Genomic DNA, 56853 nt, shown 5'->3' with positions numbered 1-56853 from the left:
CGGTAATCTTGTTTTTTTCGATCGGCACATGGCTGTCACGTACCGCCATGAAATTGCCGTAGAAAATCTTGTCCAGCTTGCAGTCCATGACCACAGGTACCGGGGTCTCGAGCGGGGCGACTTTTTGCGCAGATAATACATTCACACTATGTGCTCCCATTCTTAAAACTTTGGCTTGCCGAAGATACGGCTGACGATATTCACGATCAGCACGATCATCACCAACACCAGCGAGGCCGCCCATGCGAGCTCGAGCTGATTGTCGAACGGCATGCCGGAGAAGTTGTAAATCAACACGGCAAGCGATGCGGTCGGATTCATCACCGCCAGGCTGCCGTCGTGATAGATCCAGTAGTTGCTGAACAGGGCCGTAAACAACAACGGCGCGGTTTCGCCGGCCGCACGGGCCACCGCCAGCATCACACCGGTCAGGATCGCTGGCAGGCCGGTAGGCAGTACGATTTTCCAGATCACCTGGGATCGAGTGCAGCCCATCCCGTAGGCGGCGTCCTTCATGATCTTGGGCACCATCCTCATCGATTCTTCAGCGGTCAGCACAACGATGGGCAGCATCAGGACTGCCAGCGCCACGCCACCTGCCGGTGCCGAGTAAGTACCCGTGGTCATCACCACCAGGGCGTAGGCAAAAACCCCGGCCAGAATCGAAGGCAGCCCTGTGAGCATCTTGGCGGCAAAGCGCGCGGCATTGGCCAGTTTGCTCTCCGGCCCCAGTTCAGCCAGAAAGATGGCCGCCATGATGCCGATCGGAACCGCGATGGCGGCCGCGATACCGACCATGACGAAGGTGCCTGCCATCGCGTTGCCGAAGCCGCCGCCCGTCTCGAAACCGGTCGGCGGCAGTTCGGTGAATACCTCCAGGCTGAGGCGGGCACCGCCACGCGTGATCAGCATGTAGAGCACGGAGATCAGAGGCACGCTGGCCAGCAGGGCGCCAGCCCAGACCAGAGTGGTCAACACCAGGCTGCGCAGGGCGCGGCCTTCAAACTTGCGCTGCAGACTAGGCAGCGCAGCGATAGAGGACGTGAGGTCAGTCATCATTTGGTACCCCGCTGGGCATAGACCATGATCATGGATCCGATGACGTTCACGATCAGGGTGATCATCATCAGGACCAGTGCGGCATACATCAACACCTCGATCTCGGTCGGTCCCGCTTCGGGGAAATTCAGCGCTAACAAGGCCGCCAGCGTGTTGGCCGGTGCAAACAGAGAGAGCGAAATATTGTTCGAGTTGCCGACCAACATGGCCAGGGCCATCGTTTCACCCAGCGCCCGGCCCAGCCCCAGCACCAGCGAGCCGAAAATACCGGTGGCAGCGGAGGGCACCATGACCTTGAGAATCGCTTCCCAATGAGTGGTACCCATGCCGTAGGCCGCCTGTTTGGTTTTCATCGGAACGCCGGTGAGGGCATCCTGCGAAACGGCGGCAATGGTCGGCAGAATCATGATGGCAAGTACCAGCGCGGCCGGTAGCAATCCCGGTCCACTCAAGGTCGTACCGAAAAAAGGTATCCAGCCAAGTTCGCTGTTCAGCCAATCCGTGAGGGGTCGAATGGCCGGGATCACCACGTAGATTCCCCACAATCCATAAACGACGCTGGGAATGGCCGCGAGCAATTCGACAATGGTGCGAAAAACGGCCGCCAGTTTCGCCGGCAGGAAATCCTGGGTCAGGAAAATCGCCATGCTGACGCCGAAAAAGCCTGCGATCGCCAAGGCGATGAAGGCGCTGTAGAGCGTGCCCCAAATGGCCGGCAGAATGCCGTACTTGCCCTGGTTCACGTCCCAAACGGTCCCCAGAAGTACGTCAAAACCGTGTTTTTCCATGCCTGGAATGGCCTTGCGTCCTACCTCGAATACCAAGGCAAAGACCAGCGCCAGAACGAGAACCACACCTACGCGCGCAAGGGCGCGGAAGGTGCGATCAACCAGGAAATCCTTTGCAGAGGGGGGGCGGCAGGCAGAGTCCGGATTAACCGGTACGACAAATGGTTTGTTCATGGGCTATTCCGGCGTAGAGGAGAACTCCTCGGCGAGGCTGAAAGCACACGCCGAGAGAGGCCTCGCGAGCGTCACTGGATGTTGGCGGAAGCTTTGCGAACCTGATCGACGACCGATTGCGGCAGGGGAATGTAACCCATCGAATCGGCAATTTTCTGACCCTCGGTCAGACTGTACTCGACCATTTCACGCATGGCTTTGGCCTTGGCCGGGTTCTCGTTTTGTTTGCGGAAGATCATCCAGGTGTAGGAAGTGATCGGGTAGGACTTGGCACCGTCCGGATCAGGCAGCCAGGCCACCAGACTTTCAGGCATCTTCACCGCCGCCAGAGCCTCGGCACCGCTCTCTGCGTTCGGCACTACGTACTGACCGGCCTTGTTCTGCAATTGGGCAAAGTCGACCTTGGCCAGCTTGGCGAAGCCGTACTCAATGTAGCCAATGGCGCCCGGGGTCTGGCGTACCGTGGCGGTAACACCATCGTTCTTGGGCGATTTGATGAATTTGTCGCTGGCTGGCCAGTTGACCGTGTTGCCTTCACCCAAGTCCTGTTTGAACGCCGGGTTGATGGCCGCCAAGTGCTTGGTGAATACTGCGGTAGTACCGCTGGAGTCGGCACGCACGACAACGGTGATCGGCGTAGCGGGCAGTTTCAGCTCCGGGTTGGCCGCAACGATCTGGGGATCGTTCCACTGGGTGATCTTGCCCAGGAAGATGTTGGAGTAAACGTCGCGTGGCAATTTCAGCCCTTTAGGACTGCCCGGCAGGTTATACGCCAGCACGATTTCACCCGCCGTCATCGGCAGCAATTGCGCGCCTTCGGCCACCTTGGCGATGTCCTCATCTTTCATCGCCGAGTCGCTGGCGGCGAAATCAACGGTTTTGTTCAAAAAGTCCTGCACACCCGCGCCGCTGCCTTTGGACTGGTAGTCCACGGTGACGCCTTCGGATTTTTTGCTGAAATCCTTGAACCATGTGAGGTAGATAGGCGCTGGAAAACTGGCGCCGGAACCGGTCAGGCGAACGCTTTCTGCAGCGAAAGACACTGAGGTGGCACAAAGAGAAACCGTAATGGCGAGCGCAGCAGACTTCATCAAACTTTTCATCGAAGGAACTCCTTGTGATAACGGGCTCCCGGAACTCTGCAACAATTTTGTTACGCTTTTATGAAAATCGAATGGCGCTGGATGGCCGGCCATGTAATTACTTCGTAACAAGTTGCGACTATGACTGAGTCAGGCCCTTCCTCACGCGAGTTTCTCCCATGCTCTCAACCGAAGACACCTTGATACAGCGCATCCACCGTGAACTGCTTGATCACAGCGATGAAGAGCTGGAACTGGAATTATCCGAAGACGGCACTGACTTGAATGCGCTGTTCGATGAGCACTTAGCGGAGGGCAGTGAGAAGGAAGCGCGAAGGGTTTATTTCAGCGAACTCTTCCGTTTGCAAGGCGAACTGGTGAAGCTGCAAAGCTGGGTGGTCAAGACCGGCCACAAAGTCGTCATTCTGTTCGAAGGTCGTGATGCCGCCGGCAAAGGGGGTGTCATCAAGCGCATTACCCAACGGCTCAACCCTCGCGTCTGTCGGGTTGCCGCGTTGCCTGCACCCAATGACCGCGAACGTACCCAGTGGTACTTCCAGCGCTACGTCTCGCACCTGCCGGCAGCGGGTGAGATCGTGCTCTTCGACCGCAGTTGGTACAACCGCGCCGGGGTCGAACAAGTGATGGGTTTCTGTAACGCCGATCAGTACGAGGAGTTTTTTCGTACCGTCCCAGAGTTCGAAAGAATGCTCGCACGCTCCGGCATTCAGCTCATCAAATACTGGTTTTCCATTTCCGACCAGGAACAGCATCTGCGCTTTCTCAGTCGCATTCACGACCCGCTCAAACAGTGGAAACTCAGCCCCATGGATCTGGAGTCGCGTCGCCGCTGGGAAGCCTATACCAAGGCCAAGGAAATTATGCTGGAGCGCACTCACATCGCCGAAGCGCCATGGTGGGTAGTGCAAGCCGATGACAAGAAAAAAGCGCGACTCAACTGCATCCACCACCTGCTCGGGCAGATGCCCTATGAAGAAGTGGAGTTACCGGTGATCGAACTGCCGCAACGCGTGAGACAGGAAGACTATTCCCGCAGCCCGACGCCACCGGAACTTATCGTGCCTCAGCGCTATTGAGTGAAGCTGAAGCGGGGCGCCCTGCACGGGGCGCAGCCGCAGGATGAGCGCTTAGTTAACCAACACCTCGTCCAGTGCCTGCTCAAGGGTGCTGACCGTACGCTCGATATTGTGCAGCTTTTCGAGTCCGAACAGACCGATGCGAAAGGTTTGGAAGTCGGCCGGTTCGTCGCATTGCAACGGCACTCCGGCGGCGATCTGCAGGCCGTGGTTGGCAAATTTCTTACCGTTCTTGATGTCGGCATCATCGGTGTAGCTCACCACTACGCCAGGGGCCTGAAAACCGGCTGCGGCCACGCTTTTGATGCCTTTGCCGGTCAACATTGCGCGCACCCGATCACCCAGAGCCTGTTGTTCGCCGCGGACCTTGTCAAAACCGTAGGCTTGCGTCTCTTTCATCACTTCGTTAAACCGCGCGAGTGAATCGCTGGGCATGGTCGCATGGTAGGCATGTCCGCCCTGTTCGTAGGCCTGCATGATCTGAAGCCACTTTTTCAGGTCGCACGCGAAGCTGCTGCTATGCGTCTGCTCGATGCGCTCGAGGGCCAACGAACTGAACATCACCAGGGCGCAGCAGGGGGAGGCGCTCCAGCCTTTTTGCGGTGCGCTGATCAGCAGGTCGACTGCGCATTTGTGCATATCCACCCAAAGCGTGCCTGAGGCGATGCAGTCAAGCACGAACAGGCCACCCACCGCATGCACGGCGTCGCCGACGGCCCGCAGGTACTCATCGGGCAGGATAATCCCTGATGAGGTTTCAACGTGGGGGGCGAAGACAATCTGCGGCTTCTGCGCCTGAATGGCTGCCAGCACTTCGTCCAGAGGGGGTGGGGCGTAGGCCGCCTGGCGACCCGTGTCGACCGGTCGGGCTTTCAGCACCGTAGTGGCCGTCGGGATGTTGCCCATCTCAAGGATCTGGCTCCAGCGATAACTGAACCAGCCGTTGCGTATCACCAGGCATGGCTGGTCGGTGGCAAACTGTCGCGCCACCGCTTCCATACCGAAGGTGCCGCTGCCCGGAACCACCGCAACCGCCTGGGCGTTGTAGACCTGTTTCAGGGTCCTGGAAATGTTCTTCATCACGGCTTGAAAGGACTGTGACATGTGGTTGAGCGAGCGGTCCGTGTAGACCACCGAGTACTCGACCAGCCCTTCGGGATCGACACTGGGATATAGCTTTGACATGGATTGACTCCTTTGGCAGAGATATCAGTGGTATCGACCCTGCCCTAAGCCTCGGCAAATGACAAGATTGCCCGCTCACGGTGGGGCCGGCATCCTGTGCCTCCGGGCAGGTTCAGACCCAAAGCTGACCTTGGACTTCCCTACAACCGTTGACCGTTTCGCTGCTGTTTCACCTTATACATCTCGCGGTCTGCCAGCTTTGTAGCCTCGTCCACAGTCATGCTGCCGGGTATCACTGCCACTACCCCGACACTTGCGCCGGTGTATTGAATATCACCAAGACCGTGACCCAGCTCATACCGCCCAATCGTCGCTTTGGTCAGTCGATCCTGGAGTCGTTCGGCGGCATGCCGCCTGTCTTTTGCCGGGTCCGAGTGTCCCGATGGTGTGCCCAAGGCGATCACGATGAACTCATCACCTCCCGTTCGCCCGATGATGTCGCTGGTTCTAAGGCCATGTTGCAGTTGAGCGGCGACGCCACGCAGAAGCTGGTCTCCTGCCAGGTGGCCGCGGGTATCGTTGATGAACTTGAACCCATCCAGATCTATGACGCCCATGAGTATGTATTTGCTCTCCCGCTGAGCCAGGGCGAACAGGCGCACGGCATCGTTCAGGATGGCACGCCGGTTGGACAGACCGGTGAGTGGGTCTGTCAGGGCCAGCTTGGTCAACTCGGCGTTGGCAGCCTGGAGTCGCTCAACGAGCAGCCCGCGTTCAAGGGAATATCCCAGCAACCCGGACAGCAGCCTCAGCAGAGGTTCCACTTCAGGAGCGCGGGCGACCTGAGCCGAGCTGGCGGCGCACACCGTCCCCAGCACTTGCCCATCCTGGGATCTGATAGGCGCGCTCACGTAAGTCCGGATGCCCAAGGCCGCCGCAGCCTGCGAGTCACTCCAGCATTCGGCAACGTTATCCGAATACATTCGATTCTCGTCCAGCGCCCGCTTGCACAGCGTATCTGCCCAAGGCACCACCAGCCCTTCAGGAATCACCATGTCACCGACGTTGCGTGCGAACTCGACACGCTGGACGCCCTCGTCGGTATCAATGGTCGTCAGGTAGGTCGACTCCATACCGGTTACCTGGCTGAGAAGCGTCAGCAAGGGGCGCGTAAGCTGCTCCAGGGTTTGGGCTTTTGGAAGGGTATCGGAGAGAAGAGAAAGAATCTGATCCATTGGGCGTGCCGATAGCTAAGTGGTCCTTCAATTATCGGCTAATCGGCGGATTGCTGAACAGTGCAGGGCGTCGCCAAAACAGATCACCCGCCATCGGGTCGGCAGGTCTCGTCGCCGAGGCGGTCGCGTGAGTTGCTACCTATCACCATGGTCACGCTCAAGAACGCACCAGAGTTGCCGACGTAATGATTCAACTATCACCGTTCTTAGTGATGGAAAAATTTCAAGGAGGCTCTGTGCCACGCTATCTATCACTCACCTGTGTGGCAGCTGTTCTGATTACGCCCCTTGCAGGCTGCTCCACCCCGACGACTCCGCCCACTTCCGTATCTACCAACATCGATTATTCGCAGCGGCGTTACGAAGACACTCGCTTCGATAAACCGGGAATTTCACTACTGGTGCAAACCATCAGCTTTAAAACGGATATCGATGGGTGCGAAATATTAGCTCAAAAGCACTATGAAGAAGCGCTCGCGAACAGTGCGAAACTTGCGAATATCTACGGGCAAAGCATTACACCTCAAACGCTGCAAAGCATGAAACGTATGCAGGTGTTGAACTGTATGACCGGTATGGGAGCGAATGCTGAACTCGGCAGAGGCTGGACGGTAGTCAAATAAGTTGTTTATCAGGATATCTACGGTTGGATGCCCTCGGGCGGAGATGATGCTAGCCACTGAATGATTTAGTGGGTACGGTTAGCTTCATTTCCTCCTTTAGTACTGACCGATTCTGGCCGATTTCAGCCTGTCGCGAAGGGCTGTAAACGACCCATAGCTGCCGCTCGCCACGGGTCGAATCCGACAAATATTAATTGATCGCTTTGGCGTCGGGAAACTTCCACGAGCCATTGAGAATTTCGGCTTTAGGTCTATACAACCTCACGGTGTAATTCCAGCCTTTCACTGTCGGCAGGCAGTTAGCAATCTTCGTCTCGCAGCCACCAAACTGGATGGTAATCGAGCCATCATCAGATTTTTTTGCCGTCAGATTGTTCAGCGTGTAGGCATTGGCCGCGTTCTTCTCGAAATAACCTTCAGCGTTATAGAGGCTGACTGACCAGAAACCATCGACGGGAACGTCTTTGACGGTGAGGCGATACACGGTCTTCCCATCATTGTTAACCGGCGTCACGTTAAGGTAAATCGCGTCCTTGTCTGGGTTTCCGCCCCAAGCGGCAGCCGAACCCAACAGGTGGCGCACAGGGTCAACGTCGGCCTTGGTGCCAAAGGCTTTTTTGAAATCGGGGAGGGTCGAAGAAAGCACCAGCAGTGCATCTCGAATTTTCTTCTGGCTGGTGGCTTCCCACTGTGGCAGCTCCAGCTTGCCGGGACTCTTCTGGCTTACGCTGATGGCGTCCTGCAACGTGTGGACTTGTTTGACATCGTCCGGGTTGTTGGGGTCGACCAGTGTACGGATAGCGGTTAGCACATAACGCGTGCCAACGTTTTCACGGGTCAGTGTGTGAGAGCCAGCCCCGTAGAATACGTCGGGGGTGTAGTGGTCTTCATTGATGATTTGCAACGCCATGAAGCGCTTGCCGGGATCGGGCAGTGTGAGGGTCACCGGCCCCGCATCGAGGTCGAAAATTCCCGAGCTGTAAAGCGTATCCCGGTTGAGTCGTATGACGGTCTGGTGATCGATGTCGGCGGCTTCGCGACGATGAAGCAGCTTGCCGAGGCCACCCTGTTTTGCCAGTGAGCCCATGTACAAGTCTGACTCGGCACGTACAAAGTTATCGACTGTCACTGGCATCGCGTCCGGCTTGGGTGGCACCTCATTGGCTTGAGCCACGGTCATCCACGTTAAGGTGGTGCACCCCAGAAGGGTGAAAACAGTTTTGCGCATCATATGATTCCTTTCCGTCCGCCGGGTGACCTGCTCGAAGGCAGGTAATGAATTAGCGTTGACACTATAGCCGGAGAAACACCAGCAAGATGTCCGCTTCTGGCCGACTGCTGCCTGTCACGATGCCAAACTAAGACTGTGCGCACAATCGATTAAAGCCCGGGATTGTCCGAGTACGGCGATTTACGCCACGGATAACCCTTCGCGCTGAGTTGAAAAGCGTAATCAAACAAACGCTTCATGTACTCGCCATCGAATTTCCGATCATGCGTTACGTCAAAGTCGGCGCCAATGTACGCAAGATTGAAATCCGCTCCATCCTGCTGCGCCATGCGGTAAATGCGCTCCAGGTCGCTGATTCCCTGAGTTTGCAGCAATGCACTGATAGCTCTACCGCCGATGTTCAAGGTACGGCGCTTCGTGCCGGACCACTGCGGTTCAAGCGTGCCATTGCGAATGACATAAAAACGTCGGTCGAGGCGCAAAGGGGCTCCGGCCGATTTGCTCAGCGCGATCATGGTGCTGGGAGGGTAGAGAAACACCTGAGTAATGACCCCACCATCTACGTGCATTTCCTGAAACTGCTGGCCGTCAACCTCCACATCGATCATGACGGGTGAAACGGCACCGGGAATACTCATCGACGCGAGCATGATGTTGCGAAAGAGCTCGAGCGCTCCTGGTGAGTTGCTGGCGGCAATCGCGCCCATGTTCCAGGTGACTGGCCGCCCGGAATCAAGGTCGGTGGTGCCGATCATCAGTATTCGGCCTTTGGCGTATTCCGCCGCAATCGCCGCAAGAATTTCCGCCGTGACGTAAGTTGCGATGAGCCGCGACAGTGGCTTGCTGTCCGCTATACCGTCGCTGGCAAAACGGGTTAACACGTTGCGCGAATGAAAAATGTCTTTGGGGCCTATGGCGTTGGAGACATAACGAATCACGCCGTCGTACTCAGCGCCCAAGTAAGCAAATGGGGCCACCAGAGCCCCCGCGCTGATACCCGTGACAACCTTAAACACCGGACGGGTTCCCTGTGTGGTCCATCCAGCGATCAGCCCCGCTGCGAATGCGCCTGCATCGCCACCGCCGGACACTGCCAACATGTGGGCCAGCGGAAGGGTATCGGTCGGCATCCCGGCCTCCGCGAGGATTTGGCTCTCGCGTTTGTTCGACAGCACCGCATCTTCAATGAACGGCGTCAGGTCTTGATCCAGCCGGTAGCGCGCATCCGGGATGCCCGGAATGACGGCTTTTTCCGTCAAAGTCGGCGGCACAGCGTCCCGGCGTGGCAGACACGCTTGTAGAAACAGGTCCAGAGAGGCGCCAGGTCTGAGCGGGAATGGTTTCAAAACGCCTCCACCGGCACTGCCGGTCGGTAGCACGTGCGCTGGTCGGGAACGAGAAAGTCCTTATTCGTGGTGTTCTTGAGCGTAGTGACATAGAGCCTGATGCGCACGCACCAAGCGTCCGTTTTTCGCTGGTGGCTGTCTTCTCACCGCAGTTAACTTCCGTATTGACATATCGGTAAATCTCGATATTATCGCGGCTATGGAATTACTCGAAATATTCAAAGCCCTCTCAAATCCCACACGCCTTGAAATCCTGAAAGGTTTGAAGGACCCCGCAAAGAACTTCCCTCCGCAGGATGAAGGTGACGTTCTCACGGTCGGAGTCTGCGTCAGTAGTATTCAGGAAGGTATCGGGCTGTCGCAGTCGACGGTGTCTGGTTATCTTGCAACCCTGCATCGAGTGGGCCTGGTCGAAGTCCGGCGCATTGGTCAGTGGACCTACTACAAGCGCAATGAAGCCACCATCAGTGTTCTTGCCGAGATCATTGGGAAAGAGCTGTAATCTTTTACTGCTGGATATCTAGATATCTCGATATCCCTTATTGTCGATACGAGGATTTACAATGAAAGCGATGATTCTTAAAGCATTTGGCGGCCCGGATTCGTTCGAACTCTGCGACGTGCCCAAGCCAGTGCCGCACGCGGGACAAGTCCTGGTCCGTGTATTCGCAACGTCCATCAATCCATTGGATTTCCAGGTCCGACGTGGCGATTACCCCGACCTGGTGCCACTTCCGGCGATTACCGGTCATGACGTATCTGGCGTTGTCGAAGCAGTCGGGCCGGGCGTGACGGCCTTCGCTCCAGGAGACGAAGTCTGGTACACCCCGCAAATTTTTGACGGGCCAGGCAGTTATGCCGAGTACCACGTTGCTGCCGAAAGCATCATCGGCAAGAAACCTCCCTCGCTGAGCCATCTTGAGGCGGCAAGTCTGACCCTGGTGGGCGGGACGGCTTGGGAAGCACTGGTCGTGCGTGCGGCGCTGAGAGTGGGGGAAAGCGTTCTTATACACGGCGGCGCGGGAGGCGTCGGTCATGTCGCGATCCAGTTGGCAAAAGCCATGGGAGCAAAGGTCTTCACGACTGTGCGCGAAGTAAATGCCGAATTCGTACGAAGCTTGGGTGCCGATGTGATTATCGACTACGAAAAGGAAGATTACGTCGACGCGATCAATCGGGAAACGGATGGCAGCGGAGTCGATGTGGTGTTTGACACCATCGGCGGGAACACCTTATCCCGCAGCCCCGACGTCCTCGGCCAACTCGGTCGCGTTGTCACCATCGTGGACATTGCCCAACCGCAAAACCTCGTTCAGGCCTGGGGCAAGAACGCGAGTTATCACTTCGTCTTCACCCGACAAAACCGCGGCAAGCTGGATGAGTTGAGCACGTTGATAGCACGCGGTCAGTTGCGCCCGCACATTGGCGCCGTCTATTCACTGGCCGACATTGCGCTCGCGCATGCGCGGCTGGAGAGTCCCAACAACGGTATCCAGGGAAAAATCGCGATTGCAGTCGAGCCGTCGCTCATCGTGTAAGTGCGTACTTTTAATCGATTCAGTCATTTCAGAGGTACGCCATGATCTACGAGATCGCTCTACTTCCCGTTCACAAAGAACGCATCGACCTGTTCAGAAGTGCATTTGCCGAAGTCGCTCCTTTGCTCACCCGCGCAAAAGGTTACTGCGGGCACATGCTGGCCCAAGGGATCGAAACCCCGCATCAATTCAATTTGATCGTGCGCTGGCAATCACTCGAGGACCACACGCCGGGCTTCGAAGCGAGTGATGACCAACGGCTGTTCATGATGGGGCTGGAGGAATACTTTTCGGAAGAGCCCACGGTCTACCATATTGAGGGGCCAGCTTTTACTGCAGATGCATAGGATGGAACACACAGCGATGTGAGCAAACCTGCCTGGTCCGGTCCATACACTCCATGGGCCTAATGGGTATGCCGGTGATGGATATCCGGGAAGTGTGGATGGCTGTGCCGGATCTGCGCATGCTCATGAACATGGCTGTGTGCGCCTGTTCCATTCCACTCGAACGAATGTTCGTGTTGGTGATGCTCATCGTGAACATGACGATGCCCATGGATCAGGGGCAGGTGTTGGTGCTCGTGCGCGTGGCTTTCAGTAAGGTGAAGCCACACCCCGATTCCCATCAGGACAGCAGCTGACCAAAATGACAGTGACACCGGCTCGCCCATCACCAGGATTGCGATGGCCGCCCCAAGGAATGGCGCGGTTGAAAAGTACGCGCCTGTACGCGCGGAACCGAGACCCCGCAGAGCAAGGACAAAGAACACCAAACTGACGCCATAGCCCAGAAAACCAAGCACTAACGTAGGCGCAAGCACCGAAAGCTCAGGCAGCCTGGATCCCAGAAGCAGTGCTAGCGAACAATTGACCCACCCAGCGACCAGACCTTTGAAACCTGCCACAAACAGCGCGTCTGAAGCAGACACCTTGCGTGTCAGGTTGTTATCGATCGCCCAGCACAAACAGGCCAGCGAAACCGCCAATGGCCCCGTCCAGTCATGAGCCTGTATCGTTCCCGAAGGCCAGGCCAAAACCAATCCGCCAGCAATGATCGCAATCATGCCCAACACGATGCGTCGATCAGCGTTCTCCTTGAACACGATCCAGGCCAATAACGCTGTCAGCACAGCTTCGAGGTTAAGCATCAGGGAAGCCGTTGCGCCAGACGTCCTGGTTAATCCAAACATCAGCGCAACGGGCCCAAGCACGCCCCCGAACGCGATTGCGCCAAGGAGCCAGGGCCACTCAGATGACGCGAGGCCAACCTTTTTCCAGCCACGGTCACGGATAAGGCGAACAACTGTCAGCCCCAGACCACTGCCCAAGTAGAGGAGGCCTGCGAGCAATACCGGGGAGACGTCGAGACCCAGCAGTTTGGCCAGCGGCGTACTGGCACCGAATAACGCGGCGGCGGCCAGCGCATACACAATGCTCGGATTCATGAATAGCACCGCACCAGAATGTCGTGAGGAGCCATCATACCCACGCCATAACCTAGCGCGTAAACCAATTCGCCGGCCGCGCCAGCCCCATATGTTCCCGCAACGTAGTCCCGCTGTATTCCTGCAGGTTTTTTTCCTTATTCAGGACGAGACAATTGGCTAAAGCTACCGCCCGCACTGCCGATAAAATCAGCCATGGATTTGCGTACCGCCGGTACCGCTGCAATGACTGACCAAGCGACCCCAGTGCTTTAAGGCCCGGCCGCGTCATTTAAGGAAAAGTGATAGTGATCATTGGTATCGACCTGGGCACCACCAACAGCCTCGTGGCGGTCTGGGATGGCGAACGCGCCCGGATACTCCCCAATGCGTTGGGCAATCTCCTCACGCCCAGCGTTGTTGGCTTCGACGACCTGGGTCAACTGGTCGTCGGGGAAATCGCCCGCGAGCGGTTGCACACCCACCCGCATCTGACGGCGTCCCTGTTCAAGCGCTACATGGGCAGCGCCCGTGAAACGTTGCTCGGCGGGCGTGCCTGCCGCGCGGAAGAACTCTCGGCAATGCTGCTGCGCAGCCTCAAGGCCGACGCCGAGCGCGCCTTGGGCGAGCCGGTTCACGAAGCGGTGATCAGCGTGCCTGCCTATTTCAGCGATGCTCAGCGCAAGGCTACGCGGATCGCTGGTGAACTGGCCGGGCTGAAAGTTGAAAAGCTGGTCAACGAACCGACTGCCGCCGCGTTGGCCTACGGTCTTGAACAGCGAAACGAAGCGACCTTCCTGGTGTTCGACCTCGGCGGCGGCACCTTCGATGTGTCGATTCTGGAGTTGTTCGAAGGCGTCATGGAAGTTCGCGCCAGTGCGGGAGACAACTTCCTCGGCGGTGAAGATTTCGATGACCTGCTCGTGGAACATTTCATCGCCAAAATCGGCGCCGCGGATCTGCCAGACACCAGCCAGCCTGCCATCGCGCAGCGGTTACGGCGGGAAGCGCAACGGGTTCGCCATGCTCTCGGGCAGATGCAGGCCGCACGCTTTACCCTGCGCGAACCAACGCAGGAATGGAGCATCGAGCTGACCCAAGGCGACCTTGCGGACATCGTTCGTCCCTTGCTCGACCGCTTGCGTGCGCCCATCGAGCGCGCCATGCGTGACGCGCGGATCAAGGTCGCGGACCTCAACGAAATACTGCTGGTGGGCGGCACCACGCGCATGCCGCTGGTGCGCAAACTGGTCGCGTCCCTGTTCGGACGAATCCCGGCCATGCAGCTCAACCCGGACGAAGTGGTCGCGCAGGGTGCGGCCATTCAGGCTGCACTTCATTCCCGCCACGCCACCCTTGAAGAAGTGGTGCTGACCGATGTCTGCCCCTACACCTTGGGCATCGAGACCTCGGTTCAGCAAGGTACCGGTTTCCAAAGCGGCCACTACCTGCCGATCATCGAGCGCAACACCGTGGTGCCAGTGAGCCGCTCGCGTACGGTTTCCACGCTCAGCGATAACCAGAAAGTGGTCAGTCTGGCGATCTATCAGGGCGAAAGTCGGCTGGTGAGCCACAATATTTTTCTGGGTGAACTGGAAATCCCCGTGCCGCCGCGGAAGGCCGGTGAAGTGACCCTGGATGTACGTTTCACCTACGACAACAACGGGTTGCTCGAAGCCCAGGTGTACTTGCCCATCAACGGCGAAACCCGCCGGCTGGTCATCGAGAACAATCCCGGTGTCCTGGCGCCTGAAGAAATCGCCCAGCGGCTGGTCGCCCTCGAAGCACTGAAAGTGCACCCCCGCGATCAGCAGGTTAATACCCTGCTGCTGGCCCGACTGGACCGCTTGTATCAGGAAAGTCTCGGCGATGGCCGACTTCATATTGCCGGGCTGGCGAACCATTTCCAGCAAATGCTCGACACTCAGGATGAGCGCCAGATACGCGAGGCCCGCAGTGACATCACCCAGCGCCTTGCTCATTTCGAGCGAGAGGTTTAAGCCATGATGAACCACTGGCAATTGCTCAGCCTGACCCCGGACGCGGACGAACGCAGCATCAAACGCGCCTATGCGCGGCTGCTCAAAACCCACCGCCCGGACGAAAATCCCGATGAGTTCCAGCGTCTGCGTGAAGCCTATGAAGCCTCGCTGGCCGAAGCTCGCTGGCGTGCGCAGGCTGATGAGGACGTCGCACCGTTAGTCGTCAGCGTGCCAACCCCGGAATGTCCTCCGCTGGTCATCCCGGTGGAAAGCGTCGACACCTCAACCGCCATCAGCCCTCCAGAGCCTTCGCTTGAGCAGATGCAGCAATGGTTGGCCGAGGGTAAAGACCGACAGGTCATGGACGCGCTGCGCCTTTGGCTCGCCAGCGACTGGCTAGTGCCTTTCGAGCGCCGCCAGCAATTCGAGCAAAACGTATTGGATTGGCTCGAATCCGCCCCGCAATGGTCGCCGGCCTTTTTCGATGGCGTGTGCAAAGTCATGGGGTGGGACGAAACCCAAGGCGATTTACCGTGCGACTACTGGCGTTGGGACCGTCTGATCCGGCGCTGCGAAATACAAGCCCTGGAGGAGACCGTGCGCGGTGAACTCGCCAGATTCGACGCCGATAAAATCCATGGGCAGGCCGCCGCCTTGCTGTTGAAACCCATGAGCGACCGCCGTCGTCGTGGATTGGCCGACTACTTTACCGGCCTCGACTGGCAGCGCTTCACGCAGCTGGCGCAAACCATCGAAAGCCAATACCCCGAGCTGCCCGAGCGTCTTGGGCTACAACCCCTCGACAACTGGCGGGATTGGTTACCGGCCACGAATTTTCGAGGGGTTTACCTTTTCCTGTGGTTCGCGTTGTCCGCTTTAGTCGTGCCTTCGTTGCTGGCTGGGCCCATAAAAAGGGATGGGTTGCCTTCCTTGCTGATCATGCCGCTGTTCATGCCAGTGGTAATTTGGTTGGGCATGAAGGCCTACCAGATCTGGTCCACCGTCGTCGTGTATGTGGGGTCGCTGGATGTGCTGCTGAGCCAATGGACAGTCCCGCGCCGTTGGTACCGTCAAGGCGCCGGGCTCTTGCTGCTACGCCATATACTCCCCAGCGCATTGCCCGCAGCCCTGGCATTCGCTTGGTCCAGCAATGTGCCGTGGCTACGCTGGGTTAGCCCAGTGCTCGTGTTCGTTGGCACGCTGTATTTCACCAACATAGCGCTGAGCGGCGGCAAGGTTTCGATGGTGGTTCGGGCTGCCAGAGCAATCAAACTGAAGCTCGCGCAGTTGCCTTGGCACCTGCTACAGCGCGAAGGCATCCTGGTTTTCTGTGCGGTGGTTGCGATGGCGATTTGGGTTTATGCGCATATGGATGTAAGCGTTTAGGAGCATCCTGTTGAAGCCGCCGGCGTCGCACCCGCCTGAAAGGAACAACCCTCTTGAAAAAACAATGCCCCATCACCTTGCCTGAATTGGCAAAACACCTGACGGAGCGTGCCGGCGACGGCCGCCTCCTGATTGCCATCGCTGGCGCGCCCGGCTCGGGAAAATCCACCAGTGCCGAGCAACTCTCGGTGCTACTCAACGGTTCCGCCAGCGAGATAGCCGCCGTGTTCCCCATGGACGGCTACCATTTCGACGACATCGTCCTCGACGCCCGGGGCCTGCGTTCACGCAAAGGGTCGCCGGAAACATTCGACGTCGCGGGCCTGCGCCACATGCTTGAACGTCTGCGCTCGAATCAGGAAGACGAGATCGCCGTCCCGGTGTTTGACCGCACGCTGGAGATCGCCCGTGCCGGTGCTCGCCTAATCTCCCGTGAAGTGAAAGTGCTGATTGTGGAGGGTAATTATCTGCTGCTGGATTCGGCACCCTGGTCGGGGCTGGCGCGGTACTTCGATCTGACTGTTTCGATCCGGGTTTCGGAGGAGGAATTACGTCGGCGGTTGGTGGAACGGTGGCGGGGGGCAGGGCTGTCTGACGGTGAGATTGAGGCCAAAGTTGAAGAGAATGATTTGCCTAATGGGCGCACGGTGATCGCCGGTTCGGTGGCTGCGGATTTCGTGATTGAAATATCCGATGGTGGCCGCTCACACACTTCTGGCCCAACCGCCTCCCTGTAGGAGCGAGCTTGCTCGCGATGGACTAAAGAACACCGCACCTATCCAGGAAACCCCCGTTTTCGTTCACGACCATCGCCGGCAAGCCAGGCTCCTACAGGTTCTGCGTGAACCCTAAATCCCGAACATCCCCCAATTCGGAGGAGCCTGGCTTGCCAGCGTTGACATTCACGAAATCGCCATCGTCGGCAAGCCGTCTCTTTCAGCGACTGCCTATCAAGGACCAAACCAATGATCGACATCTTCATTGAAGTTGCATTCCGCGGTGTCTGTTTTCCCATTGGTTGGCCAGTCATGAAGCTCGTGACACTTGGTAAATACCCATCAACAGGCGCATGGCTGACTCACACCCCCGAAGCCGAATGGACGTGTGCGGCGGGGCTGGTAGTGCTAGTTATGGCGACTATGCTCTTGCTGGGCCAGTTCACGTTCGAATAGTCTGTCTGCGCTGGTATCTCGTGGGCAGCGGAACACCAGTGACCACGTCGTCCCTGCATTGTGGGCACATTCCCAGGAGATGATTTATGAGCGCTGCCGACATACCCATGGGGCAAGTGGTACGAGGCTACATAACGTTTGTAGGGAGTGATGAACCCTGGATCGGAGCGCAGTTCATGAGCTTCAGCTATAGCGCCAATGGACAGCGGTTTCACAAGTCCCTTGGCGACACCCTTGACGCTTGGTCAACGGCAACTCTTCGCAAAGCCACATACGGACTGAAGGTAGGCGACCCGGTGTCGGTTTGGTGCTCTCTAAGCGACCCAGAAGTGTGTTGCATCGGGGAAAAACCAGCTCAAAAACCAGCGATGGTGCGTTTTTTTGAGGCTATTGCAGGGCTAGGGGGGTTGTGAAATTAGTTGGTGCTATCAAGGCCGACGTCCGACTTTGTGTATGTTTTGCGGTATTTGTTGTGTAGGCATGCTGGTGCATCCGATGCCTGAATCTCGGTATGGAATGGCGGCCTCTGGTCTTGTTCATGTCGTTTTGACCGGCTGAAAACGACCCAAAGCGGACATTGCCTGTAGCTGAAGTTGACCGACCATGAATCCGTATTGCAGCATGGATTTCACGTGTGGCAGCGCTGTGCGGCCACTCTGTAAGCGCTACCTTCGCACCTAACCGGAAGAAGCTCATGATCATGGTGTTACCGAAGATCGAACTCAAGGAACTGTCGGTGAAAGCTGAAGCAGACGGTTTAACGCTGAGTGATCTTGTCCCCATTTGCGAAAGGTTCGGCGTTGCACCGCATGATGTGCTGAACGAGCTGTCAGTCGCGGTTGCGGAAGGCTATCTACAAGGATCTCTGCTCTATGATTTTTGCGACGGTGTTATGAACGGGATCATAAATGCTGTGGTTGAAGTAGGCATGACTAACGACATGCCTCAGCCCGCTTTCTCTCTTTACCAGGCATTCGATCAAGGTGAATGGTTCCGCAGTAACGACCCACCGAAAACTGACCCCAGTGAGAAATACACGAAGCCGGTAGTCGAGGAAATAATGCGTACCCTTAGAGACTAGCTTTCACAGATCGAGAGGTTTTCACTCTTCGGCTGGAAGGTAGTGGATCGAACGCCGCTTTTGGCCGATTGTTGTCTACTGGGACGGGCAACAACCCATTGCCGCCGGTGGCGACAGGCGTCATTGACCCATAGCGGACAATGGAACAAAGGCCTCGCCGTCAGCTGATCTATTTCAACAATAACGACGATGAAAGCGAGGCAAGGGAATGAAAATGGGATTTAGGGATGATCTAATCTGTTCAATGGTTTTGATCACTATCGTTCTCGTTTACGCATCTAGTGGTGGCAACACGCTTTACTTAGGCTTCTGGTATCTCATTGGAGTGCCAGTGGTAATGCTGCTTCCAGGCTTGATTCTACGTTCTCGGGCCCTGTTTCTAACTGGAACTACAGCCGCAGCGGTTGTCACTCTTCTGGTCTACATGGCGATCGTATCCAGCTCGGGTCGTGATGGCGGTCTCGTTGGGTTGGGTCATTTATTTTCTGTCCCGGGGATGGTCGTCGGCACAAGTGTTTCGGCTTGGTTGTTGAGGTACCGTTTAAATACGAGCTTGCCGTGGTTTGTCGCGGGCTTTGCGTTTTTGGGAGCCGGCTTCGGTTTCATGATTGCCCAAGTTATCGTGTGCACCACCGCTATGTACTGCGGCGCACTATCGATGGGTGATTGGAATTAACTGAACGAGTAAAGCAAGAAGTCGGATCTATTTTGATTTTCACAGGAAATAACTTCTTCCTCTTTTTAGATGGGTCGGTGGCAGGGGGAAGGGCGTCCAGTAGGAAGATTCAGGTGAAAGTTCAGGGGAATGATTTGCCTAATGGGCACAGGGTGATCGTCGGTTCGTCAGCTGCGGACTTCGTTCTTGAAATGTCCAGTGAGTAAAGTAGTTGATCAGAAGAATAATGAAGTCGCAACTAACTAAAAATGTTTGGTTTTTATGGGTCATCGGCATTTTCTCGCTTCCCCCAGGCGCTGGGTCGTTGGCTGTTGCGTCAGATCCGCCCAGTGAACGATGCGAGGTTGCAGATTTTAGATTTACGGCGACGCCATCAGAGTGCGCTTTATTAGAATCTCATGGTTCCAACGTTGTGACGTTTGGCGTGCAATTAACGGATATGCGCATTGTCGAACAGGACATAGTTCGAGACTCCCACATGATCGTGCGCCTGAGGCCCGTGGTATCTCGGGCTGCTCGAGGCTTTGTAATGATCGATGGGCTTCAGCCAACTGCAGTGGTGGCCGGACGCAACGTGTATAACTCACGAGGCTTTACCGGATACGAGTATCGGGGCGTGGACGATCAGCCTGTTTATGTTGGTAGAGGACTCACGACTTTTGAGGGTAATCGTATTTTTGGAAATGATGTTGAAGTGCTTTATCAATTTGATCGTAGGCGCGACGATCTTGAATCAATAGATGACCAGTTGCTGAAACTGCTTCAGCGCATTGATGTTCAATTGATCTCGGAGTAGGCATGCTCGCACTGCGCTAAATATGATTCTTCAGCTTTTTTGCGTTATCGATTCGTGCAAAAAACTGATTTCACTTACAACAAAGGAGACGGATTTATAGTTTAGAACGGGCCGAAAATAAATCGACCGCAAAATAAATCCGTCCCCTTTTTTGTCCCTTTTTTGGTCCCCTTTTTTGAAAGCGGACAAGATTTATGCCGCAGAAATTACGGTTTCTGTCTTACGGAACACGGGCGCCTTCAGCGCCCGTTTTCATTCACCCCTTAACCTGCTCCCGCAACCGCCGCCCAATCACATCCATCAAATCACACCCATCCCGCAACGGAATGGCCAGCAACAACGAAAAATCCTTCAACACCACTGTGTCGCAACCAAGCTCCGCACGAAAGGCAATATTCTCCAACACCTGCGTAACCGTCCGAATCCGGTAATCAGCCGCTGCCTGCAACACGTCGAGCGGCGCTTGGGTATCAATCAACAAAGAAGCCGGAATCATGTCGATTCCAGTAAGCGGCATGTATCTTTCCATAGGTAAATCTCCGATCAAGGCAAAAGTGAAAGCGCTTTGGAATCTCGATCGTCAGGTCGCCAAACCCGAGCCACCTTCACGGGCGACGGGACCGACTATAAGCCTCCCCACCCCAGCCGGGAAGGTGACGCATTCCGAGCTTTACGTAGGATTTTTTATCCCGTCCTAGGCCTAACAACCAGCGCTTTTAAACGCCCCCAACATTCCTTCAACTTTCCTCATCCCCACTACCGCTATCCTCTAGAATCACATCCCCCGCACCCGAGCCGGACCGCCACCCAATGCAAACCCCGACCACCCCAAATCCCCTCTGGAAAACCTACCTGCTTTTCCTCGCCCCGATGGTCCTGTCCAATTTCCTTCAATCCATGTCGGGCACTGTCAACAGCATCTACATTGGCCAAATGCTCGGCACTCAAGCGCTGGCGGCGGTGTCGGGCATGTTCCCCATCGTGTTTTTCTTCATTGCGCTGGTGATCGGTCTCGGCGCGGGGGCGGGGGTGTTGATTGGTCAGGCGTGGGGCGCCAAGGCAGTGCATCTGGTGAAGACCATTGCGGCGACTACGTTGCTGTTGGGCGCGATTATCGGGTTGGTGGCGGCGGTGTTAGGCAGTGTGTTTGCGCGCCCGGCGTTGCAGGGGTTGGGCACGCCGGCGGATGTGTTGGATGACGCGGTGGCGTATGCGCACGTGATGATGTGGATCATGCCGTCGTTGCTGGTGTATGTGCTGTTCACGCAGTTGCTGCGCGGGGTGAGCGATACGGTGTCGCCGCTGGTGGCGTTGGTGGTGTCGACGTGTATCGGTTTGGCGCTGACGCCGGCGTTGATTCGTGGGTGGTTTGGCTTGCCGATGATGGGGATTCAGAGCGCGGCGTATGCCGGGTTGGCGGGCAACCTGGCGGCGATGGGGTGGTTGGCGTGGCGGTTGATTCGGCGCGGGCATCCGTTGGCGCCGGATCGCGAGATGTTTGCGGCGATGCGCCTGGACCGGGCGATTCTCGGCAAGGTGTTGCGCATCGGTTTGCCCACGGGGTTGCAGATGGTGGTGTTATCGCTGTCGGAGTTGGTGATTCTGGCGCTGGTGAATCAGCACGGTTCGCAGGCGACGGCGGCGTATGGCGCGGTGACGCAGATCGTCAATTACGTGCAGTTTCCGGCGTTGTCGATTGCGATCACCGCGTCGATTCTTGGCGCACAGGCGATTGGCGCCGGGCGGGTCGAGCGCATCGCGCCGATTCTGCGCACGGGGCTGATGATCAATGTGTGTTTGACCGGCAGCCTGGTGTTGCTGGGGTATGTGCTGTCGAACTGGCTGCTGGTGTTGTTCCTCACCGAGGAATCAACGCAGGCGATGGCCGAGCACTTGCTGCACATCATGCTCTGGAGCCTGTTGGTGTTCGGCTTCCAGGCGATCATCGGCGGGATCATGCGCGCCAGCGGCACAGTGTTGGTGCCGATGCTGATTACCATTTTTTGCGTCCTCGGCGTGCAGTTGCCCGTGGCGTATGCGCTGGACGGGCAGTTCGGGTTGCAGGGCGTGTGGATGGCGTTTCCGGTGGCGTACCTGGGGATGCTGGTGTTGCAGACGCTGTACTACAAACTGGTGTGGAAGCACCAGAAGATTGAGCGGTTGGTGTGACTTGCCTTCTGCGCACGAACGGTCATGAACGAGGTTCGGGACGTTGCGACGCATCCCATTGCTCTTTCGTCAGCCCGTAACACTTCCATTCCTTGGGTGCCGTGGACAGGTTCATGACCGCGTCGTAAAGATGCACCGCGCCCAGTTTCAGCGTGGCTTTTTGCGAGCGGAGGTTGGTGGCGGCGATGTGAAAATACACGATGGGGTACGCGCTGAAGGCGTGCTCCACCATCAATTGCTTCAGCTCGCGATTGGTGGCACCGCCCCATTTCTCCCGCACCAGAAAGGTGAAGCCGATGGCGATGCTGTCTGGCTGATCCGGCGGCGTGTAGTAGCTTGAGCCGCCGACAATCTTTCCCGTCTGATTATCGATGACAACGAGGGCTTTTTTCGTCTCCAGCAGCGAGGCGAAATAGGGCTCGAACACCTCGCGTTTATAGCGATCCGAGGCGGGGTGCAGGGCCCAGATAGCCGAATCACCGGCCGCCTCGAACATGGGATCGAGATCATCTTCCGTCTGGGGGCGGAGGGTCAGGGTGTTGCCGTGTAAGACGGGTTGACAGTCGAAAGCGGGCATCGGGGCATTTCCATTGGAGGCCATTGGGCATGCAGCCAGTCTAGGGCGACGGCGGACGAAGGAAAGGTCCATTAAGGCCGGTATTGGTAGAGCCATCGCCAATTTTCAGTGAACTCCTTTTCCGCGGCCAGCCGAAATCCTGTGTAGGAGCGAGCCTGCTCCGGGCGGCGTTCCGACGATGGTGGCCAACGAAGAAGCGGGGTACCAGAATCACCCCGGCGCCCTCAGGATTTTCGCGAGCAAGCTCGCTCCTACAGTTTTATCGGTGTATGCCGAATGCCGATCTCTCCAAGCCATCAAAACGCATACTGCAACCGCGTGTAGTAATAACCGCCGGTAAATCCAAACGGTGAGTAACTCCCCCAGTTATCGCCAAACGACGAGTTGCTGACGCCGATATGGTCGGGATATTTATCGAACAGGTTCTGCGCACCCACCGCCACCGTCAGTTGCTTATTGATGGCGTAGGCGACGTCGAGGTCGGTGATCCATTTGGCCGAGTACTCGCGGTCCAGGCTCGGGTCGCTTGAGCTGTTGACCTCGGTGTAGGTGCCGTAGCGGGTCAGGCGCAGGTTGACGTTGAAGGCGTCGATGGCCCAGTCGCCGGAGAAGATCATCTTGCTGCTCGGGGAGGTTTTGGTGATCAGCGCGCGGGACTGGCGGCCCATCAGCTGGAAGTTGCCGCCCAGGGCCGTGAGTTGTTCCGGGGTGTCGTTGACGCTGAGGATTTGCGTGTGGTTGTAGTTCAGCGCCGCGGTCCATCGCACCGAGCCGTAGCGGCTCAGGTCTTGTCGGTAGTTGCCGACCACGTCGACCCCGGAAGTGCGGGTGTTGGCGCCGTTGGTGAAGTACTGCGCGCCGGCGGTGGCGGGTACGCCGATGCCGTCGAGCAGGGCGGCGACGCCGGGGCCCTGGAAGCGTTCGCTGAGCACCAGGCGATCGCGCAGGTTGATCACGTAGCCGTCCACCGTCAGGCTCAGGTCTTCGCTGGGTGTTAATGCAAAGCCGAGGCTGAAGTTGGTCGAGCGTTCTGGTTTCAACGCACTGGCGCCGAGTGCCTGGGCGCCCGTGGAATCCACCGGCAGAATCACGTAATTGTAGGACTGGTAGACGCCATTGATGGTGTCGAAACCGGTCGAGCGTGCGGTGAAAATTTCGTTGGCCAGGGACGGTGCGCGGAACCCGTTGCTGATGGTGCCGCGCACCGAGAACACCGGGTTGAACTCGTAGCGGGTACTGAACTTGCCGCTGCGCGTACTGCCGACGCCTTCGTTGTAATGCTCGTAGCGCCCGGCGACACCGACGTACCACTGCTCGACCGGATAGAAACCCACATCGATGTAGCTGGCGACGCTGTTGCGACTGACTTTCTGCGCATCTTCCGGGGAGATGCCGTTGGTGACCTGCGCGCCCAGGTCGGGCCGTTGTCCGGCGCGCGGATGGCCGGCCGGGAACACGTAGCCGCCGTCGATGTACGAGGCCTCGGAGCCGGCGCGGGTCTCGTAGCTTTCGCGTCGATGCTCAAAACCGAACGCCACATCCAGCGGTTTGCCGAGGCCAATGTCGTAGCTGTTTTTCACGTCGAGGTTGCTGGTCAACTGATCGGCGATGTAGATGCCGGAGGTGAACTTGTTCGGCGTGCTCTCACCCAGCGACGGGTTCTGGTTGTCATACGTGCGCTGCTTGGCGTAGTTGCGGCCGTAGGTGCTGCTCAGGTCCCAGGCCCAACCGCCAATCCCGATGTTGTCGCCCTTGGCACCGAAGGCGGACTGGAAGTCGGTTTCGTTGACCAGCCAGTACGGACTGTAACCGTCCGGGAAACCGTTTGGGCCGCTGGTGATCGTATTGCGGCCGTTGGGCAGGCGGTAGTTCTGGCCGTCGTTGTTCTCCCGTGTCGCCACCGTCGAAAAGGAATACAGCGTCACCGCATCGTTCAGCGGCAGGTCGAGGTTGTAGCCGGCATCGGCCAATTGGCTGCGTGGCAGGCCATATCCCTTGTAGGTGTGATGGCTGGCGCCGGCCTCGCGCGGGTCGGGCGAACCGTCGGGCTGTGGATAGTATTGGCCGGTGTAGCCGTTGCTGCCGGCCTTGTTGTCCCGTTCCTGGTAGCGGGTGTCGAGGGAAAGGTTGAGCACCCCCGATTCACCGACCTCGAAACCGTAGTTGACGGCTTCTTGCCCGGTGCCGCGCTTGCCGTCATACCCCTGGCCGAGGGTGGTGTCGGAGCTGCCGCCGGTGGTCTGCTTGAGGATGATGTTGATCACTCCGGAGATCGCATCCGAACCATATTGGGCCGCCGCGCCGTCGCGCAGCACCTCGATATGATCGATGGACGCCACCGGAATCAGGTCGAGATCGCTCGGCGCCGCGCCGCTGTTGATCCCGTTGATGTTCAGCGTGGCACTGGTGTGCCGACGCTTGCCGTTGACCAGCACCAGCACATGCGACGCGGTCAGCCCGCGCAGGGTCGCCGAGCGCACCACGCCGCTGGCATCCCAACCCGCGCGATCGGGCAGGTTGAACGACGGAATGAATTTACTCAGCGCTTCGAGCAGGCTGGGTTTGCCCACCGAGCGCAGTTGTTCGCCGGTGACCACGTCTATAGGGGTCGGGCTGGTGGTCACGGTGCGTTGCTCGGTGCCACGGTTACCCGTGACCACGACGGTATTGAGCGTGGGTGAAGTGGTTTCGGCGGCCTCAATGCTGAATGAGGCAAACCCGCAGGCAATCGACAGTGGAAGTAAAAGGGGGCGAAACGTTGGCGCCGTGCGGCGCTCTTGGTGGTTGTACATGAAGGTGAAGCTCCTTAAGGTCAGATGAATTCCATGTCACTTCTTGCGCGCGGCAACGGCTTCGATTTCAACCAGGCCGCCGGGCAACGGCAGGGCCACGACTTGAATGGCGGTGCGCGCCGGTTTGTTCGGTTGCTCGGCGCTGCCGAAGAACGGCGTGTAGCCTTCCTGCAACCCGGTGAAATCGAGTTTGCCGCCCTTGGCTGGATCACCCACCAGAAACACCCGCAGCTGCACTATGTCGCCGAGGTCGAGGCCCTGGCTTTGCAACACGCCTTTGAGCTTGTTGATGATCGAGGTGGTCTGCGTCGCGGTATCGCCGTAGGCCGCAAAGGAATCCTTCGGCGCTTTCGGATCGTGCAGGTCCGCAAGCAGACCGCTGACAAACAGCAGCTCGGTTTGCGCAGGCACCGACACCGCCAGCGAAATCGGAAAATTCGAGTTGGGGAGGGCGATGCGCTTTATCTCGTCGGCCTGGGCGCCGAGGGCGGTGGCGGACATGAAGATTCCTGTCAGTAAGTGAGTGGCTTTCATCGTTAATTCCTTCTATGGAACTGTAGGAGCGAGCCTGCTCGCGATGGCGGAGTGTCAGGCGCTATTAATGTCGCCTGACACACCTCCATCGCGAGCAGGCTCACGCCTACAGGGATTTGTGTGTGTTTGGGCTCAGGCGGCGACGCCGGATTGACGGCGTTCGGCATGTCGACCGATCAGCGAAACAATGCGCCGCGCCGAGTCGGCGGCGCTGTTCTGCCAGATGCCGACACCGCCATGGGCGAGGGCGTCGCTGGCCAGATACGTGCGGCCCTGAGGCTCGTTGAGCAAGCGGTACGCGCTCTCGCCAACCTCGTCATTGACGATCCACGGCCCCTTGCTGAATTGCACTTTCGACCAGTTGATCGCCACCGGTTTTTGCAGCTTGGCGCTGTGGCCGGGGTGCAAGAGTTCGACGGCTTGCCGGGACGAGGCGAACTGTTCGGCGATGGATTTTTTGCTGAACGCCTGGGCCGATTCACTGGTGTTGTACGCGGCAACCAAAATGCCCTGGGCACTGTTGAGGCGGTCGCTGGGGTACCACAAGCCTTTGACTTCGTGATCCAGGTAAGACAAACCGCCGTAGATGTTGAAGTCGGTTTCCCAGAAACGCGGCGCCTGCCAGGCCACTTTGTTCGCCTGATCGCTTTGCGCAGTGAGGATCGCTTGCTTGAACGGCGGGCTGAAGTTGTTCGGCAACTTGGCCAACAGCGGCAGCGGTACGGTGACGATGGCGTAATCGGCGTTCAGGGTCTGGGTCGCACCGGTCTTGCGATCGCGGTAGGTGATTCGGCTGCCTTGTTCCGAGGTCTGGATGTCGCTGACTTCGGTGTTGAACCGCACGGCGTCCTTGAGCTTTTCGTAGAACGCGTAGGGAATCCGGTCCATGCCACCCACCGGCTGGAACATGGTCGAGGAAAACTCGGGAATTTCATCGAACACCAGCGCTCCCCACAGTTTCGGATTGAGCAGGGTTTGCAGTTCCAACGGGGCGCGTGTGACGCCGGTTTGATCGCCGGCACCGGGCACGCGGTTGTAGCCCGAGCGCACCGAGCCCTTGTATTTGAAGTCGGCATTGAGGTCGCCATAGACCTTGAGGAAATTCAGCAACGCCTGACGGTCGTCGACGCTCAGATCCTGATCCAGGGCTTTGCGGCTGACGGTTCGTGCCAGCAACTCGGACAGTTGACCCCGGGTGTCATTGACCGCCTGGCGCAACTGGAAGGCCGGTTTGTTCGTGTCCGGCAGCGCCAGGGCGTTTCGGCTGCTGTTGACCAGCACTTGCAGCTCCACACCCAACTCGCGGCAGTAACCGAGGAGGGTCTGGTGATGGCTGGGAATCCGCGCCGGTCCGGCGTTGAAAAAGTGCCCGTCATCGAAGTCGACGGTCTGGCTGACGCCGTCGTCGAAATCGACTTTGCTGCCACGGCGCAAAGTCCAGTTGCGTCCTCCAACCCGTTCGCGGGCCTCCAGAATGGTCACCGTGAAGCCTGCCTTGCGTAGCTCGTAGGCGCTGACCAGGCCTGAAATACCAGCGCCGACCACGACCACGTGTTTGCCTGTGCCGCTGCTGCCCAATTGCAACGGGCTGAACGTTGAGGCCACTGCCTGAGGCGTCAGCCCCAGTGCGTTGAGCGCGCCGACAGCGGCGGAATAGCCACCGACGGCGGCAATGCGGGAAATCAGTTCCCTGCGAGTGAAAGCCATAAAAAAGCTCCTTGGCGTGTTTGCCTATGGGTTAGAGGTCGTAGCGCAGCGACAACAGCAGGGTTCGCGGATCGTTGACCGAGTAGTAGCGCGCGCCGCTGGACGGGACGAAGCCGACCGATTGCGGGTAGGCGCGGTCCAGCAGGTTTTTCACCGCCAGCGTGGTGGTCCAGTGGCCGTCGCTGGAGATGTAGCGAGTGTTGGCATTCCAGAAGGTCTGTTTCGGGACTTCCTGCACGTCATCGTTCAGCGCGTTGGCGTAGGACTTGGTCTGGAATTGCGCATCGGTGCCCGCCAGCCAGGTGCCGGGCAGACCGGCCGGGACCGTGTAGTTAAGGCCGACGCTGGCGTTCCAGCGCGGCGAGAACACCAGCTGCTTGCCGTTGGCATCGACACCCGGGCCGCTGGCGTTTTCGAAGTCGTCGTACTGGCTTTGCAGGTAGCCGACGTTGGCGGTCAGTTGCAGGTCGCTGGTCAGTGCCGTCAGGGTTTCCAGCTCGACGCCGTAGGTGTGCGCCTGGCCGACGTTGGTCCGCAGGCTCACGCCGAGCGCCGGGTCGTAGGCGTTGGTTTGCAGGTCTTTGTAATCGTTGTAGAACAGCGCGACGTTGGCCCGCAGGCGGCGGTCGAAGAAGTCACCCTTGAAGCCGGTTTCCCAGGTGGTCACGTCTTCCGGCGAGAACGCTTGTTCGGCGGCGGCGCGGGTCGGCGCGCGGTTGTCGTAGCCGCCGGCCTTGAAGCCTTTGGCGACGTAGGCGTACTGGTTCAGGTGCGGCGTCCAGGCATATTCGAAACCGATTTTCGGGCTGGTGGACTGCCACGACTTGCTCGAATCCGCCGTGAAGTTGGTCCCGGTAATCTGCCGATTGGTGTTGATCGCGTAATTGTCGTAGTCGAAATTCTTGTGCTCGCGGGTGAAGCGCAACCCGGCAATCAGCGACAGTTGCGGGGTGATCTTGTAACTGCCCTGGCCATACAACGCGTAGCTTTCGGTGTTGGTGGTGCTGTACTGGCCCTGACCGATGACCCGATTGCGTGCGACGGAATAGGTGAGGTTGTCGCGGTCGGCTTCGAACTTTTCGCGGTACAGGTACAGGCCGGTGCTGAAGCTGAATTTTTCGTAGTCGCCGTTCAGCTGGAATTCCTGGGTGGCGTAGTCCTGCTTGTAGGTGATCAGGTTGTTCTGGATCAGTGCCGCCTGACCCGAGTTGTCGTAGTCCACCGGCTGGTTGAACGCAGAATAAGCGGTCACCGATTTGAAGTTCAGGTGGTCATCGATGGCGTAGATTGCCCGCAGTACCGAGCTGCCCTGATCCAGGCGGTTCTTCGGGTTGAGGCTGCTGTAGCTCTTGAATTTATCGAAGTGGCCGTTGGCGTCGAAAGGCGTGTAGCTGGTGGTGTCGCCACGGTCGAAGGTGCCGGCCAGGGTCAGTTGCACATCCCATGGCGAATCCTCGGGCTTGAAGCGCAACTTGCCGCGGTAGGACTGGATGTCGACGTTGTTCACGTCTTGGTCACGAGTAGGGTTGGAAACGGTGCCGTCACGGGTCAGGCGAATCGCCGAAAAACTGCCGAACAAGGCGTTGTCCACCAGCGGGCCGCTGATCAGCAAGCGGCCGTTCTGCGCGTTGTAATTGCCGGCACCGAGTTCGAAGAAACCACGGGTTTCCTGGGTCGGATCGCGGGTGATCACACGGATCGCACCGGCGCTGCTGTTGCGTCCGTACAGCGTGCCCTGTGGGCCGCGCAGGACTTCGACGCGCTCGACGTCGTTGAAGTCGAGCATCGAGGAAATCGCCCGCGGGATGTACAAATCATCAGCGTACACCGCGACGGCAGATTCCTGGATCGGGTCGGTCTCGCCGATCCCACGAATGCCGTAGGTCTGTGCGCTGTAGGAAATCGACTGACGGCTGAGGGTCAGGTTCGGCACTTGCCCGGAGAGGTCGCGAATGCTTTTGATCTGCTTGTCTTCAAGGGCCTTTTCGTCAAACGCGGAAATCGCCAGCGGGGTTTTCTGCAAGTCTTCGCTGTGGTGTTCGGCGGTGACAGTCACAATCGGCAGGGCACCCTCCTTGGTGTTTTCTTCGGCGTGGGCCGACAACCCGAATACGGCCAGCGACACGGCCAGCGTCAGGCGGTTTGAACGGAAAGTGTTGTGCATGGTGGACCCCAAGGTGTGCAAGTGCTGCGTTGTCGTCGTTGGTTTTTTTTCGGCAAAGCGTTGCCGGGGCCATGGTGTGAAAGCCATGGCAGCGTTGGCTTGTGCCGGTTTCTGTTTGGATATGGCGATTGACCGTGGTGTGGTGTCGGCCGGAAAAACGTGCGGTTCCGTAAGCCTCCACCTGGTCAGGGGTCGGTAATGGTTGTAACAATATTTGTATAATGCGGAGCTGTAAAAGTCCGATTAGTTATAAGGTAATTATAAAAAATGGTTATTAAGTTTGTGATGTAAATGCGTAAAGCTGATGTTGTTTCTTTTCCGGCTCGTCGTATGTGATCCCTGTAGGAGCGAGCCTGCTCGCGAAAAACGTCCATGCAACGCGTTCATCCAGGCAGCACGCGTTATCGTTGACGTCTATCGCGAGCAGGCTCGCTCCCACAGGGGTATGCACACGACAAAGCACCAGGTCGGCTGGCAGGCCGACTGGTTTTTATTTTTTTATCCAACACATCGGACAAGCAAAAAAGCTCAGTACCCCCGCCCAAAATTCGCCGGATTATCCAACGCCAGCCCATTCAAATACCGCTCAAGATTCCCCAGGAAACTGTCCGCCAACTCATGCCGGCTATTACTGGAAATCGCCGAAGTATGCGGCGACAGCCGCACCCTCGGATGGGAGTACAGCGCATGCCCATCAGGCAACGGTTCCGGCTCAGTCACATCCAGCGAAGCCAGACCCAACAAGCCACTGTCCAGCGCCTCAAGCAACGCGCCGTGATCCAGCAAACCCCCGCGAGCAACATTGATCAGATGCAACCCGGGTTTGGCGCTAGCCAGCACCGTGCTATTGACGATATGCCGAGTCGCCTCCGTCAGCGGCGCCGCCAGCACCAGATGATCAGCACGGGCAAACAAATCATGGATATCCCGCGCCGCCTCCACCCCCTCAACCCCAAACGGCGTCGAACTCTGCCGCAACGCCACAACATTGATCCCCAGCGCACGGGCTTTCGCGGCCAGGCTTCGGCCAATCGCACCGAAACCAAGTATGCCCAGCATGCTGCCCTTGAGCGGCGTCAGCGCAGTGAAATTCCATTGCGCGTCATGCACCCAGATGTCCGGCAAATGCTTGGCAGCCGCGAATATCGCCGCCAGGGCGAACTCGGCGATGTTCTCGGCGGCACTGCCGCGCGAGGTGGTCACCGGCGGTCCGTCGAACAGCCATTTCGGGTAGAAATCGATGCCCGACGACACCACCTGAACCCACTTCAAACCATAGGGCCAGCCCGGTGGCGGCGTATCCGGCGCCACGTAGCCGCGCACATTGATCGGCCGGGCGAGCAGGATGCTCACTTCAGCCGGCAGGTCGCTGGGAACGCCGGCCGGTACATCCAGCACCTCGGCGCCAGGATGCGTTTGCGCGAGGCGCTCGCGGATCACGTCGTTGAAATCTTTATCCAGCTGGCTGGCGATAACGAGTTGGCTCATGGGCGTTCCTTTGGCTGGCGCTGGGCGAAGACGGCTTTGCCGACACCTTGTAAAACGGCGTCGTTCTGAGGGGTGTGAACACGGCTGCACAGCACATCGCGATAATGCCGCTGCAACGGATTCTGCCGGGAAAGTCCCGGGTTACCCGAGGCCTCAATGGCCAACTCGACCGCGCGAATTGCGTTGCCGGTCACCAGGTATTTCAGTTGCGCGGCGTGGCTCGCCGAGGTGTGACCTTCAGCGGCGGCATCCAGCAGGCTGCGGTTGGCAAACAGCAAGGTGTCGATGTGGCCGACGGTTTCCTGAAAGCGCGGCAGGGTTGACAGCGCAGCGCCAAGGTTGGACGGCTTGCGTTGTTCCAGCCAGCCGACAAACCAGTCGCGCGCCGCGTGCGCAACGCCGTCGTAGACCGACGACAGCAACACCGACATCCACAGAAAACCGTCGCCATCCAGCTCCGGTTGCGGCGCGCTCCAGCGGCTGGTGCCGACCGCGTGATCCAGCGGCACCAGCACGTTGTCGAACACCACTTCATGGCTGCAGGTCGCGCGCATGCCCAGGTGATCCCAGTCCTCGATGATGCTGATGCCGGGCGTGTCCTTGTGCACCAGCCAGGCACCCACCAGCGGGTCCTCGTCATTGCTGCGCGCCCAGACGCTGAACCAGGTCAGGCCATGGCTGCCGGTGGAGTAGATCTTCCGCCCGCTGATCCGCCAACCCTCCGAAGTGCGCCGGGCAATGGTGGCCGGCAGACCGCCACGGGCCGGAGTGCCGAGATCGGGTTCAACGCGCAACGCATTGATCAATGCGCCGTGCTGCACCGCGTCTTGAGCCACTTGCAGGCGCAGCGCTTCAGGCCAGCTCTTGCTGTCTTGCAGGCGCGCGTGCTGGATGTACTGCATCACCAGAATCAACGCCGTCGAAGGCTCACCCTTGGCAATCGCGCTGATGGCCTGGCGCGCCTGAGCAAGCGTCGCGCCACCGCCGCCCAACGCTTTTGGCACCGTCAACGAGACCAGACCCTGCTCATGCAGCAGCTTGAAATTGTCGTGGGGGAAGGCGCCGCTCTCGTCATATACGTGCGCGGTGGCGGCGAGCTGTTGGCCGATGCTTTCCAGCAACCCGGCGAAGTCGGCCACTTCAACCGAGCGCAGCGGCGGAGCGTGTTGGGAAAAAAGACTCATGGTGAAATCACTCGATCAAAAAAGGTTCGAAGGCGGCTCATATCGGCAACAACCGAAAACTTTTGTCCCACAGCGGGCTGACGTCGAGACGCTCGCTCAAGACCCCGGCGTCGAAGAACAGGTCGGCGACTTCCTGTTGCGAGGCGATGGCCTGGTCGTTGACTTCGAGGACTTTGTAGGGCTGGCTGCGGCTCTTGTACTTGTCGAGAAACACCGCTTTGTCGATGCCCAGCAACTGGGCCGATTTCGCCGCCCACGGCTCGGGATTGTTGTTGATCCAGTCCAGCGTGCGAGCCTGGCGCTGCAAGTAATCCTGGATCGCTTGCGCGCGCAGCGGGTCTTCCAGCGCCGCGGGTCGTGCGGCGATCAGATAGTTGCCGGACAGATAACCCAGCGCGGTTTTCAACACCCGGGCGCCGCTGCGGAATTTCGCCAACTGGATAAATACGCCGTAGATCACCCAGGCATCGAGCTGGCCACTCTGGAACGCGCTGAAACCGTCCTGCGGCGTGAGCGCGACCGGGGTGATGTCCTTCATCGTCAGGCCCTGTTCCTTGAGGGCCTTGATCAGAAAATAGTGCGAAGTGGTCGAGCGCACATAACCCACGCGTTTGCCGCGCAACTGCTCGACCGACTCCAGTGGCGAGTCCTTGGGAATCAGGAACACCTGATCGTTCACGTCGCCTTGCAGCACCGCGATCAGCCGCGGTTGGCGATGACTCTGGATCGAGAAGATCGGCGGGATCTCGCTCATCCCGCCCACGTCCAGACTGCCGGAGGCCAAGGCTTCGACGATCAGGTTGCCGCCGGCGAATTCGGAGTAATTGACCTTGTAAGGCGTGTCGGCGGTGCCGGCATCCTCGGTGAAATACGAGTCCTGGCCTTTGTAGGTCGCGACACCCAGGCTCAGGTCCGAGAATTTGTTGTCCTGGGCGAACGCCCGCGAGGTCAATCCGAGGGAGGACAGCCCCAGTGCCCCGAGGGCGATTGAACTGGCCGTCAGGAAGCCGCGACGATTGAACGGTCCCTGTTTAATGTGTGTCGTCATGGTCGAGCTCTTGTCAGATGGCGAGTTGCACGGGCGTTTGCCCGAGCAGTTGTTCAACGGCGCGCAGCACCGGGTCGGCTTCGGTGCGTACCAGCCAGTCCGGGCTGACTTCGGCGAAGGCCACCGTGCCGTCCCGGGCTATGACCACAACGGTCGGCTGCGGCAATTCCCAAGTGCCGGTGCCCGTGGTTTTGCCGATGCCGTTGCCCCTGGCCAATGCAGCCTTGCGTGACGCGTCATCGAAGCTGTAGAGGATGCCCAGGCGTCGGCCCAATTGGTTGTCCGGGTCGCTGGCCACTTGCAGCTCAAGATGGTGGCGCGTCTTGATCTCTAACAGCCGTTCCGGCACTTGCGGGCTGACCGCCACCAGCGGAACGCCCAGCGCGTGCAGTTGCGGATAGAGCTGGCGCTGGTAATAGGGCAGGGCGATGTTGCAGGCCGGGCAGCCGGCGAAACGGAAGAAAATTAACACCGCCGGGCCGTTGGCGAGCAACTCGTCGCGGGTCAGGCTGCCGCCTTCGACCTTCAGTAAAGTGAACGGCTGGACGCTGTCACCGGCGCTGACGAAATCGTCGACCCGGGCTTCATCCACCAAGCGCTGGCGCTGATCGATATTGACTTGCAGGGCCGCCGGGTCCCAGGTGGCCAAGCGTTCTGCGTGCAACGCCGCCAGTTGCTGGTTGAGGGATTCGCTCATGCCAGTGCCTCGCTTTTTTCCTGAACCTGGGCGGTCGTGTGTGCGTTGCGGTTGACCGGGACTTGCAGGCCGAGGTTGTCGCGCAACGTGTTGCCGCTGTACTCGTCGCGAAACAGGCCGCGTTGTTGCAACACCGGCACCACCAGTTCGGTGAAATATTGCAGGCCGTCCGGCAACAATGAATTGATGATGAAGCCGTCCGCAGCGCCGCCCTCGAACCACGTCTGCAGGTCGTCGGCCACCTGTTCCGGAGTGCCGACAAAATCGCGGCGCGGCCGGGAGAAGCGCAACGCGACTTCACGCAAGGTCAGGCCTTCATCCTTGGCCAGTTGCTTGATCCGGTCCGATCCGCCTTTCTGACTGTTGGAGCCCAGATCACCCAGCTCGGGGAACGGCGCGTCCAGTGGGTACTGGCTGAAATCATGGTCATTGAATGGTCGGCCGAGGGCGCCGATTGCATCCTCGATGGTCACCAGCGCCACGGCCTGCTCATAGCGGGCTTCCACTTCGGCTTCATCGCGTCCGACGATCGGGCGGATGCCGGGCAGGATCGACAGCGTGTGCGCGTCCCGGCCAAAGCCGCTGGCGCGTCGTTTCAGGTCCTTGTAGTAAGCGTGGGCGTCGTCGAAGGTCTCGGGGCTGACGAAAATCGCGTCGGCGTTTTCGGCGGCGAAATTGCGTCCGGCCTCGGAGGTGCCCGCCTGGAAAATCACCGGCTGACCCTGTACCGAACGGGCGATGTTCAGCGGGCCTTTGACCGAGAAAAACTCACCTTTGTGTTCCAGTGCGTGCAATTTTCCGGGGGTGAAGAACTCGCCGTTCTGTTTGTCGTAAGCGAAGGCATCGTCTTCCCAGGAATCCCACAGGCCCTTGACCACCTCGACGTGTTCCTTGGCAATGCGGTAGCGCACGGCATGCGGTGGATGCTCGGCCTTGCCGAAGTTATCGGCCTTGCCGAAGTTATCGGCGGTGCCACTGAGCCAGGAGGTCACCACGTTCCATCCGGCGCGACCGCCGCTGATGTGGTCCAGCGAGGCAAACTGGCGGGCGACCTGGAACGGTTCGGTGTAGCTGACCGTGACCGTGGCCACGAGGCCGATGTGCTGGGTGGTGGCGGCCAGGGCCGACAGAATGGTTAGCGGCTCGAAGCGATTGAGGTAGTGCGGGCTGGATTTTTCGTGGATGTGCAGGCTGTCGGCGATGAACACGAAATCGAACTTCGCGGCTTCGGCCAGTTGCGCCTGTTGCTTGTAGAAGTCGAAATTCACACTGGCGTTGGTCACCGCATCCGGGTGGCGCCATTCGCCCCAGCCGTGGCCGACGCCATGGACCATTGCACCGAGTTTCAGTTGGCGTTGCTTGCTCATGGTTCTACTCCTGATTCAGTCGCATCGTTAACGGGATGCCTGGTTAAGGGGGATGCGTTTGGCGTTGAAGCTCTTGTCGAAGCCTTGGGAGACGTCGATGTGTTTGGTCAGAATTCCTTCTTCCTGATAGATGTCCGCGGTGGTTTGCAGGCCGGCGATGACCTTGTCGTCAATCTGCACAGGGTCCATGTGCGTGCCTTTGGCCACGGCGACATGCACGTCCAGCGGCAGGCCGGTGACCTTGGCCTGTGCGGCGGCGTATTCCTCGGGATGGGTGTTGGTCCAGCGGTAGGCGCGATCGACCCGGGCGACGAAGTCGTCGAGTTGCTGACGTTTGCCGGTGATCGCCTGGCTGGTGGCGGCCAGGTACAAATGGTTGGTCAACAGGGTTTCGCCGCTGGCCAGGACCTTGGCCTGATTCTGTGTGGTGGAAATGGTGGTGTAGGGGTCCCACGTCGACCAGGCATCGGCGCTGCCGTTGTCCAGTAGAATGCGTGACTCGCTTGGCATCAGGAAAATGAACTGCACGTCCTGAGTGGTCAGGCCCGCGTTGCGCAAGGCTTTGATGGCGAGGAAGTGGCCGATGGAGCCGCGCGTGGTGACGATGCGTTTGCCCTTGAGGTCGCTGGCGTTGTTCAACGCCGAGTCCTTCGGCGCGAGGATCGCGGTGGTGTAGCGGCCCTCGGCGTGGATGATGCTGACCACTTTGATCGGTGCACCGGCGCCGAGGGCAAACACGTAAGGTGCGTCGCCCAGGGCACCGATATCGACGGCGCCGGCATTCAGCGCTTCGCCGAGCGGTGCAGCGGCGGGAAATTCGGAAAACTGAATCTCGTACGGCACGTCTTTCAGCTCGCCGGAGACTTCCAGCAGGACCTTGATCGAGGACTTCTGGTTGGCCACCAGCAGCGGTTGCAGGTCGGCAGCCAAGGCGGTCGCGCCGAGCCCCAGCGAGAGAATCGTGCCCAAGAGCAGGCGTTTGAAGGGCAGTCGTTGCGTTGACATGGTGACGTCCTTTTAGCGTGATGGGGGGGTGGGTTCAGCGGTCTCGGCAGTTATGGGGGTTACGGCAGCACCGCGAGCCAAGGCAAAAATGCCGTCCATGCGCCAGTGTTGATTGGTGAATTTCCCGTCCGCCGCCCACTCATCCCAACCGGAGTCGCGGCGGTACTGACCCAGCAGGCCGGCGTCGCGAACGGCGTCCGGATCGAGACGGCGCACCTGTTCGCAGTCCGGGTCGACGTACAGCGCATCGCTCGCGCAATACAATTCGCACATGAAACAGGTCTGGCAGGCCTGCTGATCGATGATCTGCGGTTTGGCTTCGGCATCCAGTCCCAGCGCGTTGACCGGGCAGACCTCGACGCACTTCCCGCAACCGCTGCACAGGTCCTGGTAAATCAGCTCGATCATTGGGCGCGGCCTTGTGGTTGCGAGCGGGCGGCGGTCGTTAGCGGATCGTGGCGGGTCCAGAGTTGGTCGACGCCGGCGATGCGGATATGGGCGTCGAACACAGGATTCTGTTCCGGAGTGTCGCTGCGCTGGTGCATGCCGCGGCTTTCCTTGCGTTGTTCGGCAGCGCGGTAGCACCAGCGGGCGGTGGCGGCCATGGCGGTGATTTCCCGGGCGCGCAGCGGGTTGTTCGGGTCAACCGGCAAGCCTTCACGGACCTCGTCCCAGACGGTGTCCAGTACCTGCAACGAGCGCTCGATCTGGCTGCCGGAGCGGAACAGGTTTTTATCCAGCGGGTGCACTTCGGCCTGAATGCGCTGGATCAGCTGGTTTGGCTGCGACCTGGTCGTGATCGGACGCACCTTAAAGCCAGCATCGGCAAAACCTTGCAGCGCCGAACTGTTTGAGTTTTTTTGCCGTGCCAGACGCGCGGCACCACGGCCCGCGAACTGGCCGGAGGACAAGGCCCACGCAGCGTTTTGCGCGCCGCCGCCAGAAGTGGCGCCGGCAATCAATTCACGGCTGGCGGCATCGCCGGCCGCGAACACGCCGGACACGGTGGTCTGGCAATCGTCGTCGATCACCCGCAGGCCGCCGACGCCACGGATGGTGCCTTCGGGGTGCAGGGTAACGGCGAATTTTTCGCGATAGGGATCGATGCCGCGTCGGTCGAACGGCAACATCAGGTTCGGTTGAATGCTCGGCAACTGCGCCCGAATGTGCGCCGGCACCCGATTCAGCCGGCAGTACACCGGCCCGTTGAGCAGGGCTTTGGCCAGTGCTTCGGTGAAGTCCGGACCGGTTGACAGGTGCAGGGGGCGGTCGGCGGCGTCGAAAAATTCGCCGAAGCTGTAGACCATCGAGCGGGTCATGCTGCTGCCTGCCGCCGCAATGCAGTAATAGCTGGAAAACTCCATGCCGGACAATTCGGCACCCGCTTCGGCAGCCATCAAGTGACCGTCACCGGTGTTGGTGTGGCAACCTAGTAGTCGCGAGAGGAAAGCACAGCCACCACTGGCGAGCACCACGGCGCCGGCGCGAACCTGCCAATTGCCACCCGCCTGGCGACGCCAGCCACGGGCGCCGGCCACTTCGCCTTGATCGTTGCGCAACAATTCCAGCGCCGGGCTGTGATCGAGGATGGTCACGCCGCTGTCCAGCACCAGACGCCGCATGCCGCGCAGGTATTCGGGTCCGCGCAGTCCGCGATATTGGGTCACGCCGTGTTCGTTTTGCGGGAAGTCGTAGTAGCCGGCGAGTGTTGGCAGGCTGGTCCAGGTGGTGTCGATGATCCGCGCCATCCAGCGTGCGTCGGCCAGGCCATGGGCCGTGGCCAGACGTTTGTCGATGGCGGCTTTGCGGGCGCCCGGCACTGGCGGAACCCACCAATGACCCGGGCCGGCGGTGGCCGTGACGCCGCTGGTGCCGCAAAAACCTTTGTCGACGAGTGTCACGCGGGCGCCTTCACGGGCAGCAGCAACAGCAGCCCACGTACCGGCGAGCCCGCCACCGATCACCAGCACATCGGTGACCATGTCGAGCGTCGTTTGAAGGGCGGCGTGTGCCGGGGTGATGGTCATGAAAGGCAGGCTCCAGGCAGGTCTTGATACGTTGGTTCACCTCCGCCTGGAGAAAGGGGTCGGCCTGGAATCAAAGTTATTCCTATAAAAAGCCGCTGTGAAGTTCTATTTGGTTATATGCTAATTATTAAATAATATCATTATAAAAATCGTAGATATCAATAAAATGCATTTAAAGGTTGGCCGATTATTCCTTGCCGGGTTACCCGCTGCGCAAACCTCCACTCGGCCTCCCCATCGGGCAAGCAGATCAAAATCAAAAGCCAGATCGACAGCGCGCGAGGCAGCCAGATAGCCGACTTGGCTCTCTGGTCGTACGCATTTTCCTGTAGCAGCGAGCCTGCTCGCGAAAAACGCCCAGGCAACGCGTTAATTCAGACAACATGCGTAATCGTTGACGTCCATCGCGAGCAGGCTCGCTCCTACAGGGGATAGGCGTCAGCCCGCTGTAAGAGCGGAACCAATTCCCGTCATCACCGAAAAAACGGATATGCCCCCTCAGAACTTTCCAATGGTCTGCCGGGAAATCCCGTCAAAAGTTGTACGCCACCCGCGTGTAGTAATACGCCCCGCCAAACCCAAACGGCGAGAACTGCCCGTACTTGTAGCCCCCAGCCCAATCCTGAATGCCGTTCTTGTCCGGGTACACGTTGAACAGATTATTGGCCCCCAACGCCACCGTCAGGTGCTTGGTCAGGTCGTACGCCGCATCCAGGTCAGTAATCCACTTGGCGCTGAATTTACGGTCGTTCACCGGGTTGTTGTCGCCTTCGGTGTAACTGCCGAAGCGGGTCAGCGCCAGGTTCAGGTTGTAGTCGGTGACTTTCCAGTTGGCGCCGAGGATCAGCTTCGATTGCGGCGTGGCGACCGTCAGGTCCTTCTGCAGGCGTCGATCGAACAATTGCAGGCCCGAGCCGGCGAGTTGTGCCGGGTTGTCCTGGAGTTTTTCGATCTTCGTCTGGTTCCAGTTATAGGCCGCGCTCCAGCGCACCTGACCGTATTCGTCCAGTTGCTGACGGTACTCGTTGACGATGTCGACGCCGCGGGTGCGGGTGTCAACAGCGTTGGTGTAGTACTGGGCGAAAAGACCCGGGGACAAACCATTGGCGACCAGCACCTGCGAGACCGCCGGCCCGCCCAGCAGGCTGGTGGACACGATGCGGTCGCGAATACCGATTTGATAAAGGTCGGTGGTCAGCCGATAGTTCGCCGTGGGTTCATAGGTGAAACCGAAGCTGTAGTTCAGGGATTTTTCCGGTTTGAGTTTCTCGGCGCCCAAGGCCTGGGCCTCGGGGGTGTCCACCGGCAACACCTTGACCGGCACCGAAATCTGCTGACCGTTGACCACGCCGCCGGAGGTGAAGGTCGACGAGGCGTAAATGGTCTGCGCCAGGGACGGTGCGCGGAAGCCGTTGTTGACGGTGCCGCGCAGGGCGAAAGCGTCGGTGATTTTGTAGCGCGTCGAGAACTTGCCGCTCCACGTGCTGCCGATGTCCTGGGTGTAGCGCTCATAGCGAGCGGCCGTGCCGACGTACCATTTGTCGGTGACGTCCAGGCCCAGGTCGACATAACTGGCGACGTTGCTGCGACTGATCTCCCCGGCATCCGAGGTGCTGGTTCCGTTGTAGGAGGCGAGGCCGGGCAGGGGCGTTCGGCCCGCAAAGGGACCACTGGGAATGACGTAGGTGCCGGGGGTATAGGACGCAAAGTCGCCGGCCTCGATCTGATATTTCTCCCAGCGGTACTCGAAACCGAAGGCGGCTTGCAGCGGGTTTTTCAGGCCGATGTCAAAGCCGCGATTGAAGTCGAGGTTGTTGGTCCACTGATCAAAAATCTGCGAGGCGAGGTTGAACGATGTAGGACTGGTCGGCCCCAGGGACGGGTTCAAAGTGTTGTTGGCATTGAGCGTCGAATCGTCCTCGCCCCAGGTCGAACTGGCGTCGTAGTTCCAGCCGCCGACCTCGCCCTTGAAGCCGCCCGCCACCTGAAAGTCCTTGGTGCGGTTGCGTCGCTGGGCGTGGATGCCATCGGGGTAGGGCGTGTTCGGGTCGCCCGCCAATGAGGTAATTTCGTTGGGGCGATAGTTGCCGGTGACCTTGGTGGTTTCCATGTAGCTGGCGGTGGAGAAGGAATAGAAGGTCAGGTCGTCCTGGATCGGCAGTTCGAGGTTGTAGCTGGCGTTGGTGACCTTTTCCCGGCCGAGCCCGTAGCTGGGGTTCCAGCCATGGCGGTTGACGGTCTGGTCGCGGCTGTCGGGAAAGCCGGGCGAGGAATACAGATTGCCCTTGGCGCTGTCGGTGCGGTCGAAAGGTTCCTGCTCCTTGCTGTCCAGCGCCAGGTTGGCGAAGCCGTCGTTGGGCAGTGACAAACCGTAGTTAGCGGTCTGGTGTACGGTGTCGCCGTCACCGGCGCCGTAGCGGCCGAACGAGGTTTCGGCGCTGCCGCCGCTGTCGTTTTCCTTGAGGATGATGTTGATCACCCCGGCGATCGCGTCCGAGCCGTATTGCGCCGAAGCGCCGTCACGCAGCACTTCGATATGATCGATCGCCGAGACCGGAATCAGGTCGAGGTTCACCGGTACCGCTGCCGTGCCGATGCGCGCGAGGTTGTTGATCAGCGCGGTGTTGTGCCGCCGTTTGCCGTTGACCAGCACCAGCACCTGATCGCCGGACAGCCCGCGCATGGTTATGCCACGGACCGACCAGGACGTGCCGCCGCCGTTGATCGCCGGCAGATTGAAGGAGGGCAGCAGGCGTGCGAGCAATTCCTTCAGACCGACCTTGCCGCTGGCCTGCAATTGCTCGGCGCTGATCACGTCGATTGGCGACGGGCTGTCGGTGACGGTTCGCGGCTGGCCACCGCGATTGCCGGTCACCACCACGGTACTCAGGGTCTTGTCCGGTTCGGCGGTTTCGGCGTGGGCCTGGAGGCTGGCGGCCAGCAGGCTGAAGGCAGCGACTGCGTAGTAATCGTATTTCACTCGGGGGCTTGATGAGCACATGACGCGAATTCCTGGGAGCTTGCACGCGCAGGGAAACCCACCCCAGTAGGCGCGAGCGTGCTCGTGCCAACTGGGCTCGGATTGCCGGGGACTATTTAAAGGAAAGATCAGGCCGCGTTGGCGCGTTTTACCCGATGCGGAATGTCGTCATAAGCGATCAGCACCCGTTCCATGCGGCGCGGATAATCGCCGTAGTTGTAGACCGGGTAGTGCAGTGTCGAGCGGTTGTCCCAGAACGCTACGGAATGTTCACGCCATTTGAAGCGCACCTGGTGTTCGGGTTTGTTGAACTCCAGCAGCAGGCGCTCGATGAGTTGCTTGCTTCTTTGCGGGGTCCAGCCAATCACCGAGGGGTTCTGCGAGAAGTTGATAAACAGCCCGTCTTCACCGGTTTCCGGGTGGGTGCGCACCAGCGGGTGGGCCAGGATCGGGTAGTCGTAGCCGACCTTGTCCAAAGCCTTCTTGAAGTCGTGGACTACGTGCAGGTTATCGATTTCATCCCGCAGGTCATCCGGCAACGCGCGATAGACCGCGCCTGTGTCAGCCCACACGGTGTCGCCGCCCACTGGCGGCAAGTCCACCGCGCGCAACACGGCGCCGAGGGTCGGACGCAACAGCCAGCTGGTATCGGTGTGCCAGCGACCGCTGATTCTCGGGCCGTAGAGTTTGCGTTCGTCCTGCGCTTCGATCAGGTGCGCTTGCGGCTGCGCCGTGTCGTTTTGCTGGGTGGTCGGGTGCACGTAGAGCTCGCCAAATTCACGGGCGAATGCGATCTGCTGCTCGGTGCTGATGTGCTGGTCGCGAAAGAAAATCACTTTATGTTCGAGCAACAGGCTGCGTAGTTCATCGCGCAGTGCGGGCGCCAGCGGCTGGCGCAAATCAATGCCGGCAATTTCCGCGCCGAGGGTCGGTTCCAGACGGGTGACGTGCAGGGTGGAGGCGTGGGTATGTTGCAGGACTGCGGACATGAATTTTTCCTCTCGGTTGTCGGTTCAGCCTCCGCCTGGAGAGGGGTCGGATGTTTGGTGAGCGGCCCCTGCGTCCTTCAAGACGCAGGGGCGTGGGTGATTCAGATCACGAAAAAGCCGTGGGTGCCGTCGCGGGCCAGTTGGTCCACCAGCCCGAACTCCCAGTCCAGGTAGGCTTGCATGGCTTCGCGAGGGTTATCGGTGCCCTCGTAAGGTCGGCGATAACGGTCGATGCGCGGCGAGGCCAGGTGACTTTCGCATTCTTCCAGTGGCAGTTGTGCAGCGAGCCAGCTGGCGGTGCCGTCCTTGAGCAAAAATACCGGTTTGCCGGTCAGGGCCGCGACTTCGGCAACGGCGAATCGCGCCAGCTGACTGCTGCCACACGTCAGCACATAACGTTGTGCCGCCGGGATGTTCGCCAGCGCTTCGGACAACTGGCTGCGCAAGGCCCACCACGCACCGGGGATATGGCGTTTGACGTAGTTGGCGCTGCTGGTGAAATCGATGACCGCGCTGTCGCCATGGGTCAGCCATTCAGCCAGAGTCGCGGGGCTGATTTCCTCGGCTTGTTGCGAGGGCGGCACCGGCGCTTTCCAACTGCCTTCTTCGCTGAAGTGCGCCGGTTGCACGTCATCCAATACATGCACCTCCCAGCCCAATTGCGACAGCCAGGAGGCCGACATGTTGGCGCGCACGCCGTCGTCATCCACCAGCACCAGACGCGCGCCGCGCACACTGGCGAAGTGATCGGTTTCCTGGACCAGTTGCCCGCCGGGTGTCGAGCGGGAGGCGGGCAGGTGACCGGCTTCGAATTCTTCCGGGGTGCGGACGTCGAACAGGTACGTGCTGCGAGTGGTTTCCTGTTGCCAGCGTTGCAGGTCAGCGAGGCTGGCACGCCCGACCAGTGCCGTGTCGGCGACCCGTCGTGCGTCCTGGGCGGCGACGTGTCGATGTTCTTCGCTGGTCGGGGCAAACCGGCGCGATTGACCGTGCTGTAGCGTTTGCCCGGCCAGGGTCCAGCCGATGGTGCCGTTGCGCAGGGCCGACACCGGGTTGGCGATGCCCGAGTTGATCAGCGATTGCGTGCCGATGATGCTGCGGGTGCGACCGGCGCAGTTGACGATGATCCGTGTGGCCGGGTCCGGCGCCAGTTCGCGGGCGCGCAACACCAACTCGGCGCCCGGTACGCTGATGCCGGTGGGAATGCTCATGGTCTGGTATTCATCGAAGCGCCGGGCGTCGAGCACTACCACATCGGCTTCACTGTCGAGCAGCGCCTGGACTTCTTCTGCGGCCAGGGACGGTGTGTGCCGCTGGCTTTCGACCAGTTCGCCGAACGCTTTGCTCGGTACGTTGACGTCGATGAACAGTTCGCCACCGTCGATGCGCCAACCCTCCAGACCGTTTTTCAGCAAGCTGACACTGACGTAGCCCAGGCCTTGCAAGCGCTGGGCGGCGATCTTCGCCAGGCCTTCGCCGTTGTCGTACACCGTCACCGGCGTGTCGAGCCGCGGAATCCGCGAATACACCTCAAGCTCCAGTTTTGACAGGGGAATATTGGCTGCGAACAGCGGGTGCGATTCGGCGAAGGGCGCCTCTTCACGCACATCCACCAGCGCCAGTTCTTCATGGTTCAGCAGGGCCTTGCGAATTTCAGCGTAGGAGCGAATGGGTGCGGTGCTCATAGGGCTTGGCTCTCTTTGGACAAATCCCAGATATTGGGCAGATAGGCGTTGGAATAACCGGAGATGAACAATTTTTCGCTGCCGTCCGGCTGATACACCGCGCGGCGTACGGCACCGATGTTGGCGCCGTAGACGTGGATGCTGATGGAGGCCTGATCGTCGAAGGCGTTACTGACTTGATGAATATCACCGACCTTGGGCGACACCGCTTCAACCTGGCCGGGCCGCAAGTGCACCGGCTTGCCTTCGGCGATCAACGAGCCGTCGGTGTGACGGGCAAAACCTTGCGAGAATTCCGCGCCGCGCAACATGCCGATCAAACCCCACACCCGGTGATCATGGATCGGTGTGCGTTGTCCGGGCCCCCAGACAAAACTGACGACGCTGAACCGCTGCCGGGAGTCGGCGTGCAGCAGGAATTGTTGATAGCGTTCGGGATCTGGCTGGGCAAATTCTTCAGGCAGCCAGTCGTCGTGACTGACCAACTGCGACAACAGCTTGCCCCCGCGATGCAACAGATCACCCTCACGAGGGTTGCTGTCGATCAATTCTGCCAAGGCGCCGATGAATGCTCTGAGTCTTTCCGGGTGTCGGACCTGGGTCATGGCGATTCCATTGTTCGGGATGAAACGTCGATGTCATGATTTAAGCATAATGATTTTAGTTAATATGCTATTTTTTAATGATTAGGTTATAGCTGAATGGAATTTCAATCCGTTCTATATGAGGCTTCGCGTTATCAAAGCCTGGCGTGCTCGCTTCGGGCTATCCAGATTCAAACAATAGAACTATGCTTTTCAGACATCTTATTGACTGTTCTCTATGTGCGGGCCAAATGAAAATTGATGATATCGATGCCTTTGTAGAGGTGATTCGTTGCCAGTCCATCAGCCATGCCGCCGAGTCGTTGCAGCTGACTCAGCCGGCGATCACGCGGCGCGTGCAGAACTTCGAGCAGGCGCTGGGCGTTGAATTGTTCGATCGCAATACCAAGCCGTTGCGGCCGACCCTGATCGGCACGCGGGTGTACGAACAATGCCGTCTGATCCTGCGCGAAATGGATGCGTTGCGCGAGCTGGTTGCGACCGACGCACCACCCACCGGGCTGTTGCGCCTGGGGGTTCCGCAAACCATCGGCGACGTCGTGTTGCTCGATGCGCTGAAGCATCTGCGTACCGAATACCCGGAGTTGCGCGCCCAAGTGGCCACGGGGTGGGGCAGTCAATTGGTCGGCAAGATCGAGCGCGGCGAACTGGATGCTGCCGCCGCACTGTTCCCGGCCGGGAAGATTTTCCCGGACAACATTGTCGGTGAGTCGATCGGCAAGATGGAGCTGGTGGTGGTCTGTGCCAAGGCGCAATTGCCCAAGCGCCCCTGCAAGCTGGCCGACGTTTACCAGAGTGGCTGGATTCTCAACCCTGATGGTTGCGGCTTCCGCGCCGGTTTGCAACGCACCCTGTCGGACCAGGGCCTGGCGCTGCGGGTGAACCTGGAAACGTTCGGCACCGAGTTGCAGTTGGGGCTGGTGGCGGACGGTCTGGGCCTTGGCCTGGTCCCGCGCCCGTTGCTGGAGCGCAGTGCGCATTTCGAACAACTGGCCGCCATGCCGCTGAAGGATTTCAAACCGGTGATGGACCTGTGGCTGATCTACCCGCATTTTCTCGGCAACCTGCAAGGGCCGGTCGACGCCTTTGGCAAACTGGTCGCGGCCTCGCTGCAGAAGATCAAGCTGGCCGCATGAGCGGCATAACATAATAAAAAAAAATGATAATTAGCTTAGATTAAAATGTGCTTTTTATTATTTTTTGGCTTGTCATAGGCTGGGTGGAGATTCTTAAGGCCATCCAGGAAGTTTTGCCATGAGCAGCGTCAGTCCCTTGTCCAGCGCTTCAAAAAATGTTCGTCAACGCGTCAGCCCGGAAGAATGGGAAGTGCGCGTGAAACTGGCCGCCGCCTACCGGCTGGCGGCCTTGTTCAAGTGGACCGATCACATCTACACCCACTTCTCTGCACGGGTGCCGGGGCCCGAGGAACATTTCCTGATCAATGCCTTTGGCCTGTTGTTCGACGAAATCACCGCCTCCAACCTGGTCAAGGTCGACATCGACGGCACCCTCGTCGATGACCCCAGCGGATTGGGCATCAACTACGCCGGTTATGTGATTCACAGCGCCATTCATGGTGCACGTCCGGACCTGCAAGCCGTCCTGCACACTCACACTCGCGATGGCATCGCCGTGTCCGCCCAGCGCGACGGGCTGTTGCCGATCTCCCAGCATTCCATCGGTTTTTCCGGGCGCGTGGCCTATCACGGCTACGAAGGCATCGCCCTCGACCTCGACGAGCGCGAGCGCCTCGTGGCGGATCTGGGGGATAAAAGCGTGCTGATCCTGCGCAATCACGGCCTGCTCACGGCGGGCGTCAGTGTTGAACATGCGTTCCAGCAACTGCAGCAACTGGAGCGCGCCTGCAACATACAAATCGCCGCCCAGGCTGGCGGTAACGCCGAGCTGATCTTCCCGCCGGCCGAGGTCGTGGCCAAGGTCGAGGCGCAGGCTAAAGTGTTCGCCAGCGGCGAAGGGCCGGGTGTTGCACGGCACTGGAATGCGCTGGTTCGGCAGCTGGAGCGTAGCGATACCGAATACAAAAACTGACCCGAGTGAACGCAGGACTCTCGTGGGAGTGAGCCTGCTCGCGATGGCGGTCTGTCAGCCAACAATGAAGTTGAATGTGCAGGCCTCTTCGCGAGCAGGCTCGCTCCCAAATTTGAGACTTATTGCATTCAGGCGACTTTTTCTGCTGCCTGCCGTTCGCGCTCGGCCACCAGTTGGCGGGTCAACGGGATCAGGCGTTTTCCGTAGTCGATGGCGTCGTTGAGTGGGTCGAAGCCGCGGATCAGGAAGGTGGTGATGCCCAGGTCGTAGTAGTCGAGCAGGGCTTCGGCCACTTGTTCCGGGGTGCCGACCAGTGAAGTCGAGTTGCCTTGAGCACCCAGCAGGCCGGCGATTCCGGTCCACAGGCGCTTGTCCAGGCGCGAACCTTGAGCCGCAGCGGCCAGCAGGCGTCGAGAGCCTTCGTTCGGCGGTTCGCGACGGACAAAACCGTTTTGCTCGGCCAGTGCAGTGGCTTGTTGCAGAATGCGCTCGGCCCGTTCCCAGGCCAGCGCTTCGGTGTCCGCCAGAATAGGGCGCAGCGACAGGCTGAAGCGAATGCTGCGCCCATGCTTGGCCGCCTCGACGCGCACCTGGTTTACCACTTCACGCACCTGTTCGTAGGTCTCACCCCACAGCGCATAAACATCGGCATGCTTGCCCGCCACCTCGATGGCCGCTGCCGACGAACCGCCGAAATACAGCGGAATGTGCGGCAGCTGTGGCGACTTCACGGACGAGTGTGCGCCCTCGAACTGGTAATACTTGCCCTCAAAGTCGAAGGGTTTGTCACGGGTCCATTCCCGGCGAAGCACCTCCAGGTACTCGTCGGTGCGAGCATAACGCTCGTCCTTGCCGATGTAGCTGCCGTCGGCCCGCAACTCACGGTCATCGCCGCCGGTGATGATGTGCACGGCGGTACGCCCACCATTGAATACATCGAGGGTATTGAACTGCCGCGCAGCCAGTGTCGGCGCCGCAAACCCTGGCCGATGGGCAATCAAGAACTTCAGTTTTTTCGTCACGCTGGCCGCATGCGAGGCAATCAACGTGCTGTCCGGGCTGTTGGAATGGAACGCCACCAGCGCCCGGTCAAACCCGGCCTCTTCGTGGGCGCGGGCGACTTTCTCGACGTGTTCCGGTTGCAGCGTCGGACCGCTGCGTGGGTGGATTTCCGAAGAATGGTGGCCGCCAATGTAGCCGATGAATTCAATGCTCATGCTCAGTTCCTTGTCGTTGTCCGGGTGCCATGGATGCCTCCTCCTTGCGTGGGGTCGGACAGTGGTGCTGAAAGTAGGCGCACGCGGGCCAGCTGTGAAATGCCGTTTTGATCTAAGTTAATTATTAAAATAAAGAATCATGATTGCTAGTCAATATCACAATTAAGCATTTTAAGCTGCCTGCAATCTCGCTCGGACGTGCAGAAGAGAACGTCTAATTATTATGCAAATAATTTATCTAGCGTGGGTTCGATCTGATTTTTAATCATATTAGGTTATTCCCAAAAAGACTTTCACTGAGGTTTTTTATGCGATTAGCATGAAACCCAAGCTGATACACGGCGCCTTTAGCCGTGTTCTTTATGAGGAAGGACGCCTGATGACCGAAAAGTCGTTTGATACACAGAGCGCTGGCAGCTCTTTTTCCGTCAATAAGGCCGCTCGCCAGCCGAGTGATCTCGACGGGGCATCAAGGCTGATCCCGAACGGGCTGCGCAACTGGCGCACACCTGAAGTGCTGCTGCGCTTGCTCAGCCCCATCGCGTTGCTGCTGTTGTGGGAACTGGCCTCGCAGCTCGGGTTGATCCCACAGCGCGTCATTGCCGCGCCTTCCCAAATCGGCGGCACGCTGTGGACGATGATCGTTTCCGGCGAGCTGGGGAAACATTTGCTGGTCTCGCTGCAACGAGCGCTGCTGGGCTTGAGCATCGGCGTCAGCATCGGTGTTGTCGCCGCGTTGATCACCGGGCTGTCGAAGCGCGGTGAGGTGATCCTCGATTCGCCGATGCAGATGCTGCGGACCATTCCGTCGCTGGCGCTGGTGCCGCTGTTCATCCTCTGGTTCGGCATCGGCGAGTTCACCAAGATTGCCCTGATCGTGACCGGCACGACCTTTCCGGTGTACCTCAATCTGTTCGCCGGGATTCGCAACATCGATCCCAAACTGATTGAGGCGGCCAACACCCTCGGCCTCAATCGCCGGGAGTTGATCTGGCACGTGATCCTGCCGGGCTCCTTGCCTTCGTTCTTTGTCGGCCTGCGTTATTCGCTGGGGATTTCCTGGCTGGCACTGGTGTTCGTCGAGCAGATCAACACCACCGCCGGCATTGGCTACCTGGCCAGTGACGCGCGGGATTTCATGCGCACCGATGTGATCGTGATCTGCCTGCTTATTTACAGCGTCCTCGGCTTATTGATCGACGGACTGATCCGCACGCTGGAGCGTTTTGCCCTGGCCTGGCGCCCATCTTTTGTGAGGAATTGATATGTCGAGCACCGATTTTCTGGACGCGTCCAAAGTCGCGCAGTCAACCGCGCCAGTACAACTGCGCAATGTCGTGCGCCAGTTCGGTCAGCAGCGGGTGATCGACGGCCTCGACCTCGACATCGCCCCCGGCGAGTTTGTCGCGTTGCTCGGGGCCAGCGGCTCGGGCAAGACCACCTTGCTGCGCAGCCTGGCCGGGCTCGACAGCATCGACAGCGGCCAGCTGTTAGTGCCCAAGGCGCGGGCCGCGGTGTTCCAGGAACCGCGCTTGATGCCCTGGAAGCGCGCCTGGAAAAACGTGGTGCTCGGTTTGCGCACTCCCGACGCCAAGGCGCGAGCGATCCAGGCCTTGACGGAAGTGGGCCTGGCCCATCGACTGGATGCCTACCCGGCAACGCTGTCCGGTGGCGAGGCGCAGCGCGTCGCCCTGGCCCGCGGCCTGGTGCGCGAGCCCAAGTTGTTGCTGCTGGATGAACCCTTCGCCGCGCTCGATGCGTTGACGCGGATTCGCATGCATCGGCTTATCATCGAGTTGTGGCGCAAACATACGCCCGCGGTGCTGCTGGTGACTCATGACGTGGACGAAGCAATCCTGTTGGCCGATCGCGTGATCGTGCTGGCCGACGGCAAGATCGCCGAGCAATTGACCATCGACTTGCCCCGTTCCCGGAATACCGGGCAAGCGGGTTTTCAGGAGATTCGCGCACGCCTGCTGAGCTTGTTGGGGGTAGAGGTGGAGAGCACTGCACCGGTGCAGCAAGCGTCACACAGCGCCGTCCGACGCTTCGCCCATGGTTGATACCGACTTCGGTGCAAGTGACACACGCGCCGTTCAATCGCCGTGCGTAGTCCTCTGATTCACCCAACCGCCTGTAGCCGCTGGCGCAGCCTGCGTTCGGCTGCGCAGCAGTCGTGAAATCAGCCGCCGGGGTCTCGCTGAATGACCGCAATTGTCGGTTTTACGACGGCTGCGCAGCCGAACGCAGGCTTCGCCAGCGGCTACAACTGCTCATCTCAGGACGTGCCTTGGCGTAGCGGTTGCTGGTCAGTTAATAACGCTTGTAACTCGTCAGACCGGTGCCATCGGCAGGGTGCGAGTCGGCAGTTGACGTAAGCTGGCACGTGCGACGGAATGTTCGTGAAGGGTGGATGTGCTATGCAAATAGAGAATATAAACAATAAATATCATTATTTAAATTTATAATTAGGTTAGATCAACAAAGCATTTCACAAGGCAATTTGCAGCGCATAAAGTCAGCTTCCACAGGACAGAAAAGCTGTCATCTTCGGGGGAATATCCAGATGTCCACTGCACCACGACAACTCAGGTTCGGCGCGATCCTCACCGGCGTCGGCACTGCTCAGAATGAATGGCTGCACCCGGAAATACCCGGCGACGCCAGTGTCGATATCGACTGGTATCGCCAGCAGGCGCAGCAAGCCGAAGCGGCAAAGTTTGACTTGGTCTTCATTGTCGACAGCCCCTACATCACACCGGATTCAGCACCGCATTTCCTCAATCGCCTGGAGCCCCTGACGCTGCTGTCGGCCGTGGCCGGCGCGACGTCGAAGATCGGCCTGGTCGCCACGCTGACGACGTCCTACACCGAACCGTTCAACGTCGCTCGCCAATTCGCTTCGCTGGACCTGATCAGTGGTGGCCGGGCGGGCTGGAACGTGGTCACCACCGGTCTTGAAGGCGCCGCCGGGAATTTCGGGCGTGAACAGCACATCGACCACACCGAGCGCTATCGCCGGGCCGGCGAACACCTGCAAGTGGTGCAGGGATTGTGGGATTCCTACGAAGACGATGCTTTTGTGCGCGACAAGCAGAGCAAGGTGTTCCTCGACCCGCAGCGCCTGCATCGCCTCGATCACCAAGGCGAGTTCTTTTCGGTCACCGGGCCGCTGAATATCGCCCGTTCGGCGCAAGGCCAGCCGGTGATTTTCCAGGCCGGGATATCCGAATCCGGGCGTAACCTGGCGGCGAACTTTGCCGAAGGTATTTTCGCTGGCGTCGACAATTTCGAGGACGCCCGCGCCTACTATCAGGACATCAAGCAACGCACCGCGGCGGCCGGGCGCAACCCCGATCACGTGACCATTTTGCCGGGGATCGCGCCGATCATTGCCGACACCGACGAGCAGGCCCAGGCCATCGACCGAGAACGCAACGGCGAGCTCGACCTGCACAAGGCATTGGTGCAACTGGGCCGTCCGTTCAACTACCACGACTTCTCGCAATATCCTCTCGACGAACCTTTCCCGGACCTCGGTGATCTGGGCAGCAACGGTTATCGCGGCCACGCCGAACACATCAAGCAAGTGGCGCGCGATCAGAGACTGACCCTGCGCCAGGCTGCGCTGCGTTTTGCGGCACCATTTTCGAATTTTGTCGGCTCGCCGAAAACCGTTGCGGATGAGATCGAACGCTGGTTTGTCGAAGGCGCTGTCGATGGCTTCAACATCCGCGTCGGCGCACCCGGCGAATTCGCCCGGTTCACCAACGAAGTCCTGCCGCTGCTGCGTGAGCGCGGCCTGTTCCGCAGCGAATACAGCCACAGCACGTTGCGCGGTCATCTCGGTTTGCCGGTGCCGGTCAATCGCCACAGTGCCGCTCGCGATGCGCAGGCGGACACGCACAGCGAGCCGCTTCTGGCCGTGGGCGCGTAGCCGAGGCCTTCACATTCGATAGCCGCTGAGTCAGGCGCGTGCCTGGCCAGTGGCGCAAATGAGTAATCTTTGCTTTAGTCCACCTGTGGCGGGCCTGCGTACACAGCCTCAATGCAAACGGGAACCCCGCCCGGAGTGTCCCATGAGCCCTCGATTTACGCATTCCGCCGTTTGGGTGACCGCGCTGTTTTTCGGCGTTTTGGCTGGCGCCGATGCCGCGCAATACCGGCAGGTCAATGCGACCGCCAGCACCCTGTCCTTCACGTATGACCAGTTCAGTTCGCGGGTCTACGGTACGTTCAGCCAATTCGAAGGCACGCTGGATTTCGACACGGCGAACCCGTCGGCGGCGCACGCCGGGCTGACAATCCAGCTCAATAGCATCGATGCCGGCAGCAGTGACGCCAACGAAGAATTGAAAAAGCCTGCCTGGTTCGACACGGCCAATGCGCCCGTGGCGACCTTTGAATCTACCTCAGTGAAAGGGTTGGGTGCCGACCGCTACACGATCACGGGCAACCTCACCCTCAAGGGCATCACCCACAAGGTCGATGTGCCGGTGCTGCTGAAAGTCGAGAGCGCCATCGGCATCTTCGATGGGCAGCTGACGCTCAAGCGCAGCGACTTCAAGATCGGTGCGGGCGAGTTCGCGGACACGGTGGTTTCGGACGACATCAACATCCGCTTTCGCATGGTTGCGCCGCAGCAGTAGTGAGAAGGCGGTATGCCTGACGCACCGCGTCGCAAGGATCGCCAGCAAGCCGGCTCCGACGGGTTTGGTGTTGTGTCAGGGTGCCTTATCGCGCATTACGGAACAATTGATCCAGAGTGATCGGAGCGCCGGCCTGTTTTTCCGCAGGGGCGAGATACCTAGCATGGCTCCACTCATTACAGTGGAGCTTTCCCATGAACGATTTGCAGGCCTTACCGGTCGGCGCTGCGCTTGCGCAACCGCAGTCATCCTCCTGGCGCGACTGGCTTTCGGTGTTTTCCGTGGCCCTTGGTGCTTTCGCGTTTGTGACCAGCGAATATTTGCCGGTGGGTATCCTGCCGCAGATCGCCAACAGCCTGAGCATCACCGATGGCGTGGCGGGGTTGATGGTTACCGTGCCGGGGATTGTCGCGGCGATTTCCGCGCCGGCGATCATGCTGGGGGCAGGGCGGATGAACCGTCGTCATTTGTTGCTGCTGTTGACGCTGTTACTGGTGGTCTCGAACCTGGTGTCGGCCATCGCGCCCTCGCTGCCGATCATGTTGTTGGGCCGGGCGTTGTTGGGTGTAGCGCTGGGCGGGTTCTGGGCGGTGGCGATTGCCGTGGCTGCGCGCTTGGTCAGTGAATCCAAAGCGGCCAAGGCCACCGCGTTGATCTTCGCCGGGATCACATTAGCGACGGTGTTTGGCGTGCCGCTCGGGACGTTTCTCAGCACGCTGTTGTCCTGGCGCATTTCGTTCATCGTTACGGCCGGGCTGGCGCTGGTGGCGTTGCTCGCGCAAGGGCTGACCTTGCCCACGCTGCCTTCGAGTGAAGGGTTGCGCGTGCGTGCGCTGCTGGATTTCCTCGCACGCAAAAACGCTCGACGCAGCATGTTGCTGTTGGCGCTGGTGGTGGCGGCGCACTTTTCGGCCTACACCTACATCGCGCCGTTCCTGAGCCGCGAAGCGGGCTTTTCGGCGAGCGCGATCACTTCGGTGCTGCTCGGTTTCGGCCTGGTCGGGATGTTGGCCAATTTCGCCATGGCCAGCGGTGTGGCCCGGCATCTGCGCGCCTCATTGGGCGCGGTGGTGGTGCTGATGATCATTGCGCAACTGGCCTTGCCACAATTGCAGGGTATGGGTGTGGTGCTGGCGGTGTTGCTGTGGGGTATTGCTTACGGCGCGATTCCATTGGGCGTCAGCACCTGGATGCAACTGACCTCGCCGCAATTGCCGGAAGCCAGCTCGGCGATGCTGGTCACCATGTTTCAGGTGGCCATCGCTTCAGGTTCGCTGTTCGGTGGCTTGATGGTTGATCATCAGGGTGTGCCTTCAGCGCTGTGGCTAGGCGCCGGCATCGGCTTGTTGGGCCTGGCGCTGATGCTCAGTTTCGGCGTCGGCAAAACCCCGATTGCCGAAACCCTGCAACGCTGAGTTCAGCCCTTGAGAATGTTGTCTTTGAAGTAGTCGATCAATACACGCAACCGGGGTGCGGTTTGTTTGGACGCAGGCCAGAGCATCCACAGGTTGCCGCTGTGATCCGTAAAGTCCTCCAGCACCACCTTCAGCCTGCCGTCGGCCAACGGCTGGCGGATTGAAAAATCCGGCAGGCAGGCAATCCCCACCCCATCAATCGCCAAGTACGTCAGCGGGTCCATCGTGGTGCAGGTCATCGACTTCGCCAGGTTCGGCTCGATGTGCGTCTCGCCAATACGCAGCGGCCAACGCTCGACCATCCCCGTCGCCGGAAACTTGTGCAGCAGGCACACGTGGTGGATCAGATCATTCGGATGCACCGGCTCGCCGTGTCGTTCCAGGTACGCAGGCGACGCGACCAGTTGCAACTGATAACCCCCCAGTTTGCGTGCCATCAACCGCGAATCTTGCGGCGCGCCGGTGCGGATCACCGCGTCGAAACCTTCTTCGATCACGTCGACCATACGGTCGGACATGTCCACGTCCAGCTCGATGTCCGGGTAGGCGCGGATGAATCCCGCCAGCACCGGCATGATCAGCACGTTCTGGATCGGCACGCTGATGCGCACTTTGCCCCGGGGATTGGCAGACAGTTCCAGCAGCTCCATTTCCGCCGCTTCCACTTCACTGAGGATGCGTTTGCAGCGGTCGAGGAACAGCTCGCCCTCGGTGGTCAGGGTGACGCTGCGGGTGCTGCGATGGAACAGCCGCACGCCCAGACGTTCCTCCATCCGCGCCACGCTTTTGCCCACCGCCGACGCGGAGATCTCCAACTGACGACCGGCTTCGGTGAAGCTGCGGGTTTCAGCCACCTGAATGAAGGCGGTGATGCCGCTGAGGCTGTCCATCATGGGAAGGTGTGCTCGATGCGGGGAGGGTTGCTGCAGAGTAGAGCGGGGCGGGGGATTTGCAAAGCGGGAGTGAGATGGGTTTTTTCAGGAGAATCGAGTTGCCCCATTCGCGAGCAAGCCCGCTCCCACATTAGAACGCAGTCGAATGTGGAAGCGGGCTTGCTCGCGAAGGCGGCTTAACAGTCAGCGTAAATGTCAGGCAGTCGCTTGATAAAACGGATAATCAGTAAACCCCACCTCATCACCGCCATAGAACGTGTCACGGTCATAAGCATTCAACGGCCGGTCATGCCGAATGCGCTCCGGCAGATCCGGGTTGGCAATGAAATCCCGCCCAAACGCCACCAGGTCCGCATCGCCCGCCAGCAGAATTTGCTCTGCCGAGGCTGCTGTAAAACCGCCGGCCGCGATGATCACACCGTCGTAGTGACGACGAATCAATTGCGCTGCTACCGGATTCTGATCTTTGCTTTCATCAATCGAGTTGCCCAGAACACGCGGCTCGATCAAGTGCAGGTACGCCAGTTTCATCGTTGCCAGTTGCTCGGCGACGTAGACAAACAGCGCCTCTGGGTTACTGTCCTTCATGTCGCCGAAATTCCCGCTTGGCCCCAGACGCACCGCCACCCGATCACTGCCCCAGACCGAAATCACTTCGCGGGTGATGTCCAGCAGAAAGCGTGCGCGCTTGGCGATGGTGCCACCGTAGGCGTCGGTGCGAAGGTTGCTGCCGTCCTGCAGGAACTGGTCGATCAAATAGCCGTTGGCGCCGTGGATTTCCACGCCGTCAAAACCGGCTTCCAGACCCCGTTGCGCAGCACTGCGAAAATCTTCGATCAGCGCCACGACGTCCGCTTCGCTGAGTGCGCGGTGCGGTGTGCTCGGCACCCAGCCGCTGGCGGTGTAGGCCACGCCGTCATAGTCCACGGCCGAAGGGGCTACCGGCTGTGCGCCGCCAGGCTGCATGTCGCTGTGGGACTGGCGACCGGCGTGAAACAGTTGCAGGAAAATCTTGCCTCCCTTGGCATGGACCGCCTCGGTGATGACCTTCCAGCCGGGGATTTGTGCATCGTTGTAAAGGCCCGGCGAACCGAGGTAGCCGTTGCCAGTGGTGGAAACCACGGTCGCTTCGGAAATGATCAGGCCGCCGTCGGTGGCCCGCTGCGAGTAGTACTCGGCCATCAACGCCCCGGGCAAGTCACCGGGCTCGGAACGCATGCGGGTCAACGGTGCCATGACCACGCGGTGGGAGAGCGGGTTCGGGCCAATCTTGATCGGGGAAAGCAGGGTAGGGTGATTCATGGTGACCTCCAGTAATTCCAGTAAATGTCTGGAGGCGACTTTAGGCCGGTCCGCTGGCGAGAAAAACGGGCCAACGATCCGTACTCTCTGGACGCCGGACTCCGTAATCGACTTAAGCCCGGTTATGATAAGCACGCCCCGCCCCCAGAGCCCGAGCCTCAATGCCCCAGATCACCCACTTCAAAACCCCGTGCCCCGAGCACCTCACCAGCCAGATTCTGCAGATGGTCGTCGACAACCTGACCGATATCAGCATGGTCGCCATCCCGCCGAGCAACCTGTTGTACAACGTGTACCAGTACGCGATTGGCTATGAAGTGCACCTCTATCTGCAGGCGCTGAGCGGGGAAAAAGGCGTTGCGGTGGAGTTGATCGTCGCCACGGACGTGGATGATCCGCAGACCGTCATCGGCTTCTTGCTGTACCTGCCGATCAAGGACGACCCCCAAGCGTGCGGCGTCGCGTACATGGCGGTGCAGGCCGGTCATCGGCG

At 59.4% G+C, this 56853-nt stretch carries 51 protein-coding genes (2 of these 51 only partly in view); 21 read left to right on the top strand and 30 right to left on the bottom strand.

Going from position 1 to position 56853, the window contains the following annotated elements; translation table 11 throughout:
* From pstB to pstS, 4 genes are all read right to left on the bottom strand, one after another.
* Positions 1–88: the 5' portion of a phosphate ABC transporter ATP-binding protein PstB gene (gene pstB, locus ACYZT4_RS09325; RefSeq protein ID WP_218232072.1), read on the bottom strand. Its footprint begins 674 nt before the window's first position; only the first 88 of its 762 coding nucleotides appear in the window; its start codon is at positions 86–88; its stop codon lies beyond the left edge, outside the window.
* A gap of 74 nt (positions 89–162) precedes the next feature.
* Positions 163–1056: a phosphate ABC transporter permease PstA gene (gene pstA, locus ACYZT4_RS09320; RefSeq protein WP_461988616.1), complete on the bottom strand. Its 894-nt coding sequence runs from the start codon at positions 1054–1056 to the stop codon at positions 163–165.
* Positions 1056–2021, bottom strand: coding sequence for a phosphate ABC transporter permease subunit PstC (gene pstC / locus ACYZT4_RS09315; protein ID WP_461987174.1), 966 nt, complete (start codon positions 2019–2021; stop codon positions 1056–1058). The genes pstA and pstC overlap by 1 nt, the downstream gene beginning before the upstream one ends.
* 71 nt (positions 2022–2092) lie before the next feature.
* Positions 2093–3124, bottom strand: coding sequence for a phosphate ABC transporter substrate-binding protein PstS (gene pstS, locus ACYZT4_RS09310; protein ID WP_461987172.1), 1032 nt, complete (start codon positions 3122–3124; stop codon positions 2093–2095).
* Positions 3125–3282: 158 nt separating this feature from the next.
* Here pstS and ppk2 point away from each other — a divergent pair, with 158 nt between their 5' ends.
* Positions 3283–4200 carry a polyphosphate kinase 2 gene (ppk2, locus tag ACYZT4_RS09305; protein WP_461987171.1) on the top strand — a complete coding sequence of 306 codons (918 nt, stop codon included), beginning with the start codon at positions 3283–3285 and terminating at the stop codon, positions 4198–4200.
* 51 nt (positions 4201–4251) lie between these two features.
* On the opposite strand, the gene ACYZT4_RS09300 is transcribed toward ppk2, so the two are convergent.
* The gene (locus ACYZT4_RS09300; RefSeq protein WP_461987170.1) at positions 4252–5385 is read right to left on the bottom strand and encodes an aminotransferase class V-fold PLP-dependent enzyme; all 1134 of its coding nucleotides are present in this window, start codon (positions 5383–5385) and stop codon (positions 4252–4254) included.
* A 140-nt stretch (positions 5386–5525) separates the two neighbouring features.
* The gene (locus ACYZT4_RS09295; RefSeq protein WP_461987168.1) at positions 5526–6560 is read right to left on the bottom strand and encodes a sensor domain-containing diguanylate cyclase; all 1035 of its coding nucleotides are present in this window, start codon (positions 6558–6560) and stop codon (positions 5526–5528) included.
* A gap of 185 nt (positions 6561–6745) precedes the next feature.
* Between ACYZT4_RS09295 and ACYZT4_RS09290 the strand changes: the two genes are divergently transcribed.
* Positions 6746–7183, top strand: coding sequence for a hypothetical protein (locus ACYZT4_RS09290; RefSeq protein WP_461987166.1), 438 nt, complete (start codon positions 6746–6748; stop codon positions 7181–7183).
* 190 nt (positions 7184–7373) lie between these two features.
* On the opposite strand, the gene ACYZT4_RS09285 is transcribed toward ACYZT4_RS09290, so the two are convergent.
* A complete protein-coding gene (locus ACYZT4_RS09285) occupies positions 7374–8414 on the bottom strand; it encodes a DUF1214 domain-containing protein (RefSeq protein ID WP_461987164.1) in 1041 nt (346 codons plus the stop codon).
* Between the two features lie 149 nt (positions 8415–8563).
* Complete coding sequence (locus ACYZT4_RS09280; RefSeq protein ID WP_461987163.1) at positions 8564–9760, bottom strand: patatin-like phospholipase family protein; 1197 nt, start codon at positions 9758–9760, stop codon at positions 8564–8566.
* Positions 9761–9959: 199 nt separating this feature from the next.
* Here ACYZT4_RS09280 and ACYZT4_RS09275 point away from each other — a divergent pair, with 199 nt between their 5' ends.
* From ACYZT4_RS09275 to ACYZT4_RS09265, 3 genes are all read left to right on the top strand, one after another.
* A complete protein-coding gene (locus tag ACYZT4_RS09275) occupies positions 9960–10262 on the top strand; it encodes an ArsR/SmtB family transcription factor (protein ID WP_461987161.1) in 303 nt (100 codons plus the stop codon).
* Between the two features lie 61 nt (positions 10263–10323).
* Entirely contained in the window at positions 10324–11298 is a 975-nt protein-coding gene (locus ACYZT4_RS09270; protein WP_461987159.1) for a zinc-dependent alcohol dehydrogenase family protein, read from the top strand.
* A gap of 41 nt (positions 11299–11339) precedes the next feature.
* Positions 11340–11645 (top strand): antibiotic biosynthesis monooxygenase family protein, encoded by a 306-nt coding sequence (locus ACYZT4_RS09265; RefSeq protein ID WP_461987157.1) that lies wholly within the window; start codon positions 11340–11342, stop codon positions 11643–11645.
* 59 nt (positions 11646–11704) lie between these two features.
* On the opposite strand, the gene ACYZT4_RS09260 is transcribed toward ACYZT4_RS09265, so the two are convergent.
* Positions 11705–12745 carry a DMT family transporter gene (locus ACYZT4_RS09260; RefSeq protein WP_461987155.1) on the bottom strand — a complete coding sequence of 347 codons (1041 nt, stop codon included), beginning with the start codon at positions 12743–12745 and terminating at the stop codon, positions 11705–11707.
* A gap of 287 nt (positions 12746–13032) precedes the next feature.
* Between ACYZT4_RS09260 and ACYZT4_RS09255 the strand changes: the two genes are divergently transcribed.
* From ACYZT4_RS09255 to ACYZT4_RS09225, 7 genes are all read left to right on the top strand, one after another.
* The gene (locus tag ACYZT4_RS09255) at positions 13033–14724 is read left to right on the top strand and encodes an Hsp70 family protein (RefSeq protein WP_461987153.1); all 1692 of its coding nucleotides are present in this window, start codon (positions 13033–13035) and stop codon (positions 14722–14724) included.
* Between the two features lie 3 nt (positions 14725–14727).
* A complete protein-coding gene (locus ACYZT4_RS09250; RefSeq protein ID WP_461987151.1) occupies positions 14728–16092 on the top strand; it encodes a J domain-containing protein in 1365 nt (454 codons plus the stop codon).
* Between the two features lie 53 nt (positions 16093–16145).
* Complete coding sequence (locus tag ACYZT4_RS09245; protein ID WP_461987148.1) at positions 16146–16829, top strand: nucleoside triphosphate hydrolase; 684 nt, start codon at positions 16146–16148, stop codon at positions 16827–16829.
* A 228-nt stretch (positions 16830–17057) separates the two neighbouring features.
* On the top strand, positions 17058–17264 hold the full coding sequence (locus tag ACYZT4_RS09240) for a hypothetical protein (RefSeq protein WP_461987146.1): 207 nt from the start codon (positions 17058–17060) through the stop codon (positions 17262–17264).
* Between the two features lie 694 nt (positions 17265–17958).
* Positions 17959–18345 carry a hypothetical protein gene (locus ACYZT4_RS09235; RefSeq protein ID WP_461987144.1) on the top strand — a complete coding sequence of 129 codons (387 nt, stop codon included), beginning with the start codon at positions 17959–17961 and terminating at the stop codon, positions 18343–18345.
* Positions 18346–18553: 208 nt separating this feature from the next.
* Positions 18554–19021, top strand: coding sequence for a hypothetical protein (locus ACYZT4_RS09230; protein WP_461987142.1), 468 nt, complete (start codon positions 18554–18556; stop codon positions 19019–19021).
* Between the two features lie 226 nt (positions 19022–19247).
* Positions 19248–19817: a hypothetical protein gene (locus tag ACYZT4_RS09225; RefSeq protein ID WP_461987140.1), complete on the top strand. Its 570-nt coding sequence runs from the start codon at positions 19248–19250 to the stop codon at positions 19815–19817.
* Positions 19818–20073: 256 nt separating this feature from the next.
* Here ACYZT4_RS09225 and ACYZT4_RS09220 read toward each other — a convergent pair whose 3' ends face one another.
* Complete coding sequence (locus ACYZT4_RS09220; protein WP_461987138.1) at positions 20074–20346, bottom strand: hypothetical protein; 273 nt, start codon at positions 20344–20346, stop codon at positions 20074–20076.
* Positions 20347–20627: 281 nt separating this feature from the next.
* On the opposite strand from ACYZT4_RS09220, the gene ACYZT4_RS09215 reads away from it, so the two are divergent.
* Entirely contained in the window at positions 20628–21986 is a 1359-nt protein-coding gene (locus ACYZT4_RS09215; protein ID WP_461987136.1) for an MATE family efflux transporter, read from the top strand.
* 22 nt (positions 21987–22008) lie between these two features.
* Here ACYZT4_RS09215 and ACYZT4_RS09210 read toward each other — a convergent pair whose 3' ends face one another.
* The 17 genes from ACYZT4_RS09210 to ACYZT4_RS09130 all read right to left on the bottom strand — a co-directional run bounded on the left by ACYZT4_RS09210 (position 22009) and on the right by ACYZT4_RS09130 (position 44835).
* Entirely contained in the window at positions 22009–22563 is a 555-nt protein-coding gene (locus ACYZT4_RS09210; protein ID WP_461987134.1) for a GNAT family N-acetyltransferase, read from the bottom strand.
* A 296-nt stretch (positions 22564–22859) separates the two neighbouring features.
* Complete coding sequence (locus ACYZT4_RS09205; protein ID WP_461987132.1) at positions 22860–25355, bottom strand: TonB-dependent receptor plug domain-containing protein; 2496 nt, start codon at positions 25353–25355, stop codon at positions 22860–22862.
* A gap of 36 nt (positions 25356–25391) precedes the next feature.
* Positions 25392–25889: a RidA family protein gene (locus ACYZT4_RS09200; protein WP_461987130.1), complete on the bottom strand. Its 498-nt coding sequence runs from the start codon at positions 25887–25889 to the stop codon at positions 25392–25394.
* 132 nt (positions 25890–26021) lie between these two features.
* A complete protein-coding gene (locus ACYZT4_RS09195) occupies positions 26022–27596 on the bottom strand; it encodes a flavin monoamine oxidase family protein (protein ID WP_461987128.1) in 1575 nt (524 codons plus the stop codon).
* Positions 27597–27627: 31 nt separating this feature from the next.
* Entirely contained in the window at positions 27628–29760 is a 2133-nt protein-coding gene (locus tag ACYZT4_RS09190; RefSeq protein ID WP_461987127.1) for a TonB-dependent receptor, read from the bottom strand.
* 528 nt (positions 29761–30288) lie between these two features.
* Positions 30289–31248: a D-isomer specific 2-hydroxyacid dehydrogenase family protein gene (locus tag ACYZT4_RS09185; RefSeq protein WP_461987125.1), complete on the bottom strand. Its 960-nt coding sequence runs from the start codon at positions 31246–31248 to the stop codon at positions 30289–30291.
* Positions 31245–32432: an acyl-CoA dehydrogenase family protein gene (locus ACYZT4_RS09180; protein WP_461987123.1), complete on the bottom strand. Its 1188-nt coding sequence runs from the start codon at positions 32430–32432 to the stop codon at positions 31245–31247. Before ACYZT4_RS09180 ends, ACYZT4_RS09185 begins: the two co-directional genes overlap by 4 nt.
* 37 nt (positions 32433–32469) lie before the next feature.
* A complete protein-coding gene (locus ACYZT4_RS09175; RefSeq protein ID WP_461987122.1) occupies positions 32470–33480 on the bottom strand; it encodes an ABC transporter substrate-binding protein in 1011 nt (336 codons plus the stop codon).
* A gap of 13 nt (positions 33481–33493) precedes the next feature.
* The gene (locus tag ACYZT4_RS09170) at positions 33494–34177 is read right to left on the bottom strand and encodes a peroxiredoxin-like family protein (RefSeq protein ID WP_461987120.1); all 684 of its coding nucleotides are present in this window, start codon (positions 34175–34177) and stop codon (positions 33494–33496) included.
* Positions 34174–35544: an LLM class flavin-dependent oxidoreductase gene (locus ACYZT4_RS09165; protein ID WP_461987118.1), complete on the bottom strand. Its 1371-nt coding sequence runs from the start codon at positions 35542–35544 to the stop codon at positions 34174–34176. The genes ACYZT4_RS09170 and ACYZT4_RS09165 overlap by 4 nt, the downstream gene beginning before the upstream one ends.
* 27 nt (positions 35545–35571) lie before the next feature.
* Complete coding sequence (locus tag ACYZT4_RS09160) at positions 35572–36549, bottom strand: ABC transporter substrate-binding protein (RefSeq protein ID WP_461987117.1); 978 nt, start codon at positions 36547–36549, stop codon at positions 35572–35574.
* A gap of 12 nt (positions 36550–36561) precedes the next feature.
* Complete coding sequence (locus ACYZT4_RS09155) at positions 36562–36957, bottom strand: 4Fe-4S dicluster domain-containing protein (RefSeq protein ID WP_461987115.1); 396 nt, start codon at positions 36955–36957, stop codon at positions 36562–36564.
* Positions 36954–38576, bottom strand: a complete 1623-nt coding sequence (locus ACYZT4_RS09150) for an FAD-dependent oxidoreductase (RefSeq protein ID WP_461987113.1) — start codon at positions 38574–38576, stop codon at positions 36954–36956. The genes ACYZT4_RS09155 and ACYZT4_RS09150 overlap by 4 nt, the downstream gene beginning before the upstream one ends.
* A gap of 532 nt (positions 38577–39108) precedes the next feature.
* Positions 39109–41577, bottom strand: coding sequence for a TonB-dependent receptor plug domain-containing protein (locus ACYZT4_RS09145; RefSeq protein ID WP_461987111.1), 2469 nt, complete (start codon positions 41575–41577; stop codon positions 39109–39111).
* A gap of 107 nt (positions 41578–41684) precedes the next feature.
* Positions 41685–42545, bottom strand: coding sequence for a TauD/TfdA dioxygenase family protein (locus tag ACYZT4_RS09140; protein WP_461987110.1), 861 nt, complete (start codon positions 42543–42545; stop codon positions 41685–41687).
* Positions 42546–42646: 101 nt separating this feature from the next.
* The gene (locus ACYZT4_RS09135) at positions 42647–44230 is read right to left on the bottom strand and encodes a rhodanese homology domain-containing protein (RefSeq protein ID WP_461987108.1); all 1584 of its coding nucleotides are present in this window, start codon (positions 44228–44230) and stop codon (positions 42647–42649) included.
* Complete coding sequence (locus ACYZT4_RS09130) at positions 44227–44835, bottom strand: cysteine dioxygenase family protein (RefSeq protein WP_461987106.1); 609 nt, start codon at positions 44833–44835, stop codon at positions 44227–44229. The genes ACYZT4_RS09135 and ACYZT4_RS09130 overlap by 4 nt, the downstream gene beginning before the upstream one ends.
* Positions 44836–45065: 230 nt before the next feature.
* Between ACYZT4_RS09130 and ACYZT4_RS09125 the strand changes: the two genes are divergently transcribed.
* Complete coding sequence (locus ACYZT4_RS09125) at positions 45066–45971, top strand: LysR family transcriptional regulator (RefSeq protein ID WP_461987104.1); 906 nt, start codon at positions 45066–45068, stop codon at positions 45969–45971.
* 118 nt (positions 45972–46089) lie between these two features.
* Positions 46090–46884, top strand: a complete 795-nt coding sequence (locus tag ACYZT4_RS09120; protein WP_461987102.1) for a class II aldolase/adducin family protein — start codon at positions 46090–46092, stop codon at positions 46882–46884.
* 128 nt (positions 46885–47012) lie between these two features.
* Here ACYZT4_RS09120 and ACYZT4_RS09115 read toward each other — a convergent pair whose 3' ends face one another.
* Complete coding sequence (locus ACYZT4_RS09115) at positions 47013–48101, bottom strand: LLM class flavin-dependent oxidoreductase (protein WP_461987101.1); 1089 nt, start codon at positions 48099–48101, stop codon at positions 47013–47015.
* A 379-nt stretch (positions 48102–48480) separates the two neighbouring features.
* On the opposite strand from ACYZT4_RS09115, the gene ACYZT4_RS09110 reads away from it, so the two are divergent.
* The 5 genes from ACYZT4_RS09110 to ACYZT4_RS09090 all read left to right on the top strand — a co-directional run bounded on the left by ACYZT4_RS09110 (position 48481) and on the right by ACYZT4_RS09090 (position 54165).
* Positions 48481–49365, top strand: coding sequence for an ABC transporter permease (locus ACYZT4_RS09110; RefSeq protein ID WP_461987099.1), 885 nt, complete (start codon positions 48481–48483; stop codon positions 49363–49365).
* 1 nt (position 49366) lies between these two features.
* Positions 49367–50164 (top strand): ABC transporter ATP-binding protein, encoded by a 798-nt coding sequence (locus ACYZT4_RS09105; RefSeq protein WP_461987097.1) that lies wholly within the window; start codon positions 49367–49369, stop codon positions 50162–50164.
* 503 nt (positions 50165–50667) lie between these two features.
* Positions 50668–52038 carry an LLM class flavin-dependent oxidoreductase gene (locus ACYZT4_RS09100; RefSeq protein WP_461987095.1) on the top strand — a complete coding sequence of 457 codons (1371 nt, stop codon included), beginning with the start codon at positions 50668–50670 and terminating at the stop codon, positions 52036–52038.
* A gap of 142 nt (positions 52039–52180) precedes the next feature.
* A complete protein-coding gene (locus ACYZT4_RS09095; protein ID WP_461987093.1) occupies positions 52181–52750 on the top strand; it encodes a YceI family protein in 570 nt (189 codons plus the stop codon).
* Positions 52751–52944: 194 nt separating this feature from the next.
* On the top strand, positions 52945–54165 hold the full coding sequence (locus tag ACYZT4_RS09090) for an MFS transporter (protein WP_461987091.1): 1221 nt from the start codon (positions 52945–52947) through the stop codon (positions 54163–54165).
* Between the two features lie 2 nt (positions 54166–54167).
* Here ACYZT4_RS09090 and ACYZT4_RS09085 read toward each other — a convergent pair whose 3' ends face one another.
* Positions 54168–55055, bottom strand: a complete 888-nt coding sequence (locus tag ACYZT4_RS09085) for a LysR family transcriptional regulator (protein WP_461988614.1) — start codon at positions 55053–55055, stop codon at positions 54168–54170.
* Positions 55056–55253: 198 nt separating this feature from the next.
* Positions 55254–56360 carry an alkene reductase gene (locus tag ACYZT4_RS09080; protein WP_461987089.1) on the bottom strand — a complete coding sequence of 369 codons (1107 nt, stop codon included), beginning with the start codon at positions 56358–56360 and terminating at the stop codon, positions 55254–55256.
* A 161-nt stretch (positions 56361–56521) separates the two neighbouring features.
* Between ACYZT4_RS09080 and ACYZT4_RS09075 the strand changes: the two genes are divergently transcribed.
* Positions 56522–56853, top strand: the 5' end (the start) of a protein-coding gene (locus tag ACYZT4_RS09075) for a GNAT family N-acetyltransferase (RefSeq protein ID WP_461987088.1). It continues 349 nt past the right edge of the window; 332 of the gene's 681 nt are visible here — the first part of the coding sequence; it begins with the start codon at positions 56522–56524; the stop codon falls past the right edge of the window.

It is taken from the genome of Pseudomonas sp. GB2N2, assembly GCF_054897705.1.
Note: the sequence above shows the minus strand (reverse complement) of the source record. Positions and strands in the feature narration are given on the sequence as shown.

Coding starts and splice junctions, on each gene's coding strand:
- pstA (WP_461988616.1), bottom strand. CDS start 1,056: ATGACTGACCTCACGTCCTCTATCGCTGCGCTGCCTAGTCTGCAGCGC.
- pstC (WP_461987174.1), bottom strand. CDS start 2,021: ATGAACAAACCATTTGTCGTACCGGTTAATCCGGACTCTGCCTGCCGC.
- pstS (WP_461987172.1), bottom strand. CDS start 3,124: ATGAAAAGTTTGATGAAGTCTGCTGCGCTCGCCATTACGGTTTCTCTT.
- ppk2 (WP_461987171.1), top strand. CDS start 3,283: ATGCTCTCAACCGAAGACACCTTGATACAGCGCATCCACCGTGAACTG.
- ACYZT4_RS09300 (WP_461987170.1), bottom strand. CDS start 5,385: ATGTCAAAGCTATATCCCAGTGTCGATCCCGAAGGGCTGGTCGAGTAC.
- ACYZT4_RS09295 (WP_461987168.1), bottom strand. CDS start 6,560: ATGGATCAGATTCTTTCTCTTCTCTCCGATACCCTTCCAAAAGCCCAA.
- ACYZT4_RS09290 (WP_461987166.1), top strand. CDS start 6,746: ATGATTCAACTATCACCGTTCTTAGTGATGGAAAAATTTCAAGGAGGC.
- ACYZT4_RS09285 (WP_461987164.1), bottom strand. CDS start 8,414: ATGATGCGCAAAACTGTTTTCACCCTTCTGGGGTGCACCACCTTAACG.
- ACYZT4_RS09275 (WP_461987161.1), top strand. CDS start 9,960: ATGGAATTACTCGAAATATTCAAAGCCCTCTCAAATCCCACACGCCTT.
- ACYZT4_RS09270 (WP_461987159.1), top strand. CDS start 10,324: ATGAAAGCGATGATTCTTAAAGCATTTGGCGGCCCGGATTCGTTCGAA.
- ACYZT4_RS09265 (WP_461987157.1), top strand. CDS start 11,340: ATGATCTACGAGATCGCTCTACTTCCCGTTCACAAAGAACGCATCGAC.
- ACYZT4_RS09260 (WP_461987155.1), bottom strand. CDS start 12,745: ATGAATCCGAGCATTGTGTATGCGCTGGCCGCCGCCGCGTTATTCGGT.
- ACYZT4_RS09250 (WP_461987151.1), top strand. CDS start 14,728: ATGATGAACCACTGGCAATTGCTCAGCCTGACCCCGGACGCGGACGAA.
- ACYZT4_RS09240 (WP_461987146.1), top strand. CDS start 17,058: ATGATCGACATCTTCATTGAAGTTGCATTCCGCGGTGTCTGTTTTCCC.
- ACYZT4_RS09235 (WP_461987144.1), top strand. CDS start 17,959: ATGATCATGGTGTTACCGAAGATCGAACTCAAGGAACTGTCGGTGAAA.
- ACYZT4_RS09230 (WP_461987142.1), top strand. CDS start 18,554: ATGAAAATGGGATTTAGGGATGATCTAATCTGTTCAATGGTTTTGATC.
- ACYZT4_RS09225 (WP_461987140.1), top strand. CDS start 19,248: ATGAAGTCGCAACTAACTAAAAATGTTTGGTTTTTATGGGTCATCGGC.
- ACYZT4_RS09220 (WP_461987138.1), bottom strand. CDS start 20,346: ATGGAAAGATACATGCCGCTTACTGGAATCGACATGATTCCGGCTTCT.
- ACYZT4_RS09215 (WP_461987136.1), top strand. CDS start 20,628: ATGCAAACCCCGACCACCCCAAATCCCCTCTGGAAAACCTACCTGCTT.
- ACYZT4_RS09210 (WP_461987134.1), bottom strand. CDS start 22,563: ATGCCCGCTTTCGACTGTCAACCCGTCTTACACGGCAACACCCTGACC.
- ACYZT4_RS09205 (WP_461987132.1), bottom strand. CDS start 25,355: ATGTACAACCACCAAGAGCGCCGCACGGCGCCAACGTTTCGCCCCCTT.
- ACYZT4_RS09200 (WP_461987130.1), bottom strand. CDS start 25,889: ATGAAAGCCACTCACTTACTGACAGGAATCTTCATGTCCGCCACCGCC.
- ACYZT4_RS09195 (WP_461987128.1), bottom strand. CDS start 27,596: ATGGCTTTCACTCGCAGGGAACTGATTTCCCGCATTGCCGCCGTCGGT.
- ACYZT4_RS09190 (WP_461987127.1), bottom strand. CDS start 29,760: ATGCACAACACTTTCCGTTCAAACCGCCTGACGCTGGCCGTGTCGCTG.
- ACYZT4_RS09185 (WP_461987125.1), bottom strand. CDS start 31,248: ATGAGCCAACTCGTTATCGCCAGCCAGCTGGATAAAGATTTCAACGAC.
- ACYZT4_RS09180 (WP_461987123.1), bottom strand. CDS start 32,432: ATGAGTCTTTTTTCCCAACACGCTCCGCCGCTGCGCTCGGTTGAAGTG.
- ACYZT4_RS09175 (WP_461987122.1), bottom strand. CDS start 33,480: ATGACGACACACATTAAACAGGGACCGTTCAATCGTCGCGGCTTCCTG.
- ACYZT4_RS09170 (WP_461987120.1), bottom strand. CDS start 34,177: ATGAGCGAATCCCTCAACCAGCAACTGGCGGCGTTGCACGCAGAACGC.
- ACYZT4_RS09165 (WP_461987118.1), bottom strand. CDS start 35,544: ATGAGCAAGCAACGCCAACTGAAACTCGGTGCAATGGTCCATGGCGTC.
- ACYZT4_RS09160 (WP_461987117.1), bottom strand. CDS start 36,549: ATGTCAACGCAACGACTGCCCTTCAAACGCCTGCTCTTGGGCACGATT.
- ACYZT4_RS09155 (WP_461987115.1), bottom strand. CDS start 36,957: ATGATCGAGCTGATTTACCAGGACCTGTGCAGCGGTTGCGGGAAGTGC.
- ACYZT4_RS09150 (WP_461987113.1), bottom strand. CDS start 38,576: ATGACCATCACCCCGGCACACGCCGCCCTTCAAACGACGCTCGACATG.
- ACYZT4_RS09145 (WP_461987111.1), bottom strand. CDS start 41,577: ATGTGCTCATCAAGCCCCCGAGTGAAATACGATTACTACGCAGTCGCT.
- ACYZT4_RS09140 (WP_461987110.1), bottom strand. CDS start 42,545: ATGTCCGCAGTCCTGCAACATACCCACGCCTCCACCCTGCACGTCACC.
- ACYZT4_RS09135 (WP_461987108.1), bottom strand. CDS start 44,230: ATGAGCACCGCACCCATTCGCTCCTACGCTGAAATTCGCAAGGCCCTG.
- ACYZT4_RS09130 (WP_461987106.1), bottom strand. CDS start 44,835: ATGACCCAGGTCCGACACCCGGAAAGACTCAGAGCATTCATCGGCGCC.
- ACYZT4_RS09125 (WP_461987104.1), top strand. CDS start 45,066: ATGAAAATTGATGATATCGATGCCTTTGTAGAGGTGATTCGTTGCCAG.
- ACYZT4_RS09120 (WP_461987102.1), top strand. CDS start 46,090: ATGAGCAGCGTCAGTCCCTTGTCCAGCGCTTCAAAAAATGTTCGTCAA.
- ACYZT4_RS09115 (WP_461987101.1), bottom strand. CDS start 48,101: ATGAGCATTGAATTCATCGGCTACATTGGCGGCCACCATTCTTCGGAA.
- ACYZT4_RS09110 (WP_461987099.1), top strand. CDS start 48,481: ATGACCGAAAAGTCGTTTGATACACAGAGCGCTGGCAGCTCTTTTTCC.
- ACYZT4_RS09105 (WP_461987097.1), top strand. CDS start 49,367: ATGTCGAGCACCGATTTTCTGGACGCGTCCAAAGTCGCGCAGTCAACC.
- ACYZT4_RS09100 (WP_461987095.1), top strand. CDS start 50,668: ATGTCCACTGCACCACGACAACTCAGGTTCGGCGCGATCCTCACCGGC.
- ACYZT4_RS09095 (WP_461987093.1), top strand. CDS start 52,181: ATGAGCCCTCGATTTACGCATTCCGCCGTTTGGGTGACCGCGCTGTTT.
- ACYZT4_RS09090 (WP_461987091.1), top strand. CDS start 52,945: ATGAACGATTTGCAGGCCTTACCGGTCGGCGCTGCGCTTGCGCAACCG.
- ACYZT4_RS09085 (WP_461988614.1), bottom strand. CDS start 55,055: ATGGACAGCCTCAGCGGCATCACCGCCTTCATTCAGGTGGCTGAAACC.
- ACYZT4_RS09080 (WP_461987089.1), bottom strand. CDS start 56,360: ATGAATCACCCTACCCTGCTTTCCCCGATCAAGATTGGCCCGAACCCG.